This window comes from Streptomyces sp. NPDC086080, from assembly GCF_044540255.1.
GTDB lineage: Bacteria > Actinomycetota > Actinomycetes > Streptomycetales > Streptomycetaceae > Streptomyces.
The window spans coordinates 1-57,671 of the sequence record NZ_JBITRU010000012.1 but is presented as its reverse complement, the minus strand read 5'-3'; the positions used below and the strand labels follow the sequence as shown (position 1 = coordinate 57,671).

Below are 57,671 nucleotides of genomic sequence, written 5' to 3'. Positions count from 1 at the left end.
TGCTGGACGAGCTGGGCCTGGCCCGCGCCACCCCGGCCTCGCTGATGGCGCGTTGGGCGGACGCGGCCGACGACGCCCAAGCGCTCGGCGGGCGCGTCACCGCCATACTGGGCGCCGGACCGCGCGGCCCGGTCGTCGCCGACCTCGCCGCCGACGGACCGCATCTGCTGATCGAGGGACCGCCCGGCAGCGGCCGTACGGAACTGCTGCGGGCGGTCGTCGCCTCGCTGGCCGCCGCCGAGCGCCCCGACCGGCTGGGCATCGTGCTGGTCGACGGCAGGTGCGGCCCCGCGACGGGCACCGGGCACGGCGAGGGCCTGCGGGTGTGTACGGACGTACCGCATGTCACCACGCATCTGGGATCCAACGATCCGGTGCGGATGCGGGAGTTCGCCCAGTCCCTGAGCGCCGAACTGAAGCGGCGCGCGGAGTTGCTGGGCCGCTCGGACTTCGCGGAGTGGCACACCGGACGCGAGCTGTCGGACCGTATGGTCGCCCAGCGCACGGCCGCCTCCCGCGCGGGAGCGGCGACGGGGACGGGGACAGCGACGGGGACGGGGACGGGCGAGCAGAACGGCGATCTCGACACCCCGCCCAGCTCGACGCTGCGGCTGCGGCCGGGGGCGGGACGGCGCACCACGGAGCCCGCGCCGCCGCCGCTGCCGCGGCTGGTGGTGGTCGTGGACGATCTGGACACGCTGGTGTCCCCCGCGCTCGGCTCGCCGGGGCGGCCCGCCGCCGGGTCGGTGATGCGGGCGCTGGAGGCCGTGGCGCGGGACGGCGAGCGGCTCGGCGTCCATCTGGTGGCGGCGACCGGCCCCTGTGCCCGGACGGCGCAGACCGAGCCGGTGCGGCAGGCGTCGCTGCGCGTCGCCCTCGACCCGCCCGGGCCGGGCGGCGGTCCGGACGACCCGGCGCCGGGCCGTGGCCGGCTGGCCCGCCCGGACGGACGGGAGACGGCGTTCCAGGGCGGCCGGGTGACCGGCCGCATCCCGCGCACGGCGACCCTGCGGCCGACGGTCGTCCCCCTGGAGTGGCACCGCATGGGCGACCCCCCGGCCCGCCGCCAGGTCCGCGAGCTCGGCAACGGCCCGACGGACCTGGCGCTGCTCGCCAGCGCGCTGGAGCGGGCGGCCCGTCAGGTCTCGGCCGCGCAGGTGCCGTCCCTCCTCTGACCGCGGGGAGGCCGGCGGTTCAGTGGCGGCGGCCGGCGGGACCTCCCCGCGAGTGTCCCCCGCGCTCGGCTCGCCGGGGCGCCCCACCGCCGGGTCGGTGATGCGAGCGCTGGAGGCCACCGCGGGGAGGCCGGCGGTTCAGTGGCCTCCCCGGTTCTCCACACAGGGTCCGGTTCCGGGCTGGGGCTCGGCGTAGGCGCCGTGCACCTCGACGATCAGCTCGGTCTTCGTCAGCCGGCCGGACACGCACGCCTCTCCCGTGTGCACGCTGTAGAACCCCTCGGCGATGTAGACCCCGTGCTCCTCCCCGCAGCCGAGACGCGCCAGGGCCGCCGCGATCCGCTCCTCGGCGAAGACGCCGTACGCACCGGCCCCGCCCTCCTCGCGCACCTTCTCCAACTCCGCGCGGACGAGTCCCGCCGAGGCCGTTCCCCAGGCGCGCTGCTCCGGGGTGAGCGACGCCTCCATCCGGTAGGCGTGGTTCTCGGCGTAGTGGGGAGCACCGTCCCAGCTCCGCTCCTGCGGGCGGTCGGCGCTCCCGGCGGAGGAGGGCGCGGAGGGTGACGGGGCCACCGTGGGGGCCTCGGCCGGCCGCGCGCACGCCGGCCGGGAGTCGGGGGACGGCCGGGAGTCGGGGGACGGCCGAGGGCTCTCCGACGGCGCCGCCCGAACGCCGCCCCGCTGTGTCCCGCACGCCGCCGTCAGGGCGAGCGTCAGAAGGGCGACCACGGCGCCCGATCGTCTGATGAGCATGCCCTCAGCATTCCGGCCCGGGGCCGGGGTGTCATGAGTCGGGGTACTCACCCGTGCTGACTGCTGGTCACGACGTGGTCACGATCCCCGACTTGACACGGGACGCGCTCTTGCCACCCCCGGGCCCCGTCGGTAGACCGGAGCGCACGGGACAGCGCTCGAACGTTCGGCGAAGTACAGCGAAGTACGACGGAGTACTACGGAGTACGAAGAACGGGGCATGATGCGCAGGACGAGCAGGTTCATCCGGATACGCAGGTCGCCCGACCACCATGTGACGGCTCCCCGCACCCGCGGCGCCACGAGAGCCGCCGCGGCGCTGGCCGCGGGTGTGCTCGCGGTCTCCCTCACCGCCTGCGGGGGCGACGACGACAGCGGTGACAAGGACAAGGACGACGGGAGTGGCGGCACCGGCACCACCGTCACCCTGCCCCGGCTGGACGGCGAGAGCCTGGAGGTCGCCGCCGTGTGGTCCGGCACCGAACAGGCCAACTTCAAGAAGGTCCTGGCGGAGTTCGAGAAGCGCACCGGCGCGAAGGTGACCTTCGTCCCCGCCCAGGACCCGATCATCAACTTCCTCGGTTCGAAGATCGCGGGCGGGGCCCCGCCCGACGTGGCGCTGCTGCCGCAGCCGGGCGCCATCAAGCAGGCCGTGGAGAAGGGCTGGGCGAAGCCGCTGGGCGCCGAGGCGCAGGCCGAGCTCTCCAAGAACTACGCGCAGGCCTGGCAGGACATCGGCAAGGTCGACGGCAAGCAGTACGGCGTCTACTACAAGGCCGCCAACAAGTCGCTGATCTGGTACAACGCCCAGGTCTTCGAGAACGCCGGCGCGGCCGAACCCAAGACCTGGGACGAACTGCTCACCACCGCGCAGATGGTGTACGACTCCGGGGTCACCCCGTTCTCGGTCGGCGGCGCCGACGGCTGGACGCTGACCGACTGGTTCGAGAACATCTACCTCTCCCAGGCGGGGCCGGAGAAGTACGACCAGCTGGCCAGGCACGAGATCAAGTGGACGGACCCCTCCGTCAAGGAGGCCCTGACCACGCTCGCCGGGGTCTGGGGCAAGAAGGACTATGTGGCGGGCGGCGCGTCCGGCGCGCTGCAGACGGAGTTCCCGGCGTCCGTGACGCAGACCTTCACCGGCGGCGACCAGCCCAAGGCCGGGATGGTGTACGAGGGCGACTTCGTGCAGGTCACCATCGGCGAGACCGACGCGAAGGTGGGCACGGACGCGAAGGTCTTCCCGTTCCCGGCGGTCGGTGACGTCCCGCCCGTGGTGTCCGGCGGCGACGCGGCGGTGATCCTGGAGGACTCGAAGGCGGCGCAGGCACTGGCGACGTTCCTCGCCTCGCCGGACGCGGCGGGTGTCCAGGCGAAGCTGGGCGGTTATCTGTCGCCCAACAAGAACGTGCCGAACTCCGCGTACCCCAACGAGGTGCAGCGGAAGATGGCCAAGGCGCTGATCGACGCCGGTGACGACTTCCGCTTCGACATGTCCGACCAGGCCCCGCAGGCGTTCGGCGGTACGCCCGGCAAGGGCGAGTGGAAGGCGCTGCAGGACTTCCTGAAGAACCCGGGGGACGTCGCGGGGACGCAGGCGCGGCTGGAGGCCGACGCGGCCGCGGCGTACGGGAACTGACCGGCGATGGCGTCGGACACGGCGGCGGGGGCCCCGAGGAAGGCCCCTGCCGCTCCCAGGTCGCGCAAGAGCGTCACCGGCACCCGGAGGACGGTCGCGGCGCTGTTCCTGCTGCCCGCGCTGGTCCTGCTCGGTGCGCTCGTGGTCTACCCGATCGGGTACTCCGTCGTCCGCAGCTTCTACGACCAGTCCGGCGACGGTTTCGCCGGTTTCGACAACTACCACGCGCTGTTCACCGACGACGGCATCCGCACCGCCCTGAAGAACAACGTCATCTGGGTGGTGTTCGCGCCGACGGTCGCGACCGCGCTCGGTCTGGTCTTCGCGGTGCTGACCGAACGGGTGCGCTGGGGCACGGCGTTCAAGCTGGTCGTCTTCATGCCGATGGCGATCTCGATGCTGGCGGCCGGCATCATCTTCCGTCTGGTGTACGACCAGGACCCGGACAAGGGTGTGGCCAACGCGGTGTGGGTCGGGGTGCACGACACCTTCGCCCAGTCGTCGGCGTTCCCGAAGGCGCACCCGGGCCGTGAGTCGCCGCTGGAACCGGCCGGCGGGGGCGCGTTCATCACCAAGGGCACGGTGAGCGCCGGTGACACGGTCACGCTGCCGCTGGTGGGGGTCGCCCCGGAGCAGATGCCGGACGGCGCAAAGCCCGCGGCGGCGGCGAGGCCGGAGGGCGACCGGATCACCGGCACCACCTGGCAGGACTTCACGCGCGGCAAGGGCGTCGGCACGCTGAACCAGGTCGACTCCTCCGAACTGGGCTATGCGGGGATGCGGATCGAGGCCGTCAAGGACGGCCGGGTGGTGGAGACGGCCACGGCGGGCGACGACGGCACGTTCTCCCTGTCGTCGAAGGCCGACGGGGCACAACTCAGGCTGCCCGCCGCCAACTTCGCCGCGCCGTACAACGGGCTCGACTGGCTCGGCCCGTCGCTGGTCACCCCCGCGATCATCGGCTCGTACATCTGGATGTGGGCGGGCTTCGCGATGGTGCTGATCGCGGCCGGGCTCGCGGGCATGCCCCGGGAGCTGCTGGAGGCCGCGCGGGTGGACGGCGCCAACGAGTGGCAGGTGTTCAGACGGGTCACGGTGCCCCTGCTGGCGCCGGTTCTCGCGGTGGTCACCGTCACCCTGATGATCAATGTGCTGAAGGTGTTCGACCTGGTGTTCATCATCGCCCCGGGCTCCGCCCAGGACGACGCCAACGTCCTGGCGCTGGAGCTCTACCGCCAGGGCTTCTCGGCGGACCAGCCGGGCATCGCCAGCGCGATCGCGGTGTTCCTGCTGCTGCTGGTGATCCCGGTGATGTGGTTCAACATACGGCGGCTGCGGCGGGAGGTCCGGCGATGAGTGCCACCGAGGCGGGCACGGCACCCGCCCCCGCTGTCCGGGCCGTGCCGTCGCTGGGTTCGCGGCTCGCCCAGTGGGCCGGCGGCGGTCTGGTGCGGGTGTTCCTGATCGTCGTCGGCCTGTTCTGGCTGGTCCCGACGATCGGGCTGCTGCTGGCCAGTCTGCGCACCCCGCGGGACATGGCCGCCGACGGCTGGTGGACGGTGTTCACCGAGCCCTCCCAGCTCACCTTCGACGCCTACGGGACACTGCTGGAGAACGACGACATCACGGGCTCGCTGCTGAACACGGTGTACATCACCGTTCCGGCGACCGTGCTGGTGGTGCTGATCGGCTCGCTCGCGGGCTACGCCTTCGCCTGGATGGAGTTCCCCGGCCGCGACTGGTGGTTCCTGGCGGTCGTGGGGCTGCTGGTGGTGCCGGTGCAGGTGGCGCTGATCCCGATCGCCGAACTCTTCGGCTCGCTGGGCATCTTCGGCTCCCTCACCGGTGTGGTCCTCTTCCACGTCGGTTTCGGTCTGCCGTTCGCGGTGTTCCTGCTGCGGAACTTCTTCGCGGAGATCCCGAGGGAGCTGCTGGAGGCGGCCCGGCTGGACGGGGCGGGGGAACTGCGGCTGTTCGTCCGGGTCGTGATGCCACTCGCCGGGCCGGCGATCGCCGCGCTCGGCATCTTCCAGTTCCTGTGGGTGTGGAACGACATGCTGATCGCGCTGATCTTCACCGACTCGGGAAACCAGCCGATCACCGTCGCCCTGCAGACGCAGGTACGGCAGTTCGGCAACAACATCGACGTCCTCGCGCCCGGCGCGTTCATCTCGATGGTGATCCCGCTGGTCGTGTTCTTCGCGTTCCAGAGGCAGTTCGTCTCCGGGGTGATGGCGGGAGCCGTCAAGTAGCAGATGATCCGCCAAAGTTGAAGGGGCGGGCCGGTGAGGTCCGCCCCTTCGTGTGACGGACGTCCCCCGGATGCCGCAGGGGGCGTAACCAAGTCGGCCCAGCGGCCGTTGCCGGGCAGAACGCCCGCAGCGACCGTTGGATGCCCCTTGCCCAGGTTCAGTGTCATTGTCCCCGCGTACCAGGTCCAGGCGTATCTGCACGAGTGCCTGGAGTCGGTGCTGTCGCAGTCGTATCCCGATCTCGAACTGATCGCCGTCGACGACTGCTCGCCGGACGCCTGCGGTGCGGTGATCGACGAGTTCGCGGCCCGGGACCCGCGCGTACGGGTGGTGCACCTGCCGGAGAACACCGGCCTCGGGCGGGCGCGCAACGCGGGGATGGAGCGGGCGACCGGCGACTACCTGGTGTTCCTGGACGGCGACGACACCCTCACCCCCGGCGCGCTGCTCGCCCTCGCCGACCGGCTGAAGGAGACCGGTGAACCGGACGTGCTGGTCTACGACTACGCGCGCGTCTACTGGTCGGGCGAGGCCGTGCGCAACCAGGTCGCGGCCGAGCTCACCGAGCGCGGTCCGGCTCCGTTCCGGCTCACCGACCGGCCGGGGCTGCTGAACCTGCTGATGGTGGCCTGGAACAAGGCGTACCGGCGGGACTTCGTCCGGCGCGCGGGCCTGTCGTTCCCGCCCGGCTACTACGAGGACACCCCGTGGACGTACCCGGCCCTGATGACGGCGGAGTCTATCGCCACCCTGGACCGGGTGTGCGTGCACTACCGGCAGCGGCGGTCCGGCTGCATCCTGCGCACCACAAGTGACCGGCACTTCGATGTCTTCGACCAGTACGACCGGGTCTTCGCGTTCCTCGACGGGCGACCCGAACTGGAGCGCTGGCGCCCGGTGCTGTTCCGCCGCATGGTCGATCACCTGGTGACGGTGTACACGCGGCGGGACCGGCTGCCGCGCGGTTCGCGGGCCGCGTTCCTGCGCCGGGCGCGGGCCCACTACCGGCGTCACCGGACACCCGGAGCAGCCGTCCCCGCGCGCACCCGCGTCCACCACACGCTGGTCCGCTTCGGCCTGCGCCGCACCTACCGGACCCTGCGGCTGACGGCCGCCCTGTGCCGCGGGACGGCCCGGCTCACCCGGCGGCTGCCGGGCACCCTGCGCCGCGCCGTCCTGCGCGGGCACTACCGGTTCCAGCGACTGCTCCCGCTGCGCGCCGACCACGCCCTGTTCACCGCCCGGGCGGGCCGCGGCGGCGACCCGGGCGCCCTGGAGGCCGCGGTGCGCGACCTCGCCCCGCACGTGCGCACCGCCTGGGTGGCCGGCCCGGAGCACGCGCACACCCTCGCGCCGGGCACCCGTCTCCTCGTCCCCGGTACGGCCGCCCACTGGACCGCGCTCGCCAGGTCCGCGTATCTGGTGACGGACACCGAGGCCGGGCCCGGCCTGGTCAAGCGCAAGGGCCAGATCCTCGTCCGGACCCAGCCGAGCACCCCCCTCGGGCATGTGGGCCTGGACCTCCAGGAGCGTCCGGCGGCGGCCCGCGGCACCGACTTCGCCCGGCTGCTGGCGGACGTCGACCAGTGGGACTACGTCGTCTCCGCCGACCGTCACTCCACCCTGACCTGGGAGCGGGTGTATCCCGGCCGCTACACCACCCTGGAGTACGGCAGGCCGCGCACCGACCGGTTCCACACGGCGACCGACGCGGACGTCGCCCGGCTGCGGGCGTCGCTGGGCATCCCGCGGGGCTCGGTGGCGATCCTGTACGCGCCGGCCCGCCGCGACCACGTCCGCACTCAGCCCCGGCTGCTCGACCTGGAGCGCGTGGTGCGCCGGCTCGGTCCGCGGTTCGTCGTCCTGGACCGCGGCCCTCACCCGCAGGAAGGGCCGGCCGGGGCCGCCGTGGACCGGGTCCTGGACGTGAGCGGGCATCCGGACCCGGTGTCACTGTGCCTGGCCTCGGACGCCCTGGTCACGGACTTCTCCCCGCTGATGTTCGACTACGCGGTCCTGGACCGGCCGGTCGTGCTGCACGCCGCCGGCCGGGAGGCGTACGAGGCGGTCCACGGGCTCTACCTCGACCCGCGCTCCGTCCCGCCGGGGGCGGTCGCGGGCAGCGAGGACGATCTGATCGACATCTTCGCCTCCGGCCACTGGTGCGGCGCCCGCTCCGCCCGGCTGCGCGCGGCGTTCCGCGACCGCTTCTGTCCGCACGACGACGGCCGGGCCGCCGAACGGGTCGTGCGCCGGGTCCTGCTCGGGGAGACCGCCCTCCCTCCGCTCGTCCCCCTGGACGAGCGTCGCCCGGCCCCGCCGGCCGCCGCCGCGCTCGGCACGCCGTCGCTCGCGTCGCCGCCGCCGCGGCAGCCCGCCGGACTGCTGCCGGACTGCTGACCGTCACCGACGGCGGCCGACCGTCGTTCCCCTCTCGGGAGTTCCCATGCCCCCCGGCCCGTCACGGCCCGCTCCGGCCCGGCCGCCCGCCCGGCGGCCGACGGGGCGGCCCGGCCGGCGCCGCGCACGCCGACGCGGGCGCCACGCCATCCCCCCTACGGAAAGAGCAGCACGTCATCCCCTACGGAGAGAGCAGCATGCCCCGCTTCAGCATCATCGTCCCGTCCCATGGGGTCGCAGGTCGGCTGGGCCAGGCGCTGGACTCGGTCCTCGCCCAGTCCTTCGGTGACTTCGAGCTGATCCCGGTCTGTGACGCGGCCGGGTCCCCGGCGGCCGACGTGGCCGCCCGGCACGCCGAGCGGGACTCCCGGGTGGCTCCCGTGCACGCGCCGCCGGCGCAGGGGCTGGCGGGGGCGCGCAACGCGGGGATGCGGGCGGCGACCGGGACGTATCTGCTGTTCCTCGACGGCGACGACGTCCTGGTCCCGGGCGCGCTGGCCGCGCTGGAGGCGCGCCTGGCGAGGACCGGCGACGTGGACGTGCTGCACTTCGAGCACGAGCGGGTCCCGTGGTGGGAGGGCGAGTCCACCAACCCGGCCGCGCCCCTGCTGGCGCACACCCCGGACGACGCCTTCACCCCCGATCGCGCCCCCCGGCTCACCGGCGTGCGCCTCCCGGCGTGGAGCGCGGCCTGGCGCCGTACGTTCGCCGCCGAGCAGTGCCTGGCGTTCCCCCCGGGGCACTTCACGGACATCGGCTGGGGCGGCCTCGCGATGCTGGGCGCCGAGCGGGTGGCGGTGCTCCGCGCGGTGGTCGTACGGCATCTGGTGCGCCGGCAGGGCAGCAGGCTGAACCTGCCCGGCGCACACCACGCCGACCTGCTGGACCAGACCGACCTGGTGCTCACCCGCGCCGCCGACCTGCAGGTGTCCGCCGACCGGACGCGACCGCTGTTCGAGCAGTTGTTCGCGGTCGTCCTGAAGACGGCCGCGCACCCCCGGCGGCTCCCTTCCGGCCGCCGCGCGTTCTTCCGCCGCGCGAGCGCCCTGTACCGCCGTCACCGCCCGGCCGGCTTCCGGCCCCCGCCCGGCAGCCTGGGGGTGCAGCACCGGCTGCTGGCGGCCGGTGCCTACCCGGCCTTCGCGGCCCTGCGCGGCTCGCGTCGCGCGGCGGCCCGGCTGGCGGCCGCGGTGCCCCGTCCCCAGGGTCTGCGCACCCGGCTGCTGTACCGGATGCAGCTGCGCCGCCCGCTGGACCCGCACCTCGCCGTGTACTGCGCGTACTGGGGCCGCGGCTACGCCTGCAACCCGGCGGCGATCCACCGCGCCGCCCGCACACTCGCCCCGCACATCCGCTCGGTGTTCCTGGTGGAGGCCGACCAGGCGCACACCGTGCCGGAGGACGTCGAGTACGCGGTCATCGGCAGCCGGCGCTACTGGAAGGTGCTGGCCCGCGCCACGTACCTGGTGAACAACGCCAACTTCGCGGAGGGCGTCGTCAAACGCCCCGGCAGCGTCCACCTCCAGACGCAGCACGGCACCCCGCTGAAGACCATGGGCGTCGACCAGTCGACCTACCCGGTGGTGGCGGCCGCCACGGGCAGCTTCACCAAGCTGCTCGGCCGGGTGGACCGCTGGGACTACAACCTGTCCTCCAACCCCCACTCCACCCGCGTGTGGGAGCGCGCCTTCCCCGGCTCCTACGAGCATCTGGAGTACGGCTATCCGCGCAACGACGTGTATCTGACGGCCGGCGCCGACGACGTGGCCCGGATCCGCGCGGAGCTGGGCGTCCCCGAGGGCGCGCGGGCCGTGCTGTACGCGCCCACCCACCGCGACCACCACACCGGCTTCGAGCCCGGCCTCGACCTGGAGGCGTTCTGCGCGGCGGCCGGCGAGGACGTCGTGGTGCTGCTGCGCGCCCACTACTTCTACGACCGGGGCGGGAGCGGGGGCGGCCGGATCAGCCGGGTCAGCCAGGTCATTGATGTATCCGCGCACCGCTCCTCGGAGGACGTGTGCCTGGCCGCCGACGCGCTGATCACCGACTACTCGTCGATCATGTTCGACTACGCCGTCCTGGACCGACCGATCGTCGTGTACGCCGACGACTGGGACGTCTACCGGGAGACCCGCGGCGTCTGCTTCGACCTGATGGCCGGGCCGCCGGGACCGGTCGCGCGGACCCCCGACGAGCTGGCCCGGGTGTTCCGCGACGGCTCGTACGCGGGCGCGGAGTCGGCCGCCCTGCGGGCCCGGTTCCGGGAGCGGTTCTGTGCCTTCGACGACGGGCGGGCCGCCGAACGGGTCGTACGCAGGGTGCTGCTCGGTGAGCCTCCCGAGAGCCTGCCGCCCGTGATCCCGCTCGCGGAGCGTGTCCCCGCCCCCGCGGCCGCCACCACCCCGGTGAGGAGCTGACGTGCCCCGCTTCAGCGTCATCGTCCCCGTCCACAAGGTGCAGGGGTATCTGCACGCCTGTCTCGACTCGGTGCTCGAACAGTCGTACCGCGACATCGAGGTGATCGCGGTCGACGACCGCTCCCCCGACGGCTGCGGGGCGATCCTCGACGCGTACGCGGCCCGTGACGAGCGGGTCCGGGTGCTGCACCTGCCGGAGAACGTGGGTCTGGGGCGGGCCCGCAACGCGGGCCTGCCGCACGCGACGGGTGACTACCTGTTCTTCCTGGACAGCGACGACACCCTCACCCCGGGCGCGCTGCGCGCCCTGGCCGACCGGCTCGACGAGACGGGCGACCCGGACGTGCTGGTCTTCGACTACGCCCGCACCTACTGGTGGGGCGGCACCCGCCGCAACGTCCTGGCCCATGTCCTGGCGGAGAGCGCCGACGGCACCTTCACCGCCGCCGAGCGGCCGGAGATCCTCGATCTGCTGATGGTGGTGTGGAACAAGGTCTACCGCCGCGACTTCGTCGAACGGGAGGGCTTCGGCTTCCCGCCCGGCTACTACGAGGACACGCCCTGGACGTTCCCGGTGCTGCTCAGCGCGGAGCGCGTCGCGACCCTGGACCGGATCTGCCTGTACTACCGGCAGCGCCGCCAGGGCAGCATCCTGTCCACCACCAGCCGCAAGCACTTCGACGTCCACGAGCAGTACGCGCGGGTGTTCCGGTTCCTCGACGCCCGCCCGGCACTGGCGCACTGGCGGCCCCTCCTGCACACCAAGATGGGCGAGCACTGTCTCGACATCCTCTCCAAGCCGGACCGGCTGCCGCCGTCCGACAAGGGCGAGTTCTTCCGCCGTACGGCCGAGATGTTCCGGGCGCACCGGCCGGAGGGCGCCCGGGTCCCCGCCGAGCTGCGGGTGCTGGAGGGCGGCTACGCCGGCTACGTACTGCGGCGCCGGGCGGAGCGGGCCGGCCGGGAGCTGGGGCGGCGGGCCGGTCAGGCGCGCGCGGCGACGGCGGCGCGGGCCCGGGCGGCCCGGTCCTCGTTGCGCCGCCCCCTGGACCCGGAGCTCGCCGTGTACTCGGCGTTCTCGCACCGGGGCGTGCTCGGCGACCCGGCGGCGATCCACCGCGCGGCGCGTGACATCGCCCCGCACATCAGGGGCGTCTGGGTGCTGGCCGACGAGGAGCGGGCGGCCGGGCTGCCACCGGACACCGAGTACGTGCTGCCGGACTCCCCCGGTTACCGCAGGGTGACCGAGCGGGCCACGTACTTCGTCAACAACGTCAACTGGTCGGGTGCGCTGGTGAAACGTCCGGGAAGCGTGCACATCCACACCCATCAGGGCACCCCGCTGAAGTTCATGGGCGCCGATCTGCTGGACAGGCCCGGCGCCCGGCTCGGCCTGGACGTACCGCAGATGCTGCGCCGGGCCGACCGCTGGGACCACAGCCTGGTTGCCAACCGGCACTCCGAGCTGGTGTGGGAGCGGGCGTATCCCTGCCACTTCGCCTCGCTGCGCAGCGGCAGCCCGCGCAACGACGTCCTGGTCCGGGCGGGCCGGGACAGCGGCCGGGAGGTCCGGGCGCGGCTCGGGATCCCCGAGGGCGACACGGTGGTGCTGTACGCGCCGACCCGCCGCGACTACCGCAGGGACGGGCTGGTGGAGCGGATCGACCCGGCCCGGTTCGCCGCCGACCTGGGCGAGGGGCGCACCCTCGTGGTCCGGCTGCACCCCTCGCTCGCCGACGGCCCTGCGCGCGGTCTCGGTCTCACGGAGCTGCACCGGCGGGGCGTGCTCGTCGACGCCACGGACGAGCCGGAGGCGCAGGACGTGCTGCTCGCCGCCGACGTCCTGGTCACCGACTATTCGGCCCTGATGTTCGACTACGCCAACCTGGACCGGCCGATCGTGATCCACGCCGACGACTGGGACGTCTTCCGGGCCAGCCGCGGCGCCTATGTGGACATCACCGCCGAGGCGCCGGGCCATGTGGCGCGCTCGTACCGGGAGCTTGCATGGCTGTTCGACTCCGGTACCTGGCAGGACGAGGAGGCGGCGCGGCTGCGGTCCGCCTTCCGGGAGCGGTACTGCGAGTTCGACGACGGCCTGGCCGCCGAACGGGTGGTGCGCGCCCTGATGCTGGACGAGCCGATGCCGGACCGGTCCCCGTCCCCGTCCCGGGTGCCCGTCCAGACCGGCCGGCGTGACCAGTTGAACGCGTCGTGAGGCCGCGCACCTGGGTGCTGCTCCTGACCGTGGTCTTCGCGCTGCTGCAACTCGCGAACGTGTCCGGGCGGGACACCCCCGACAGCAAGAACTACCTGTCGTACGCGCTGAGTCTGGGCGGCGCCGGCAAGCGGGAGGCCGCGGCCGTCACCATCGACCACTACTGCGCGGGCCGGGCGTCGATGGCGCACCGCAGGCAGAACGTGGACGTGGTGCGCTTCCACGCCCCGGACCCCGCGCCCCGGGTGCTGCGGGAGTGCCGGGAGGAGGAGTGGCGGGCGGTCGAGGCGCGGCTGGCGGCCGGTGGGGCCGGCGGGCACACCGTGCCGTTCATGTCCGAGCGGTTCATGCGGATCTTCGAGGTACGTCCCGGCTATCCGGTGTTCCTGGTGCCGTTCGTCGGCCTGTTCGGTGCGACCTGGGGTCTGTGGGCGGCGGGTGTGGTCGTCACCTGCGTGGGCGGGGTGCTGGCCTTCCTGGTGCTGCGTGCCCTGTCGGTGCCGGTACCGCTCGCGCTCACCGGGCAGGCGCTGTTCCTGGTCCTGCCGTGCGGGACGACGGCGATGCGCCCGATGGCCGAAGGGCTGCTGCTGGCCCTCACCCTGGCCGCGCTGTGGGGATGTGCGCTGGTGCTGGAGGGGAGCAGGACGCGGGCGGGCACGGCGCTCGTGTGCGCCGCGCTGCTCGCGCTGTTCACCGTGAAGCACTCGCAGGCGCTGTTCCTCGGACTGTGCCTGGCGGGCGCGGGCGCGGCGGTCGCGGTCCGGCGCCGGTGGCGGGGGCTGCCTCCGGGGCGCGGTGTGGTGGCGCTCGCCGGGGCGGGGTGCGTGGGGGCACTGGGCACGCTGCTGCTGGCCCGGCTGCTGGAGTATCCGTCGGTGTCGGAGAGCGTGCAGGACCTGCTGACCGATCACTTCGCCCGTCCGGACCGGGAGCGTCCCTGGGCGGAGTTCTTCCAGCTCCAGGGGAACTTCTGGATGGAGTGGCTGCGGCGGCAGCTGTGGGAGCCGCTGTTCGTGGCGGCGGTGGCGGCCGGTGTGCTGGGCGCGCGGCGGCGACCGGCGTTCGGTGCCTTCCTGGTCGCCGCGGCCGTGACCGGGTTCCTCAACCAGGCCGGGCATCCGGACATCAACATCTGGGGCGAGCGGCTGATCACGCTGGCCTGGCTGCTGCCGGTGCTGGGGGTGCCGCTGCTGCTGGAGCCGGTGGTGCGGCGGGTGGTGGTGCCGGCGCAGGGGGCGCCGGCGGAGCCGGTCCACTGACCACCGGATCACTCGAAGAGGTGACATGCGGTCATGCCCGTGATCTCTCCGGGAACATACGGCAGATGTCTCGCATGCCCTCGTTCCCCGTCACCCGATGAGCGCCGGAGTCCTCGTACGGCGGACCGTGGACGGTGCCACGGCGCTGCGCGGCGGCGGGGCCTGGCGTCCCACGCCGTACCAGCTCTTCGGCTTCCTGTTCTGGCTGGTGATGTCGCTGGCGTACTGGGCGGTGCCGCTGTGCTGCGACGCCGGGCAGCACGCGGCGGTCGTCGAACGCCTCGAGGACGATCTGCTGCGTCCCCGGCATCCGATGGCGGACCTGCCGGGGGCGGGCAGCCCGTACTACTCGCCGTTCGCCCTGGCGCAGGGCGTGGCCGCCCGGCTGACCGGTCTGGGCGGCTGGGAGGTGCTCAGGCTCACCGGGCCGCTGAACCTGCTGGTGCTGCTCACCGGGATCGGCCGTTTCGTGCGGGTGCTGACCCCGCGCCCGTGGGCGCCGGTGCTGGCGCTCGCCGCGATGACGCTGCTGTGGGGGGTGGAGCGGGCCTGGTGGAGCGGCTATCTGAACCTGATGTCGATGACCGGCAACCTCGCCTACCCGTCGGCGTTCGCGATCGGACTGGCCTTCTGGGCGTGGGCGCTGACGGGGGCCCGGGCCCGGGACTCGGGGGTGGTGCGGTTCGTGGGGCCGGGCGGGCTGCGCCCGGTGGCGGGGTACGTGGCACTGGGCGCGCTGTACGCGCTGATCCTGCTCGTCCATCCGATCACGGCGGTGGCCGCGGCGGTGGGGGCGGTGGCACTGGTCGCCGGGTGGCAGCGCGGCTGGTCCGCGGCGCTCGCCGGGCGGTGGGCGCTGACGGGTGCGGTGGCGCTGCTGGTGGCCGCCTGCTGGCCGTACTTCGACGTCCTCGCGCTGGCCGGGGACGGCAGCGTGGACGCGATGCACCGGCGGCTCTACCTGGATCTCGCCGGGCAGTTCGGGCTGGCGCTGCTCGGGCTGCCGGTGCTGTGGCTGCGGGCGCGGCGCACCTCGTGGCGCGACCCGCTGGTGCTGATGTTCGTACTGGACTGCGTGGTGGTGGCGTACGGGTGGGTCAGCGGCCACTACACCTACGGCAGGATCCTCGGGCTCACGCTGGTGCCGTTGCAGTTCGCGCTCGCGGTGGAGCTGGCGGCGCCCCGGCCGTGGCCGGTGTGGCGGCGGCTGCTGGGCGGGGCGGCGGCCGCGGGGGCCTGCGCCGGATTCCTGACGGTGCACGCCGGGGCGGTGGTGCCGCCCGCGGTGGATCCGGTCGGCTTCGAGCGGCCGCCCGACTGGCCGTCGTACGACTGGGCCGCGCGGTACATCGGTCCGGGCGAGGTGGTGATCGTGGACGGCTATCACGCGGTCCACGCGATCGCCGGGTACGGGCCGAACCTCGCGGCGCCCGCCTGGCCGGACGCCGCGCTGGACGAACGGGAGCGGCTGCGGCGGGCGGAGGACGTGCGCGCCTACCTGGACCCCGCTTCGACCCGCGCCGAGCGGGCCGCGGTCGTCCGCCGGTACCACGCGCGCTGGCTGCTGCTGACGCCCTGGCAGCGGGTGCCCGAGGAGGCGGTGGTGGTGGCGTGGAGCCGGCGGACGGGGGAGGTGCTGGCGCGGGTCGGGGGGTGAACGGCGGGCCGACGCCCACCGCGCCCGCCCGCGGTGACACGGGGCGGGACCGCGCGCGGTGATGTCCGCCCCTGCGCGGCGGCACGGGCACGGGGAGGGACTGGCCGTGCAACCGGCCGGAACGACTCGCGGGGGCGTATGCGGCGACCACCGCGGTGACACCGGGCGGGTCCCCTCGCGGTGGCGTCCGCCAGGACCGCTGTCGTGGCGCCCGCCGAAGAACTCGCGGGGGCGTATGCGGCGACCACCGCGGTGACACCGGGCGGGACCCCTCGCGGTGGCGTCCGCCAGGACCGCGGTCGTGGCGCCCGCCGAAGAACTCGCGGGGGCGTATGCGGCGACCACCGCGGTGACACCGGGCGGGTCCCCTCGCGGTGGCGTCCGCCGGGACCGCGGTCGTGGCGCCCGCCGGAGGGACGCGCGGTGGCGCCCGACGGGACTACTCGATGACGAGGTCGACCGGGATGTTGCCGCGGGTGGCGTGGGAGTAGGGGCAGACCTGGTGGGCCTGCTCGACCAGCTTGCGGCCGGTCGCCTCCTCGATGCCCTCGGGCAGCTCGACGCGCAGCGTCACCGCGAGCGCGAAGCCCTCGCCCTGCTTGCCGAGGACGACCTCGGCGGTCACCGCGGCCTCGCTGACGTCGACCTTCGCCGCGCGGCCGACCACGCCGAGGGCGCTGCCGAAGCAGGCCGCGTATCCGGCGGCGAACAACTGCTCGGGGTTGGTGCCCTGGCCGTTGCCGCCGAGCTCCACGGGGGCGCTCAGGCCGAGGTCCAGCTTCCCGTCGGACGTGACGGCGCGGCCGTCACGGCCGTGGGTGGCGGTGGCGACGGCGGTGTAGAGCGCGTCCATGGAAAACCCTCTCTCGAGTGCTGAGCCGGCCGGGTCCGTGGTGGGTTCCGGCCGCCTGACGACCTCAAGTAGAGCACACAATTCAATTGCACGCAATCAAATGGGCCGCAAGGGCTACCCTGGACCCATGACAGCCCATCCGAGCCCACCCGCGACGACCCCGCTGCCGGGCGCCGCGGACGACTGGCTCCGCCTCGACCGGCAGATCTGCTTCAGCCTGCACGCCGCCTCCCGCGCCTTCAACGGCGTCTACCGGGTGGTACTGAAGGATCTCGGCCTCACCTATCCGCAGTACCTGGTCATGCTGGTGCTGTGGGAGCACGGCACGCTGCCCGTGAAGAAGCTCGGCGAGCATCTGCGCCTGGACTCCGGCACGCTGTCCCCGCTGCTCAAGCGGCTGGAGACGGCCGGCCTGGTGCGCCGGGAGCGCAGTGCGCGCGACGAGCGGTCGGTGGAGATCCGGCCCACCGAGGAGGGCGCCGCACTGCGGGAGCGGGCCGTGGAGGTGCCGCGCCGGATCCTCGCCGCGACCGGCTTCGAGGCCGACGAAATCCGCTCCCTGAGCGCCCGCCTCCACGAACTGACCGCGGCCCTGGACAAGGCGGCGGCCGAAGGAGCGTAAACGTCCGGCCCCTCGCTTCAACTTACGGAGGCGTAGGTTACGATGCCGTAGCTTACGGAACCGTAAGTTTGGGATACGCCGGCACGGGCCGGGGTTCGCTCCCCGGTCCGGCCGTCATGTATATGCGAGGACCGCATGAACGAAACCCGGGCGGCGGCCGGACTGCCGTGGCTGATCCAAGGCGGGATGGGTGTGGGGGTGTCCGGCTGGCGGCTCGCCCGGGCCGTCGCGCGCACCGGACAGCTGGGGGTCGTCTCCGGCACCGCTCTCGACACCGTGCTGATCCGGGTGCTCCAGAGCGGCGACCCGGGCGGCCACCTCCGGCGGGCGCTGGCCGCCTTCCCCGTGCCGGAACTCGCCGACGCGCTGCGGGAGCGCTACTTCGTCGAGGGCGGGATCGGACCCGATGAGCGCTTCGCGGCCACGCCGATGATGACCGCCGACGAGACATGCCCCTCCCGGCCGTTGACCGTGGTCGCCAACTTCTGCGAGGTGTGGCTCGCCAAGGAGGGCCACGACGGACCGGTCGGCGTCAACTACCTGGAGAAAGTGCAGCCCGCCACCGCCCCGGCCATGTTCGGCGCGATCCTGGCGGGCGTCGACTACGTCCTGGTCGGCGCCGGCATCCCCGCGCAGATCCCCGGGATCGCCGACGGCCTCGCCCGGTCGGAGCCGGTCACCGTACGGGTGGACGTGGCGGGTGACGAGCAGCCCCACGAGCTGCGCTTCGACCCCGCCTCGGTGCTGCGCGGGGCGCGGCCGGGTCACGCCGGCCACCTGCGCCGCCCGCGCGTCCTGGCCATCGTCTCGCTGCCGGCGCTGGCCTCGTATCTGAACCGCGACGAGGAGACCCGGCCGGACGGATTCGTCGTCGAGGGCCACCGCGCGGGCGGTCACAGCGCCCCACCGCGCGGACCGCTGAGCCTGGACGAGTCCGGCGACCCCGTCTACGGCCCCCGGGACACCCCGGACTACGCGAAGATGGCCCGCCTCGGACTGCCGTTCTGGATCGCCGGCGGCCAGTGCGGACCGCGACAGCTGCGCGAGGCCAGGGCGGCGGGGGCGGCCGGTGTCCAGCTCGGCAGTGTCTTCGCGCTCTGCGAGGAGTCCGGCATGGACGCCGGGCTGCGGCGGCGGCTGATCGAGCACGAGCTGACGGGCGCACTGGTGGTGCGCAACGACCCGGCGGCCTCCCCGACCAGCTTCCCGTTCAAGGTCGCCGACCTGCCCGGCACGCTGGCCGACCCCGAGATCGGTGCCGCCCGCGCCCGGGTCTGCGATCTCGGCTATCTGCGGACGCCCTACCGCACTCCCCAGGGCACCCTCGGCTACCGCTGCCCCGCGGAGCCGCAGGTGGCATACGTCCGCAAGGGCGGGGAGGCCGGGCGGACCGAGGGGCGGCACTGCCTGTGCAACGGGCTGCTGGCCGCCATCGGGCTCGGGCAGCGCCGCCCCCGGGGCGTGGTGGAGCCGCCCGTCGTCACCATCGGCCAGGACCTGGGCTTCCTGCGGGATCTCGCCCCCGACGGGGGCCCGTACAGCGCCGAGGCCGTGGTGCGGTGGCTGCGCGCGGGAGTGGACGAGGCGGTGGCCTCGCCCGTATGAGCGGAGGCCCTGTGGTCCTGCGCAGGACCACAGGGCCGGGCCAGGGTATGAAGGGGTGCAGGAACGACAAACAGCTCATAGCACCGCAAGGACGCCATGCGCCCCCATCGCCCCGACCGCCCCGACCGCCCCCAGGTCTCCGTCGTCGTCATCGGCCACGACGACGCCGTCCATGTGCCCGACGCCGTGCGCTCGGCGCTCGCGCAGGGCCCCGCCGTGCGCGAGGTCGTCGCCGTGGACGACTGCTCGACGGACGGCAGCGCGGACCTCCTGGACCGGCTGGCCGCCGGCGAGCCCCGGCTGCGGGTGATCCGGCTCCCCGTCAACAGCGGCGGCTGCGGCACCCCGCGCAACACCGGCCTGGACGCGGTGACCGCGCCCCATGTGATGTTCCTGGACAGCGACGACCTCCTGCCGCCCGGCGCGGTCGACGCCCTGCTCACGGCGGCGACCGGGGCGGACGCGCAGGTCGCGGGCGGCCTGTGCGTACGCCGTGAGCTGCCGTCCGGCCGCGAGGTGCCGTGGGAACCCGGCCTGTACGCCTCGCCCGCGGTCCTCTCCCACCCGGCGCGCCACCCGCGCCTGGTCCACGACACGCTGTGCGTCAACAAGCTCTACGCCACGGCCTTCCTGCGCGAACACGGCATCCGCTTCCCCGAAGGCCGGTTCCGCTACGAGGACATCGTGTTCACCGCGCGGGTGTGGGCGGCGGCGCCGCGCGTCGCCCTGGTCCCCGACCGGGTGTACATCTGGCACGTCCGCCGGTCCGCGCGGCAGCTGTCGATCTCCCTGGACCGTGCGGGCATCGACAACTGGCGCTCCCGCACCCACGCCTGCCGCACCGCCCACGGGATCCTGCTGGACGCCGGGGAGAAGCTGCTGGCGCGCCGGGCACGGGCCAAGTTCCTCGACCGCGAGCTGCGCATGTACGCGCGTGAGCTGCCGTTGCACGACGAGGAGTACCGGCGGCAGTGGTGGGCGCACACCCGGGCGTTCCTCACGGACTACGACGCCGCCGACCGGGCCCGCGACCCGGCGGCCCCGGGGCCGCTGATCGCGCGGGTCGTCCTGGCCTCCCCCGAGCCGCGCGACCTGCCCCGCCTGCAGGAGCTGGCGGCCCGGCCGGCCCGGCTCCTCCCGCCGTACGCCCGCGCGGCGGACGGCACGCCGTGCTGGTCGGACGACCTGCCCGAGGTCACCCTGGAGGCCCTGCAGGACCTCCCCGCACCCCTGCTCCCGCTCACCGTGGACGCGGAACTGCGCCCCCACGCCCGCCGCCTGCGGCTGCGCCTGCACGAGCTGTACGGCGCGGTGGCGCGGGCGGGTCCGGCGGAGGTGGAGCTGGAGTGGCGCCACCGGGACCGGAACGGGGTGGTGGCGCGCCGTACGGTGCCGCTGGGGGCCTCCTCCGCCGAAGGCACCTGGATCGCGGAGACACCCGTACGTCCGGACTGGCTGGCCGCTCTCGCCACGGGCACCTGGGACCTCCGTCTGCGACTGCGCTTCCGGGACGGCTCGACCCGCCGCGCCACGGCCCACGCCCTCGCGGGCCCGGGCCTGCTGCGCCGCGGCGCGCTGCCGAGCGTCCGGCACGGCGTGGTCCTGGTGCGCCCGTACGCCACCCACTCCGGCTCTCTCGCCCTCCGCGTGGCGACCGGCGTCCACGGCATCGTCCCCGTACTGCGCGACCGCCTGGGGCGCCTGAGGCACTGAGCCCCGCCGCCGGTGTCCCCCGGGCACGCCTCTGGGGACGTGACCGGCCCGGGGACCGCGTGCACCGCCCGGCTACCGCCCCGCCGAGGGCCGGATCACCTGCTTCCGGCCCTCGGCGGGGCGTGGGAGCAGTCCTTCGGGGCCTTCGCCCCGGGCACTCGCACCGTGTCCCTCGGCGGGAACGAGGCAGGGGCATGAGCGACGGTACGGCTTTCCGTACGGCGTACGACGTGGTCCCGCGGCACCGGCCCGTCGAGGCCGGCGGCACCGACGTGCCGACGCCCTACGGCAGCACCCCGGTGAACGTCTGCGGCACCGAGGCACCCCGCCGTAGGCGGACACGGCGGCCCCGGCGGGCGTCAGAGCGCCTTCAGCGCCGCGGTCGTCGCCCTCGCCAGGGCGGCCAGGTAACCCTTCGGGAGCTTGGGGCTGCGGATGACGACCGAGCGCCAGTACAGCGGGCCCGAGATGAGGTCGAGGGCGAGGGCGTGGTCGGTGCCGGGGCGGAGTTCGCCACGCGCCTCCGCCGCGGTGACGATGCCCTTGGCCACCCCGTCCTGGCCTTCGCGCAGGGCCTTCTGCAGCGCCTCGGCGATGTCGGGGTTGCGGGCCGCCTCGGCCTGGAGGTCGGGGAGGATCTGCGAGGCGACGGGGTGGCGCAGGGCGCGGGAGCTCACCTCGTACAACAGCCGCAGGTCGCTCTCCAGGGTGCCGGTGTCCGGCGCGGGCAGGCCCTGGACGGCGATCGCGGACACCAGGTCGAGGACCAGGTGCAGTTTGGAGCGCCAGCGGCGGTACACCGCCGTCTTGCCGACGCCCGCGCGGCGCGCGATCCCCTCGATCGACATCCGCGCGTAGCCGACGGCGGCGAGCTCCTCGAAGACGGCCGCCCGGATCGCCTCCGTGACGTCCTCCCGCAGTACGGCGGCCCCGGCGGGCGTCCGGCGGCGCGGACGCGGCTGCGGCTCGTCGGCGTTCGTCGTCATGCGGCCAGCATAGGCCGCCACCGTAGCGACGATACGGTTGCGTTCCGACGTATATTCGACCTACGCTTCCGTTACGACGATACGGTCCCGTCCCGACGTCGGAAACCCGTTGCCACCCCTCCCCCTAGCGAAAGCAGCGGATGTGAGTCAGGCCCTCCACACACCGCCCCCCATACCGGCCGAGGGAGACCTCGCGGCCCTCGCCGCCCGGCACGGCCTCACGGTCAGTGGCGCCCGGCCGTCCCTGGGCGCGTACGTCCGTCAGCTCTGGGGGCGGCGGCACTTCATCGTCGCCTTCTCGCAGGCGAAGCTCACCGCCCAGTACAGCCAGGCCAAGCTGGGCCAGCTGTGGCAGGTGGCGACCCCGCTGCTGAACGCGGCGGTGTACTTCTTCATCTTCGGCCTGCTGCTCGGCGCCAGCCGGGGCATCCCGAAGGACGTCTACGTGCCGTTCCTGGTGACGGGCGTGTTCGTGTTCACCTTCACCCAGAGCTCGGTGCTGGCCGGGGTGCGCGCCATCTCGGGCAACCTGGGCCTGGTGCGGGCGCTGCACTTTCCGCGGGCCTCGCTGCCGATCTCGTTCGCGCTGCAGCAGCTGCAGCAGCTGCTGTTCTCGATGATCGTGCTCGTGGTGATCATGCTGGCGTTCGGCAATCTCCCGGGTCTTTCGTGGCTGCTGGTGGTGCCCGCGCTGGCGCTGCAGTTCGTGTTCAACACCGGTCTCGCGCTGGTCTTCGCGCGGATGGGCAGCAAGACGCCCGACCTGGCGCAGCTGATGCCGTTCGTGCTGCGTACCTGGATGTACGCCTCGGGCGTGATGTTCAGCATCCCGGCGATGCTTCAGGACAAGGACGTCCCGGGCTGGCTCGCCGACGTGCTGCAGTGGAACCCGGCCTCGGTCTACATGGACCTGGTCCGCTTCGCCCTGATCGACGACTACGGCTCCTCGTACCTGCCCCCGCACGTGTGGGCGTTCGCCCTGGGCTGGGCCCTGCTGGTCGGCGCGGCCGGTTTCGTCTACTTCTGGAAGTCCGAGGAGAGGTACGGCCGTGGCTGAGACCACCGACCAGAAGGTCCCCACCGTCATCGCCGACGGCGTCGACATCGTCTACCGGGTCAACGGGACCGGCGCGGGACGCGGCACCGCCACCGCCGCCCTCAACCGCATGCTGCGCCGCAAGCACACCGAGAAGGTCTCCGGCGTACGCCGGGTGCACGCGGTGCGGAACGTGTCCTTCGTCGCCCACCGGGGCGAGGCCATCGGACTGATCGGCACCAACGGCAGCGGCAAGTCGACCCTGCTCAAGGCCATCGCCGGTCTGCTCCCGGTGGAGAACGGACGTATCTACACCGACGGCCAGCCCTCCCTGCTCGGCGTCAACGCGGCGCTGATGCGCGACCTGACCGGCGAGCGCAACGTCCACCTCGGCGGACTCGCGATGGGCATGTCCCGCGAGGAGATCAAGGCCCGCTACCAGGAGATCGTCGACTTCTCCGGCATCAACGAGAAGGGCGACTTCATCACCCTGCCGATGCGCACCTACTCCTCCGGCATGGCGGCCCGGCTGCGCTTCTCCATCGCCGCCGCCAAGGACCACGACGTCCTCCTCGTCGACGAGGCGCTGGCCACCGGCGACCGCTCCTTCCAGCGGCGCTCCGAGGCCCGGATCCGCGAGCTGCGGGGGCATGCCGGGACGGTGTTCCTGGTCAGCCACAACAACAAGTCGATCCGCGACACCTGCGACCGCGTGCTCTGGCTGGAGCGCGGCGAGCTGCGCATGGACGGGCCGACCGACGAGGTGCTCAAGGAGTACGAGGCGTTCACCGGGGACGGCACCGGCCGGCCGAGGCCGGCGCCGAAACCCCGGGCCGCCGCCGCTCCGAAGCCGGGTCCGAAGCCGGGTCCGACGGCGGGTCCGACGGCGGGCGAAACGAAGGTTCCGCTTCCCTCGTGAGGCCTACGCCCCGTGTCCGCTTCATCGTATTGATGCCAATATGACCGAAGAGGACCATCCGGAGCGACGAGCAGCCGAAGGAGCCCCGCGATGCCCGAGCTCAGCGTCATCGTCCACGGGCCGAACACCCAGGACCACCTGACCGGCCTCCTCGGCTCGCTCACCGCCCGCCCCCTGCCGGACACCGAGGTCGTGGTCGCCGCCGTCGGCGACTGGGCCCGCGAGACGGCGGAGCGGCACTCCTCCCAGGTGCGGGTGGTGGCCCTGCCCGACGGCACACCGGACGCGGCGGCCCGGGCGGCGGGAGCCGCGCGGGCCACCGGCCGCTGGCTGCACTTCGTCCGCGCCAAGGACGGTCTGCCGCTCGGCAGCCCCCGCACGGTCGCCGCACGGACCGCCGAGCTCCCCGGCACCGTCGACGTCCTGCTCCTGGACCACCTGCGCAGCACCTGGCGCAGCGCCGGCCTGCCCTCGGCCGACGGCCCCCTCCTCACCCGCGCCGGCCGCACCGAGCTCGCCCTGGACGACAGCGCCTATCTGCTGCGACTGACCCCGCTGCTCGGCACCCGCGTCCTGCGCGCCTCCTTCTGGCGCGCGCACCAGGAACAGCTCACCACCGACGACGAACCGCGCGCCGCCCTCACCGCCCTCCTGCTCGCCGGCCGCGTCGCCTGTCTGCCGCACATCGCCCACGAGGACCGCAGGCTGCGTCCCGCGAGCCTCCCCCCGGTCACCGCCGAGCAGCACTTCGCCCTCGTCGACCGCTACGAAGCCCTTCTCGACCTCGCCCGCGAACGCCCCGCCGTCTACACCGTGCTGTACGAGATCATGGTGCGGGACTGCCTGCGCGCCTTCGCCCGCGGCGGCATGCCCGACGACGTGGCCGAGGAGTTCTTCCACCGCGCCTCCCTCGCCGCCCTGCGCCGCCGGCCCGAGGGACACCGGCGCCCCGCCGGCCTGGAGGGCGTCCGCCGCTCCCTGCTCGAAGAGGGCGCCTACACCAGGTACCGCGCCTTCCAGCGGGCCAACCGCGCCCGCCGCGCCGTCCGTTCCACGGTGCGCGCCGGACGGAGCCGGCTCGGCTCCCGGGTCCGCGACCACCAGTACCGTACGGCGCTGCGCCGCCCGGTCGATCCCCACCTCGCGGTGTTCGCCGCCTACTGGAACCGCGGGGTCGCCTGCAACCCGGCCGCGATCGCCGCCGAGCTCGCCGAACTCGCCCCGCACATCCACCCCGTGTGGGTGGTGACCGAACAGAACGCGGCGCTGCTCCCGCCCGGCACCGACCACGTGGTCCCCGGCACCCGCCGCTACTGGGAGACACTCGCGACCGCGAAGTACCTCGTCAACAACGTCAACTTCCCGAACGCGGTGGTCAAACGCCCCGACGCGGTGCACGTCCAGACCCACCACGGCACCCCGCTCAAGCGCATGGGCCTGGACCAGATGGCCTTCCCTGCGGCCGCGCAGGGCCTGGACTTCGACGCGCTGCTGGAGCGCGTCGACAAGTGGGACTACAGCGTCTCCAGCAACAGCCACACCACCCGCATGTGGGAGAGGGCGTACCCGGCCCGGTTCGTCCCGCTCGACCACGGCTATCCGCGCAACGACGTCTACTACACGGCCGGTGCCGCCGACATCCGCGCCGTCCGCGAGCGCCTGGGCATCGCGCCCGGCCGCCGGGCAGTCCTCTACGCGCCCACCCACCGCGACTACGAGGCCGCCTGGACCCCGCGCCTGGACCTCGCCGCGCTCGCCGACCGCCTCGGCGAGGACACCGTGCTGCTGGTGCGCGGCCACTACTTCTACGACGCCGGCCTCTCCTCGCCGGCCGGTCCGCGCCGCTCCGGCCGCGTCATCGACGTCTCCTCCTACGACCCGGTCGAGGAGCTGTGCCTGGCCGCCGACGCCCTCGTCACGGACTACTCGTCGATCATGTTCGACTACGCCAACCTGGACCGCCCGATCGTCATCCACGCCGACGACTGGGACACGTACCGCACCACCCGCGGTGTCTACTTCGACCTGATGGCCGAGTCGCCCGGACCCGTCGCCCGCACCCAGGACGAACTCACCGAGATCCTCACCACGGACGCCTGGCACGACGAGAGCGCGGCGAAGGCACGGGCCGCCTTCCGGCGCAGGTTCTGCGAGTACGACGACGGCCGCGCCGCCGAACGCGTCGTACGCCGCGTCTTCCTCGGCCAGGACGAGGCAACGCTGCCGCCGGTGCTGCCGGTCGGGGAACGCACCCCGGCGCCCACCCCCCAGGAGGCGACCGCGTCATGAGCACCCCTCAGGCCCCCGACGTCACCGTGACGGTGATCGTGCACAACGACGCCGAACGGCTCCCCCGCGCGGTGGAGTCCGTGCGCCGCCAGACCCACCGTGCCCTCGAGATCGTCATCAGCGACGACCACTCCACGGACGACACCCCCCGGGTGGCGCGGCACCTGGCGGCCGCCGACCCGCGCATCCGGTACCTGCGGCTGCCGGAGAACAGCGGCGGCTGCAGCGCGCCCCGCAACCGCGCCCTGGAGATCGCGCGTGCCCCGTACCTGATGTTCCTCGACTCCGACGACGAACTCCCGCCGGAGTCGGTCGCCGCCCTGCTCGCCGCGCACCGCGAGCGGGACATCGACTTCGCGATGGGCGCGGTACGGCGGATCCGGGTGGACACCGGCCACCGCTCCACCTGGATGCCGCACCTCGTGGCCGAACGCCGCACCCTGGAGGGCATCGAGGACGATCCACGTCTCTTCTTCGAGCACCTCGCCACCGGCAAGATGTACGCCCGCGCCTTCCTCGACCGGCACGACCTGCGCTTCCCCGAGGGCATCCACTACGAGGACCAGCTGTTCTCGGCCCAGGCGTACTGCCTGGCGAAGCGGTTCACCGTGGTCCCCGAGCCGGTGTACCACTGGTACATCGCCCCGTACGCGGACTCCCGCTCGGCGTCCATATCCAACCAGCGGCATCTGCTCACCAACGTCGCCGACCGGATCCACGTCCAGCGGCTGATCGACACGTTCCTCGTGGAGAGCGGGCACGCGGCGCTGCGCGAGGACAAGGACCACAAGTTCCTCAAGCACGACTTCCGGATGTACGCGGGCGACCTGCCCCACCGGGACGAGGAATGGCTGACGGCCTTCGCGGACCTGGTGAACCCGTACCTGGAGACCCTGTCGCCCGGCGCGTACGCCCGTCTCCCCCGCTCCGAGCGGGTGGTGCTCCAGCTGATCCGCGACCGCCGCCTGTCCGAGGCCAGGATCGCCGCCCGGGACCTGGGCCACCCGGTCGCCCCCCGGCGGCTGACCACCGACGCGGACGGCCGCACCTACTGGGGCGACCGCGTTCCCGAGTCCATCGAGGCCCGCCGCGAGCTGGATCTCACCGACCTGGAACCGGACACCCGCCCCTTCTCCGCCACCCCGTTCCGGCACGAGATCACGGAGATCGCCCAGGGCCCCGGCGCGTCCGTCGACCTGACCGTACGCACCTACGACCCGGCCCTGCGCCTCCCGGTCGGCCCCCAGCGCGCGAGCCTCGTCATCGCCCCCGGCCGGCACCGGCTCACCGTCCCCTTCCGGCTCTCGCCGGTGCGGCCCGGCGTCTTCGAGGGCCGGGTCCGCCTCGACCCGGCGGCGGCACACCTCCCACTGAGCGGCTTCGCCGGGGTGCGCCACCCACTGGTCCGCCTCAGCTGCGGCGGCCAGAACAACCGGGGCCTCCTCCTCGCCCCCCTCGACTTCCCGCCCCGCACCACCCGCGTCCCCTACCGCTCCGGCGCGACCCCCCACCGGGTCACGATCGAACCGGAGGGCCACGGCCCCGGCCGCCTCCAGCTCCGCTGGACCCCGACCGGCATCACAGCGGCCCTCCGCCACCTGCCCCACCCCCCACTCCCCAAAGCCACCCACCTGGCCACAGCCGCCCTGCGCTGACCCCTCCCACCCCGCCCACCTCCCACCCCGCCCACCTCGCAGCCCGTCCGGCGTTTGAGGACGAGGCCCGTTCAGGGCCGAAGGGGGTCTGGGGCACAGCCCCAGGGACGGGACGGGAAGGGGCGGCGGGGGCGAGAACAACGGCCCGACCCCCACCGCACCCACCCCCACCCCAGGCCCAGCCCTCTCAAGGCACCGCATACAGCACCTGCCCCTCCGGCCCCCGAGCCACCTCCCGCAACCCCGTACCCGCCAGCACCCCACGCCGGTCCACCACCCACCGCACCCCGTACTCCCGCTCCACCCCCCGCCGCACAGCCTCCGCCGTCCCCTCCGCGAAGTACGTCCCCGTCACCGCCGTACGACGCTCCTCGTCCGGCAGGAAGAAATCGGGATACCCCGGCGCGACCGTATACGGCCCGTACGCCGGAATCTGCCGCGCCGCCCGCCCCTCCGCCATCACCACATCGCCGTACCGCACCCACGGCGTGATCCACCGGTACCCCGTCCACGGCACCCGGTACCGCTCCGCCACCACCCCCGGCAGCGCCCCGCGCGGCACCACATACCCCACCGCCCCCGACTGCGCCCACGCCCCGACCAGGAGCCCCCCGGCAAGCAGCACCGCCCACGCACCGGACGCCCACCGCCGTCCCGCCCCGACCATCGCCGGCCCCGCCCCGACCACCGCCAGCGCCGCCGCGAGCTGCGCCGGGATCACCGCCGCCGGCAGGGCCCGCCCCCACGCGTAGTGGCCGCTCACCCACCCCGCCACCGCGATCAGCGCCCCCAGCACGAAGAAGACCACCAGCGCGTCCCTGTGATCACGACGCCACCTCACCACCAGCGCGGGCACCCCCAGCAGCACCAGCCCGTACCGGGCGACCGGGTCCTCGTACAGCACCCGGTGCACGGGCTCCAGCCCGGCCCCCGCCGCACCGAACAGCGCGAAGAAGTCGTAGTACGGCCATGCCCACAGCACCACCACCCCCACCGCCCACGCGACAGCCACCCGCGGCCACACCCCCCGCCCGGCCCGCGCCGCGACCAGCGTGGCGACCGCCCCGACCGAGGCCACGACCCCCGAGAACTGGTGGCAGAGCAGAATCACCGCCCACAGCACCCCCAGCCCGGGCCACACCCCCCAGCGCGTCGCCGGCCCGCGCACGGCCCCCGTCAGCCAGGCCCAGAAGTGGAACGCGAGCCCGAGGGTGAACGTGCTCGGATACGCCATCGTCAGCGCGAGCGAGTGGAGCCCCGGGAAGCCGCTCCACAGGAACGGGGTCGTGCCCCACAGCAGCAGCAGGCTCAGCAGGGCGAGCGCCGGCGCGGCCGGGTGCGCGCTCAGCGTCCGTACGTACCGCCACACGCCCGTCACCAGCAGTACCAGCCCGGCCACTGCGGCCACCCGCAGGATCACGAACACGCCGAGGCCCGTCATCCGGGCCAGGCCGCCGAGCAGCAGCATCCACGGCGAGTAGTACGGGCTCGTGATGTCCGCATCGACCAGGGGGTTGCCGGGGTCGAGCGGGCTGTGTCGCAGCCGCTGCACGGTCGCCGCGTGCATGCCCAGGTCACCGGCCCAGGGGAGGCGTACGACCGTCAGGACCAGCAGGACGAGGACGAGTCCGGCGACGACCGGGGCTATGGTCCGGCCGACGGCCGCCGGATGGGCCGCGGCGCGGGACGCGCCGGCCTTCCCGGACGCGTCGGACGACGAGGATCGCACAGTCACAGGGGAGCCATAGCCCATAACGACCCGCATCCACCGCTTCACCCCGGTATGCCCACCTAAGGCACCACAAGGACGAGGGGCGCCCCGGACCCGAAAGTCCGGGACGCCCCTCGTCCTCGCGCGACACCCCGCGCCATCCGCGTCGCCCCGGCGACGACCCGCGCCGCCCGTGCGACGCCCCGGCGCCTAGGAGTGCGACCGCAGCAGCGTCCGCATCGTCCGCATCGCCACCGACAGGTTGGCCAGATCGAACGAGTCCGAGCTGTGGATCTCCTCCAGCGTGACGCGCGCCCGGCCCAGCAGCGCCGCGTTCTTCTGCTCCCACACGGCGAACCGTTGCTGCGGCGTCGAGGAGCCGTTGCCCACCGCCAGCACGTCCGAGGTCACCGCCGCGTGCGCCGCGTAGAGGTCCTCGCGGATCGCGGCGCGGGCCATGGACTGCCAGCGGTCGGCGCGCGGCAGCTCGATGATGCGGTCCATCAGCTGAGTGATCCGCAGCCGGTCACCGAGGTCGTAGTACACCTCGGCGACGTCCAGCGGCTCCTTGCCCGTCCGGTCGGCCACCGACACGATGTCGAGGGTCGGGAAGGCGGAGGAGAACCCGGCGACCCGGGTGGCCAGCTCGTCCGGCACACCGACGCCGCTCAGCTCGTCGTAGATCTTCTGGTACCAGTCGAGGTCCGCGCCGCGCAGCAGCTTCGGCAGCTGCGTCCACACCTGCTCGACCCGCTCGGCGAAGAACTCCACCGTCTCCGCCAGCTCCAGCGGCTGCGGCCGGTTGTTGAGCAGCCAGCGCGTGCCACGCTCCACCAGGCGGCGCGAGTGCAGCCGGATCCGGGTCTGCACCTCCGCGTCGACCTTGTTGTCGAGCGCCTCGACGGCGTCCCACACCGCCGAGGAGCGGAAGATCGCGCGGGCCGCGGTCTGCGCCCGGACGATCTCCTCCAGGGACGCCCCGGTCTCCTCGCGCATCCGGTGCAGATACGTCGTACCGCCCGTGTTGACCGTGTCGTTGACCAGCACCGTCGTGGTGATCTCACGGCGCAGCGGGTGGCTGTCGATGTGCTCGGGGAACTGTTCGCGCAGCGCGGCCGGGAAGTAGGCGTGCAGCAGCACCTTCAGATACGGGTCGTCGGGCAGCGAGGTGTGCAGCAGCTCGTCGGCGACCGTGATCTTCGTGTACGCGAGCAGGACGGCCGTCTCCGGTCCGGTCAGGCCCTGCCCGGCGGTGAGCCGCTCGCGGATCTGGCGGTCGGTGGGCAGGAACTCCAGCGCCCGGTCCAGATGCCCCTCGCGCACCAGGTGCTTCAGGAAGCGCTGCTGCGCGTGCATCATGTCCTTGGACTGGGCGAGCGCGTTGGCGATGGCCGTGTTCTGCGCGTAGTTGGTGCGCAGCACCATGGCGCCGACGTCGTTGGTCATCTCCGCGAGCAGCTTGTTGCGCTGCTTGACGGTCATGTCGCCTTCCTTGACGAGACCGTTCAGCAGGATCTTGATGTTCACCTCGTGGTCGGAGGTGTCCACGCCGGCGCTGTTGTCGATCGCGTCGGAGTTGAGCCGGCCGCCGTGCAGCGCGAACTCGATCCGGCCGAGCTGGGTCATGCCCAGGTTGCCGCCCTCGCCGACGACGGCGGCCCGCAGGTCCTTGCCGTCGACCCGGATGGGGTCGTTGGCCTTGTCGCCGACGTCGGTGTGGGACTCCGTGGACGCCTTGACGTACGTGCCGATGCCGCCGTTCCACAGCAGGTCCACCGGTGCCGTGAGAATCGTCTTCATCAGGTCGGCCGGGGTCATCTTGGTGACGCCGTCGTCGATGCCGAGGGCCTCGCGGATCTTCGCGTTGAGGGGTACGGACTTGGCGCTGCGGGGGAAGACCCCGCCACCGGCCGACAGCAGTTCGGTGTTGTAGTCGGCCCAGGAACTGCGCGGCAGCTCGAACAGCCGGCGGCGCTCGGCGTAGGAGACGGCCGCGTCCGGGTTCGGGTCGAGGAAGATGTGCCGGTGGTCGAAGGCGGCGACCAGCCGGATGTGCTCGCTGAGCAGCATGCCGTTGCCGAACACGTCACCGGACATGTCGCCGATGCCGACGGCCGTGAAGTCCTGGCTCTGGGTGTCCACGCCCAGTTCCCGGAAGTGCCGCTTGACGGACTCCCAGGCACCGCGGGCGGTGATGCCCATGCCCTTGTGGTCGTAGCCGGCCGAGCCACCGGAGGCGAAGGCGTCACCGAGCCAGAAGTTGTAGGACTCGGCGACCTCGTTGGCGATGTCCGAGAACTTCGCGGTGCCCTTGTCGGCGGCGACGACGAGATAGGTGTCGTCCTCGTCGTGCCGGACGACGTCCACCGGGTGCACGACCTCGCCGGCCACCATGTTGTCGGTGATGTCGAGCAGCGCCGAGATGAACGTCCGGTAGCTGGCGACGCCCTCCGCCATCCAGGCGTCCCGGTCGGCGTTCGGGTCGGGCAGCTGCTTGGCGACGAAGCCGCCCTTGGCGCCGACCGGCACGATGACGGTGTTCTTCACCATCTGCGCCTTGACCAGACCGAGGATCTCGGTACGGAAGTCCTCACGGCGGTCCGACCAGCGCAGACCGCCGCGCGCGACCTTGCCGAAGCGCAGGTGCACGCCCTCGACACGCGGCGAGTACACCCAGATCTCGAACGCCGGGCGCGGCGCCGGGAGGTCCGGGATGGCCTGCGGGTCGAACTTCATGGAGACGTAGTCGTGCGGCACGCCGCCGCTCGCCTCCTGGAAGAAGTTGGTGCGCAGCGTCGCCTTGATGACGGTGAGGAAGGAGCGCAGGATGCGGTCCTCGTCCAGCGAGGCCACCTGGTCGAGGGCGGCGTCGACCTCCTCCAGCAGGGCGTCCACCAGTTCGTACCCGGCGCGCTGCCGGTCCGGCGACATCCGCGCCTCGAACAGGGAGACGAGCAGCCGGGTGGTGTGGACGTTGTGGCGGAGGGTGTCCTCCATGTAGTCCTGGCTGAAGGTGGAACCGGCCTGGCGCAGGTACTTGGCGTACGCCCGCAGCACCATGGCCTGCCGCCAGGTCAGCCCGGCGCTCAGCACGAGGGCGTTGAACCCGTCGTTCTCCGCCTTGCCGGTCCAGGTCGCCGCGAAGGTGTCCTGGAACCGCTCACGGGCGTCGTCGCCGAGGTAGTCCAGGCCGCCGCCCGGCGCCTTGGGCATGCGCAGACCGAAGTCGTAGATCCAGGCCACGCTCCGGTCCGAGCAGCGCAGCTCGTACGGCCGCTCGTCGACAACCTCGACACCGAGCCGCTGGAGCACCGGCAGCACCGCGGAGAGCGAGACGGCCTCGCCCTTGCGGTAGATCTTGAAGCGGCGCACCTCGGGGGCGGCGCCCACCGGCTCGTACAGACTGAGCTCGAAGTTCCGCTGCTCATCGAGGAGTTCGACGCGGACCAGGTCGGCGACGGCGCTGCGCGGGGAGTGGTCGGCCTTGTAGCCCTCGGGGAAGGCGCCCGCGTAGCGGCGCAGCAGCTCGGCCGCGCGCTCCTCGCCGAACTCGGCGGTCAGCGCCTCGCTGAAGCCGTCGGCCCAGGAACGGGCGGCGTCGACGAGCCGGGCCTCGATGCGTTCCTTGTCGGCGTCGGACAGGACCGGCAGTTCGGTGCCCTGCGGGACGCGCACCACGAAGTGCAGCCGGGAGAGGACCGACTCGGTGTTCCACGCGGTGAAGTCGACGCTGATACCGCCGAGCTCCTCCTTGAGGATGTCGATGATCCGCAGGCGCACACCGGTGGTGTAGCGGTCGCGCGGCAGGTAGACGAGGGCGGAGTAGTAGCGCCCGTACTCGTCCTGGCGCAGGTAGAGCCGCAGCCGGCGGCGCTCCTGGAGGTAGAGCACCGAGGTCACGATGGACTGGAGCTCGTCGGCCGGGGTCTGGAACAGCTCGTCGCGCGGGTACGTCTCCAGGATCTGGAGCAGGTCGCGTCCGTCGTGGCTGTGCGGCGAGAAGCCGGCCCGCTCCAGGACCTCCTCGACCTTGCGGCGGATCACCGGGACCCGGCGCACGGACTCGGTGTAGGCGGCGGACGAGAACAGGCCGAGGAAGCGCCGCTCACCGACGACGTTGCCGTCCGCGTCGAACTTCTTGACGCCGATGTAGTCCAGGTACGAGGGCCGGTGCACGGTGGCCCGGCTGTTCGCCTTGGTGAGCACCAGGACCTTGTGCTCGCGCGCCTTGGCGCGGGCGTCGGCGGGCAGCCGCTGGAAGGACGGGCTGACCGGGTGGCTCTCCTCGCCGTCGTGGTGCGGGTCGGAGCGCAGGATGCCGAGGCCGGTCCCGGGGACCGCGGCCAGCGAGTCGTCCTCGCGCAGCTCGTACTCCCGGTAGCCGAGGAAGGTGAAGTGGTCGTCGGCGAGCCAGCGCAGCAGCTCGCGGGCCTCCTCGAGCCGCGGCGCGGGCAGGTCGGCGGGGACGGGCTCCTCGGCCAGCGTCTCGGACAGCGCGGTCGCGGTCTGGCGCATCTTGCCCCAGTCCTCGACGGCCTCGCGGACGTCGGACAGGACGCGCAGCAGATCGGCGTTGATCTGCTTGAGGTCGCCGCGGTCGGTCTCGCGGTCGATCTCCACATGGATCCAGGACTCGACGTGCGTGTCGTGCGGAAGGTCACGCGTGTCCTGGGGGAGGTCGCCGCCGACCGGGGTGGTGAGCACCTCGATCAGCTTGCCGGTGACGTCCCGGCGGACCATGACCTGCGGGTGGATGACGACGTGGATGCCACGTCCCTGACGGGTCAGCTCATTGGTGACCGAGTCGACCAGGAAGGGCATGTCGTCGGTGACCACCTCGACGACGGAGTGGCTGCAGGTCCAGCCGTTCTCCTCGACGGTCGGGGTGTGGACCCGGACGTTGGCGGTGCCCTGGGGGCGGCTCTCGGCGAGCCGGAAGTGCGAGAAGGCGGCTCCGAAGAGGTCGACCGGGTCGCGGTCGGTCAGGTCCTCGGGGGCGGTGTGCAGGTAGTAGCGCTGGAGGAACTCGAGCACGGTGTCCCGGTCGGGCATGCCCTTGTCCGTCGTCCCAGTCGGCAGTTTCCCCCCGGCCGGGCTGTTCTCAGCTACCCGGGCGGCCCGTTCGAGCAGCTCGGCCTTGGCTTCGTCCAGCTTGGTCTGCATGGTCCTCTGGCTCCTGTCGCGCGCCATTGCGTGACGTAGAAGGAAGTACGGTCTCAGGCCCTGTGGTGCGGTGGTACGACACGGGGTGTCCGGTCTGTGCCGACGCTATGCCGCAAGGTGAGATGAGCGGGGGTTTCTCGGCCGAATGTGACGCGCTCGGCGTGTGTGACTCTGCTCTCGGTGGCGTCTGCCCCCCTGGGGTGCGCCGCGTCCCGAGCCGCCCGCGAAGACCAGCGACTGCCACCCGGTCACGGATGTCGTCCGTGCTCGCCGGGCGCACAGCAGGGACACCGATGTCCCCGCGAGCTATCGCGCTGATCACGCCACCAAGGCTATCGCTCCCTGCGGGGGCCCCGTCATGAGCCGTATGTGTACAAAACCGGGGCACGAACTTTGACGTTCTGCACAGTGCGCTTTCCCCGCGCGTCCCGTGCGGATGGCCTCCCGCCCGGTGTCCGCCCGGGGGGCAGCGGATCAAGGCGTCGGCCTGCGCGGGCCAGGGGCGGTGACCGCGCGCCGTCCGACGTTCCACCCACCTCACCGGGACGCTTCCCGGGCTGCCGTCTCCACGGAGATCGCCACGGGCCTCGAACCGGAACGCTCCCTGCTTGATCCCCTCCACCACGTCGTGAGGCACGATCCGTGCGGGCGACCGGGAACGCCCCCAGAACACCCGTGCAACCGAGCAGCCCGAGAATCCCGGCCCCACGGGCCCGAAGACCGCACCCGGGCACCTCGGGCCCAGGGACCTGCCGTCCGGGGACCGGAGCCGCCAAGGCACCCTGAGGCAGGAAGCCCCGAGAGGCCCGTGCCGCCCGACAGGCCGGACCGCCGAACCCCGGAGGCCAACCGCCACCCGGCCCGGAGGTCAGGATCCCGGACGCGGAGGCCGGCTGTCAGCCCCTCCGGCGTTTGAGGAGCGGGGTCTGGGGCGGAGCCCCAGGTTCGGGACGGGAAGGGGCGGCGGGGGCGGAGAGCGGTCGGATCAGTCCAGGCGGACGTGCCGGATACCGACCCCCGCCTGGCGCAGCGGGCCCCGGAAGCGCCAGGGAACACGACCGGCGGCACGGATGCCACCGACGGGGCCGGAAGTCCCGGAGCCGGGAGGATCCCGAGCGGAGGGGGCGCAGGTCGCTCCGCCCCGCCGGGGCCAGTGGCCCGTCAGGCCGTCGCCGCCAGGCGCTCCGCCTCCGCCACGGCTTCCCGCAGGGTGTCCACCACCGGGACCCCCACCGCCTCCAGACTGGCCCGCCCATGGGAACCGCCGGTGTACAGCACGGCGCGCGCTCCCACGTGCCGGGCGGCCAGCGCGTCATCGGCCGCGTCGCCGATCACCACCGTGCGCGCCGCCTCGACCCCGGTCAGCGCCCCGAGGTGGCGTGCCATGTGCTCCGCCTTGCTGCCGCCGGACGGTCCTGTGCGCCCGTCGACCCGGAGGAAGTGCGGCTCGATCCCGAAGCCCCGCACCAGCGGGACCAGGTCCTCGTGCCCGTACATGCTGAGGATCGACTGGCTGCGGCCGGCCCCCGCCCATCCCGCCAGCAGCTCCACCACACCTTCGGCGAGCCCGCACCGCACCCGGTGCTCCGTGTAGTGGCGGTGGAAGGTGACGTCCATCAGCTCCCACTCGGCCTCGGTCGGCAGCCGCCCCATGAGCCGCTCATAGAACTTCGGCACCGGCACGCAGTACAGCTCCCGGTACCGCTCCAGTGTGAGCGGCTCCAGGCCCAGCTCGGCGAACGCCGCGTTCGTCGCCCCGATGACCGCGTCGACATCGTGGAACAGCGTGCCGTTCCAGTCCCAGACGATGTGTGCGTCCCTGTGCGTCCCCATGCCCGAAAACGGTACCCGCCCCCACCGACATCCGGCACCGCCGCAGGTCAGCCCACCAGGCTGGGGATCTCCTGGGTGGCGTACCACAGCAGCTCGTGGTCCTCCGCGCCGTCCACGGCGAACTGCGCGTCGTCGTCACCGCCGTCCGCCGCGGGCAGCGCGTCCGCCGCGGCCGCCACGTCCGCCTCCGCGTCCTGCGCGTCCACGTGCACCGCGGCCGCCTCGGCCAGCCGTACGGGGCCGGCGACCCGCACCTCACCGAGCGTGGCCGGGTCGAGTCCCCGGTCGGGATCCGTCCGGGCCGCGCCGTCGGACACGTCGACGGCGACCACGACCCGGCGCCGCGGCGCACCGGCGTCCGCCGCCAGCAGTCGCAGCGAGGCCAGCGCGGCGCGGCTCAGCGCGGCGTACTCCAGTTCCTCGATGTCGTCGGAGACGTACCACTCGCGCAGCACGGGCGTCACGGCGTACGCGACGAAGGGCCCGTCACCCAGCCGGCCCGTCCGGTACGCCTCGGCGAGCCCGGGGAGGGTCAAGGGGACGTAGACGCGCATGGCCGGCCGCTTTCGTGTGCTCGGGAGTTCCGCAGGGTCACTCAGGATACGTCCCGGTGTCCCCCATCGGGTCCCTGCCCACACCCCCGCGCACGTCAGCCTCAGTCCCTGACTTCACCCGGTACGCCCGCACCGGTACGGGCCCGACGGGCGCCCGGGTCACTCGGATAAGTGAATCCTGCTGCCGTCCCGGCCCGCCTCGCCGCTCCTTGCCCCCGTCCTCCACCACCCCGTACAAGATCCCCAACCGCAAGTTACCGCCCGGTATCCCCGGCTCCCCCTGCCGGTCCGGGCGCCCGTCGAACGGGGTCCCCCCATGCACAAGGTCATGACCAGGCACCGTCCCCTCCCCCGTCCCCCCGCCGCCCGGACGGGTCCGGCGCCCTCCGCCGCCGGACCCGCTCACCCGCCCGCGGAAGGGCCGGCAGCCCCGGGCCCGCCCTCCCCGGCGGGCAGCACCGCGCGCGCCTCCTCCCCCGGCACGGGCCCGTCGCCCACCGGCACCGCACCGCCCCGCACCCCCTCCGTCAGAACCCCTCCCGCGCCGTCCCCCGGCGGGCGCCGGCCAGGGACCGCCGGGCTCTCGCGACGCCCCGCCGACAACCGTCCGGCGAGCCGCGCGAACCGGAGCCGAGGACCCGCCTCCCCGGTGGCGTCGGGCCGGGGGACCCGGACGGCGCCGACGGCCGACCGCGCCCGCACGGTCGGCCCCGACGTCCCCACCGTCCCCGTGGCCCCCGTGGTCCCCACCGTCCCCGTCGTCCCCGTGGCCCCCGTCGTCCCCCGGGCCACCGGACGGACCGCCCGCCGGCCCGTCGCGCCGCCGCCCCGGCCCACCGACCGCTTCGCCGAACTGCTCCTCGCCGTCCTCAGCGGGCAGCGGCCCGTGCACGCGATGCTGCGGCACACCGCCGGCCAGGCCTACGACGAGCTGATCCGGCTCGCCGAACGCGGGCCGCTGCGCACCCGCGGTGTCCGCCCCGTCGTGCGCGACATCGGCTGGTTCGAGCCCCGCGAGGGCGCCATCGAGGCGTTCGCCCGGATCGGCGCCGGGGACAGACTGCGCGCCATGGCCTTCCGCCTGGAACGGGGCCGCGATCTGCGCTGGCGCTGCACCGCCGTGGAGCTGGGCGGCCCCCGTCCGCACCGTCCACGGCGCGTGCCGGCCCGCTGAACACCCGCCCCACGCCCGAGGGCCGGACACCCTGAGGTGTCCGGCCCTCGGCCTGCTCGCACCGCCGCTCCGGCACGGGAGCGGCACCGCTCACTTCTTCCGGCGACGCCCGCCCCGCGCCTGCTTGCGGCGCTCCGCGCGCGTGAGGCCGTCCGCCTCGGAGCGCACCGGCTCGTCGTCGGTGGCGAAGTCGCCCTCGATGGTGCCGCCCTCGCCGTCCACCGTCGGCGCCGAGAAGTGCAGGTTCCGCCGCTGCGGGGCGTCGAGCCCCTTGGCGCGGATCTCCGGGCGGGGCCCCGCCTGCGCGGGCACCACGTCCTGCTTCTCCAGGTCGGCCACCGGCTTGACGTCCTCGACCGGGACCTCCTCGACCTGCTGCTCGACCTGGACCTCCAGGTTGAACAGATAGCCGACGGACTCCTCCTTGATGCCGTCCATCATCGCGGTGAACATGTCGAAGCCCTCGCGCTGGTACTCGACCAGCGGGTCCTTCTGCGCCATCGCGCGCAGGCCGATGCCCTCCTGGAGATAGTCCATCTCGTAGAGGTGCTCACGCCACTTGCGGTCCAGGACCGACAGCACGACCCGGCGCTCCAGCTCACGCATGATCTCGGAGCCGAGCTGCGCCTCACGGGCCTGGTACTGGGCGCGGATGTCGTCCTGGATGGACTCGGAGATGAACTCCGCCGTCAGACCGGCCCGGTCACCGGCCTCCTCCTCCAGCGCCTCGACGGTGATGCTCACCGGGTAGAGCTGCTTGAACGCGCCCCACAGCCGGTCCAGGTCCCAGTCCTCGGGGAAGCCCTCGGCGGTCTCCGCCTGGACGTAGGCCTCGATGGTGTCGTCCATGAAGTGCTGGATCTGCTCCTGCAGGTCCTCACCCTCCAGGACCCGGCGCCGCTCGCCGTAGATGACCTCGCGCTGCCGGTTGAGGACCTCGTCGTACTTCAGGACGTTCTTACGCGTCTCGAAGTTCTGCGTCTCCACCTGCGACTGGGCGGACGCGATCGCGCGGGTGACCATCTTGTTCTCGATCGGCACATCGTCCGGCACGTTCGCCATGGACATCACGCGCTCGACCATCTGGGCCTTGAACAGCCGCATCAGGTCGTCACCGAGCGAGAGGTAGAAGCGGGACTCGCCCGGGTCGCCCTGACGGCCGGAACGGCCGCGCAGCTGGTTGTCGATCCGCCGCGACTCGTGCCGCTCGGTGCCGAGGACGTACAGGCCGCCGTTCTTCTCGACCTCGTCCTTCTCGGCCTTGACCGCCTCCTCGGCGCGCGCCATCGCCTCGGGCAGCGCGTGCGCCCACTCCTCGATGTGCTCCTCGGGGTCGAGGCCGCGCTGGCGCAGCTCCGCCTCGGCGAGGTCCTCGGGGTTGCCGCCGAGCTTGATGTCCGTACCGCGGCCGGCCATGTTGGTGGCCACGGTGACGCTGCCCTTGCGGCCGGCCTGGGCGACGATCTGCGCCTCCCGCTCGTGGTGCTTGGCGTTCAGCACCTCGTGCTGGATGCCGCGCTTGCTGAGCTGCTGCGAGAGGTACTCGGACTTCTCCACCGACGTCGTGCCGACGAGGATCGGCTGCCCCTTGCGGTGCTTCTCCTCGATGTCGTCGACGACCGCCTCGAACTTGGCGACCTCGGTGCGGTAGATCAGGTCCGACTGGTCCTTGCGGACCATCGGCCGGTTGGTCGGGATGGGCACCACGCCGAGCTTGTAGATCTGGTGGAACTCGGCGGCCTCGGTCATCGCCGTACCGGTCATGCCGGAGAGGCCGGGGACTTCCTTGCCGTTGTGGTCGTGGCGCTTGTAGAGGCGGAAGAAGTTCTGCAGCGTGATCGTGGCGAGCGTCTGGTTCTCGTCCTTGATCGGCACCGCTTCCTTGGCCTCGATGGCCTGGTGCATGCCCTCGTTGTACCGGCGGCCGGCGAGGATACGGCCGGTGTGCTCGTCCACGATCATGACTTCGTCATCGATGATGACGTAGTCCTTGTCCTTCTTGAAGAGCTCCTTGGCCTTGATGGCGTTGTTCAGGTAGCCCACCAGCGGGGTGTTCACCGACTCGTACAGGTTGTCGATTCCCAGCCAGTCCTCGACCTTGGCCACACCGGACTCGTGGATCGCGACCGTGCGCTTCTTCTCGTCGACCTCGTAGTCGCCGGTCTCCTCGATGCCCTTGAGCGGGTTGCCCGGCTCGCCGCGCTTGAGCCGCTTGACCAGCTTGGCAAAGTCGCCGTACCACTTGGTGGCCTGGTCCGCCGGACCGGAGATGATCAGCGGCGTACGGGCCTCGTCGATGAGGATCGAGTCGACCTCGTCGACGATGGCGAAGTTGTGGCCGCGCTGGACGAGCTCCTCCTTCGACCACGCCATGTTGTCGCGCAGATAGTCGAAGCCGAACTCGTTGTTCGTGCCGTACGTGATGTCGCTGGCGTACTGCTCGCGGCGCTGAGCCGGCGTCATGTTGGCGAGGATGCAGCCGACGCTCAGGCCGAGGAAGCGGTGGACGCGGCCCATCGTCTCGGAGTCGCGCTCGGCCAGGTAGTCGTTGACCGTGATGATGTGGACGCCCTCACCGGACAGGGCGTTGAGGTACGCGGGCAGGGTGCCGACGAGGGTCTTGCCCTCACCGGTCTTCATCTCGGCCACGTAGCCCATGTGGAGAGCGGCGCCGCCCATCATCTGGACGTCGTAGTGCCGCTGGCCCAGGGTGCGCTTGGCGGCCTCGCGGACGGTGGCGAAGGCTTCGGGCAACAGGTCGTCCAGGCTCTCACCGTCGGCGTACCGCTGCTTGTACTCATCGGTGAGGGCCCGCAGCTCGGCGTCGGAGAGGCCTTCGAAGTCCTCTTCGATGGAGTTGACCTGGTCCGCGATGCGGTGCAGCTTGCGCAGGATTTTGCCTTCGCCTGCACGCATGATCTTCGAGAGGACGGACACGGGGGTTGGTCTCCTTGCCGGTCGGGCCTGGGACGGTCGGTTTCCATTTCACTGACTGAGCAACGGCCATCGTATGCGAGGACCCCGCCACGCCGGGAGGCCTGCCGTGGGGTGACCGTCGGCTGCTTCCCGTCCGCCTCACGGCCGCCTCGAAGGAACAACGTCCGGGGCCGCCGGATGGTGCCGCACCGGCCCGGCGAATCACGCGAAGGGTGATCACGCCCTCACGCACGGCGAAAGGGATGGCGCCGCCGGCCGTCGCGCGAGCAGAATCGGCCGATGGAACCCGTCACGCTCACCACCGGTCGTCTCCTGCTGCGTCCCGTCGGGCCGCCGGAGACCGACGCCGTGTACGCGATCTGTCAGGACCCGGACATCCAGCGCTGGACCACGATCCCCTCCCCGTATCTTCCCGAGCACGCGCGGGGGTTCACTGAGCAGATTGTCCCCGACGGCTGGGCGAACGGTTCAATGTTCACCTTCGGCGTCTTCCTGCCCACCGGGGAGCTGACGGGCATGCTCAGCCTCACCATGCACTCCCTCGGGACGGCCGAGATCGGCTTCTGGGGCGCGAAGGAGCACCGCGGCAACGGCTACATGACCGAGGCCACCGTCGCCGCCTCCCGCTGGGCCTTCACCCGGTTGTCGGTCGACCGCATGGAATGGCGCGCGGAGGTCGGCAACACCGCCTCCCGCGCGGTGGCGGAGCGCGCCGGATTCACCGTCGAGGGCGTCCTGCGCTCCTCGCTCAGCAACAAGGGAGTGCTGCGGGACGGCTGGGTGGGCTCCCTGCTCCCCTCCGACCTGGGACTCGCCTCCACAGCGCCCTATGTGCCGGGGCGCGGGTGACGCCCGGGCCGGCCCCGCTTGTCAGTGGGGCCCCCTATCGTGCGGACGTATGACGACCCTCCCGCGTCCGACCATGGAACTCTCGGCCGACGAGGCCCGCCGTATCGCCCTGCGCGCCCAGGGCTTCCTCGGCGCCCCCGACCGCCGCTCCGGCGTGCGGGGGGTCCTCCGCCACCTGGGCGCGGTGCAGCTCGACACCATCTCCGTCCTCGCCCGCTCCCACGAGCTGATCCCCTACGCCCGGCTGGGCGCGGTCGGACGCCGGACCGTCGAACAGGCGTACTGGAAGCAGGAGTCCGAGCCGCCGCGCGCGTTCGAGTACTGGTCGCACGCCGCGTGCGTCCTCCCCATCGAGGAGTGGCCGCATTTCGCCTTCCGCCGCCGCGCCTACCGCGCCCGCCCGCACTGGAACCACGAGCTGCCCGACGGCACCTACGACCAGGTGATCAAGCAGCTCCGCGCGGAGGGCCCGCTCACGGCCACGGAACTGGGCGGCGCCAAGCGCACCAGTGAGTGGTGGGACTGGTCCGGCACCAAGGTCGCCGTCGAGCGGGCGCTGATGTACGGCGAGGTGGTGTGCGTCGAGCGCCGCGGCTGGAAGCGGGTCTACGACCTGGCCGAGCGTGCCGTCCCGGTGGAGTTGCTGGACGACGAGCCGGACGACGCCGAGTGCCTGCGCCGCCTGGTCCGGCTGGCGGGCCGGTCCCTCGGCGTCGGGACGCGCGCGGACATCGCCGACTACCACCGTCTCAAGGGCGAGCAGTTCGACGCCGTGGTCGCCGATTCGGGTCTGGTCCCGGTGACGGTGACGGGCTGGTCCAAGCCGGCCTGGGCCGATCCGGCCGCCCTGGCGGCCCCGCCGCGCGGCCGGCACCGTACGACACTGCTGTCGCCGTTCGACTCCCTGGTCTGGGAACGGGCGCGCACGGAGCGGATCTTCGGCTTCACCCACCGCCTGGAGGCCTACGTCCCCAAGCCCAAGCGGGTGCACGGCTACTTCGCGATGCCCGTCCTCGCGGGCGGCCGGCTCGTCGGCCGGGTCGACCCGGCCCGTGAGGGCCGCACGCTGGTGGCCAAGCAGGTCACGCTGGACGGCCGCAAGGCGGTCCCGGCCGTGGCCCAGGCCCTGGTGGAGGCCGCTGGATGGGTGGACTGCACCGATGTCCGGGTGGAGCGGGTCGACGCACCCGGGCTGCGCGAGGCCCTCACCGTGGAGCTCGCCCGGTCCCTGGCCTGAGCCCCCGGCCCGGACCGGCGAGGTCTCAGCGGATCTCGAGGATCTTCTCCCGCATCGCGTAGACCACCGCCTCCATCCTGGAGTGCAGTTGCAGCTTCTCCAGGATGTTGCGCACGTGGTTCTTCACCGTGTTCTCGGAGATGAACAACTCCTTGGCGATGTCACGGTTGTTCATCCCCGTGGCCACCAGCTTGAGGACCTCCAGCTCACGGTCCGTCAGCCGGGGCGCGGGCACGAGACGGCGCTCGTCGGTCCGCTGGATCATCGACTTGAACTCGGTGAGCAGTTTCGACGCCATGGACGGACTGATCTGGGACTGTCCGTCGGCCACCGCGCGAATGGCGGTGGCCACCTCGTCCGTGGAGATCTCCTTGAGGAGGTAGCCGGTCGCTCCCGCCTTGATGGCGTCGTAGAGATCGGCTTCCTCGTCGCTGATCGTCAGCATGATGATCTTCGCGCTCGGAGCCACCTCCTTGATGGAGGTGCAGGCCTCGATCCCGCCCCGCTTGGGCATCCGCACGTCCATCAGGATGATGTCCGGCAGCAGGTCGGCCGCCTTCTCCACGGCCTCGGCGCCGTCCCCCGCCTCGCCGACGACCTGGATGTCCTCCTCGGCCGCGAGCACGATCTCCAGTCCGCGGCGGAACAGCGCGTGATCGTCCACCACAAGGACTCTGATCGGCTCCTTGCGTGGTGTGTCCGCGTCCGGGCCCATGCCGACGACGCCGCCGTCGGCATCCTCGTCCTGCATCGGTCCGAAGCTGTCCGCCATCGTTCCTCCCCCTGAAGGCTGTGGCCTGTGGTCCCGACCATCGCCAACCCAAGGCAACGACCCACCGGTTGGGCCGTTGCCGCCATGATTCCATGCCCGGACGACACCGGGGTGCCGGTGCGGGTCCCCGGTGGGCGCACGCCGGTGCCCCTGGGGGCGCACACGCGCACCAGGGGCACCGGCTGTGCTGTCGCGGGGCGGATCAGCCGCCGAGTGTTCCGCCCGCCTCGGGGGAGTTGGCCTCGGTGACCATCGTGTCGGTACTGAGGTGGATCACGCCGTAGTCGTAGGCGTGGCGCCGGTAGACGACGCTGGGTTCCTTGGACTCGGAGTCGACGAACAGATAGAAGTCGTGCCCGACCAGCTCCATCTCGTAGAGCGCCTGGTCGAGCGTCATGGGCGCGGCCACGTGGGTCTTCTCACGGACCACGAGGGGGCCTTCACCCTGCACCTCGAGCGAGCCGATCCTCTTGGTGGGGACTGCCTCCGGCTCCTCCTGGGCGGCACCCGCGCCGGTCCCGTTGAGTGTCGCCACGCCCGGGACGTGGTCGGGGACCTCGGCGGCCGAGATCCTGCGCGCACCGCGCCGCGAGAAACGCTTGTCGTGCTGCTTGCGCAGCCGGGCGTCCAGCTTCTCCGCCGCCAGGTCGAGCGCCGCGTACGCGTCACTCGCCGACGCCTCCGCCCGGATCACCGGACCGCGGGAGCGGAGCGTGATCTCCACTCGGTCACAGCGGTCGGCCTGTCGGGGGTTGGGCTCCTTGGACACCTCGACGTCGAGGCTCATCACCTTGCCATCGAGCTTCTGGATCTTCTCCAGGTTCAGCTTCTCGGCCACGTGCTTCCGGAACCGCTCGGGCACCTCGGTCTTGCGGCCCTTGACGACGATGTCCACGCAGAACTCCGTTCCCGGATCACTCCGCCTCGGTGCGGAGTGTCTCCCTTTTGCACCAGGCCCCGGTGACGTCCGGAGCCGCGGACTCGGTGACGTCCACCTCCTCCCCCAGGAGCGAGATCTCCAGTCCACCGGCGCGGGTGATTCACGAAAAACCCGCAGCACGGCAATCGGATTCGTGAGGTGTGGCCTGCGGCTTTCCCTCACGACCGAACATATCTCGCCCGGGCGGATGGCGTCACCCTCTACTGCGCCGTACCTCCGTTCAGGGGAATTACCCCTCTCACAACCTGCAACGACGCACGTTCTCAGTCAGTTCCGATGTATTTCGAAAGCATCCGGTGGCGCCGCGACAACGGCGGCGCACACCACGCCGACGATCCCGTCGGCACGGTCCGCGACCCCCGGTTCCGGCGGCCGACCGGACCACCGACGCGTCCTCTGTTGAGCTGGTCCGTTCCGTTGTTCTCCTCTCCTTTCCCACGTCTCACCCAGGTACACGAACGTAGGCCCCGAAATACTCGATTCCGCGTCCGGTCCGGCCCGCGCCGTCCGCACCGCGCGTGCCGCCTCGGCGAGCGACGCCCCCGTCGTCATCAGGTCGTCGACCAGCATGACCCGGCCTCCGGAGAGCAGCCGCCCGCACCCCGGAGCCACGGTCAGCGCGCCCGCGAGGTTGGCCAGCCGCTGCCGGGAGCCGAGCCCCGACTGGTCGGCCACGCCCCGCCGTTGCCACAGGGCGGGTAGTACGCGAACGGGTACCCCCGCCCGCCGGAGCTCACCCGCCGCCGCGTAGGCGATCCGCCGGGCGGGATCGTGCCCACGGGCCCGCACGGTCCGCCGCGCGGAGGGCACGGGGACGAGCAGCACGGGGTCACCCCCCGCACCGGGGCCCGGGTGCGACGCCGCGTCCGGGCCCCCGGGAACGCCCGTACGAGCCGCGCGCAGCCCTGCCCGCACCGCGCCCGCCAGGGCCGCGCCGAGCGGCCTGGAGAGGGCCAGGGCGCCCCGTTCCTTGTGCGCGAGCAGCGCCGCCCGCACCTCGTCCGCGTACCGCGCCGCCGCGTGCACCGGCGGCAGCCCGGCCGGTTCGGGTGCCGGCCGCACCCTGCCCGGCAGGCCCCCGCTCAGCGCCGTACGGCACCCGGCGCACAGGACCGTGCGGAGCCTGCCGCATCCGCCGCACTCGGCAGGGAGCACCAGGTCGGTGAGGTCGTGCCACCAGTCCCGCATGAGCCCCACTGTGCAGGCACCCGCCCCGCCGGGCCACCCCTGTGGACAACCCGCGCGGCCCGGCCGGGCGAAGCCGGCTCAGCCCGGATAGACGGGCGCCGTGCCCTCCGTGACCTTCTGCCACTGGGCCCCGGAGGGCAGCCGTACGATGCCGTCCACGGAGTCCGCCACCAGCGGTGTCAGCTCGTCCTCGGAGGCGGTGACGGCCTTGACCCCGGTCAGTGCGGCGGGCGGCGTCACATCCGGCGTGGAGCCGTCGACCTCGACGTACTTCATCTGCTCCACGCCCCCCTGCTCGCGCCCGACCACCACGAGCCGGCTGTCCCCGGCCCACGACATGGCCGTGACCTGCTCCAGCTCGGGCGTCGCCGAGCGCAGGTCCAGCACGGTGACCGGCGGACGCACACCGCTCGGCACACCGTCCGCGCCGTCGTCCTTCCTGGTCCGCTCGATCCGCCCGATCAGCAGGGACCGCCGGTCGCCCTGCTCCACCACGAGCGCGATCCGTACCCCGTCGGCGGCCACCCGGACCGCCCGCACCCGGCCGTCCAGCCCCGGCGTCCGCACTTCGAGCGGCTCGCCCTTGCCCTCCTCCAGCAGGTACAGCCCCGGATTGCCGGGATCACGGTCGGCGACCCACAGTCCGCCCTGCGCGTCCCAGCTGGGGGTGGTCAGCCGGTCCTCCTCGGTCCTGCCCTGACTGCTCAGGACGGGCTCCCCGAGGGAACTGCCGGACACCAGAGAGGTGACGAACAGCGACTTGCCGTCGATCCCGACCCCGGCCGCGGTGCGCTCGTCCCGTGCCACCGCCACCGAACGCAGCGTCGTCCCGCCCTCGCCCAGCGCCCCCGGCACCGGGTCCGGCTCCGTGTCGCTGCTGCCCGCGGCGATCCGCGCGAGCCGGTGTTGCTTGTCGACGAAGTACAGGTGGTCGGGCGTGTACAGCGCGCCCCGGGTGGCCACGTTCTCGACGGCCTCCCGGTCGAGCGAGCACAACTGTCCGCCGCCGGCCCGCAGCTCGACCTCCTCCACCGCGGGGCTGAGGCCGCGCAGGGTGAACAGCAGTTGCGCCGCCATCTCCCCGCACTGGCGGGTGCCGGCCTCGGCCGCGCTGTCGTTGAGCGGCACGGTCAGCCGGCCCCGGTCGTCCGGTGTGAGCTGTTCCGCGCCCTTCCGCAGCGCCGTCCCGGTGGGGAAACCCGAGCGGACGACGGGTTGCAGCCAGCTGGTGGGCCCGCCGATGAGGGAGCGCACCATCCGGGTGGTGGGGTCGACGTGCCTGCGCACGTAGACGGGATCGGCGACCGCCATCGGCAGCTCCGTGGCGGCGGTGGCCGTGCTGTTCGAGGCGAAGTAGTACTTGTTGACGGACATGTAGTTGCGCTGGAAGTCCGACTTGCCCATGACGACACCCTGCGGCACCACGTCGATGCGCCACTGGCCGCTCTTCGCGTCCTTGGTGAGATGGACGATCTTGTCGTACCGCCCGGAATCCGGCGCGTACGACTGCTGTGCGTCGACGGTGGCGACCTTGGTGCCGGTCAGGGTGTAGGACAGGGCACCGGTGTCCTCCCGGTCCGGACGGTCGGCCTGGGCACCCGGCCCGTTCGACAGCACGGTGGTGGACTGCTCCGGCTGCCAGGTCTTCGCCGCTTCGGGGGTCAGATACTGCCGCGCGGTCTTGTAGTTCGGATCGTCGCTGGTCAGAGCCTCCAGAAAGCCCTGGACGATCTGTGTGGGGGTGGCGTCCTCACTCGGCGGCATGGCGAACACCCGCACCTGGGCCTCCTGCCGGGGCGTGGACTCGACGCCTCTCAGATCGCCGGTGTCGGGCATCGAGGCGCACCCGGCCAGCAGGACGACCCCGCCGGCCGCGTACGCCGCCTTCCGTACCGATATCCCCCGGCCGCGCCCCGCGCGATCACCGCCCACGCGATGCCTCCCCGTCCCTCTGTGCACCTCGCGCCGCGCTGTCGTCGCCGCGCCCCTCGCCGCCGGACTCCCGCTCCGGCTCCGCGGCTCCCCCGGACGGGCGCCGCGCGGCCGGGTCGTCGTCCTCGCCCCCGCCGTGTGACGGACCGCCCTCGGCCGGCCCTCCGGGTGTCATGCGCGTACTCCCGGACCGGGCCACCACGCGTGCGCCGCTGCCGGGCAGGGCGGTGGGGTCGGCCGTGGGAGGAACGGCCGTGGGCGGCAGTGCGAACGGGTCCCGGGCCGGCTCGTCGGCGCCCGGCCGGCGCACCGGCACCGTGGCGCTCTTCCCGCCGTCCCCGCCGCCACGGGGCAGGCCGGCGTCGTCCAGCCCGCGGTTGCGCCGCGAGTCCTTGGGCTCCAGGGGTATCGGAGATCCCCTCAGGGGTTCGTCCGCGGTGCGGGGCAGCGTCAGCCGGAACTGCGAACCGCCGCCCGGCTCGCCCCACGCCTGGAGCCAGCCGCCGTGCAGCCGCGCGTCCTCCAGGGCGATGGACAGCCCCAGCCCCGTACCGCCGGTGGTGCGCGCGCGGGCCGGGTCGGCCCGCCAGAAGCGGCTGAAGACCCGGGTCGCCTCACCGGGCTTGAGCCCCACGCCGTAGTCGCGCACGGCCACCGCCACCGCGCCACCGGCCGCGGCCAGCTTGACGACGACGTCCTTGCCCTCGCCGTGCTCCACCGCGTTGACGACCAGGTTGCGCAGTACCCGTTCCACGCGCCGTGCGTCGGCCTCGGCGACGACCGGCTGCTGGTTGCCGGTGATCCGGATCAGGGTGCCCTTGCGGTCGGCGAGCGGCTCCGCCCCGCCGACCACCCGCCGTACGACCTCGCGCAGGTCTATCGGCTCGGCCTCCAGCGCTGCGGCGCCCGCGTCGAAGCGGCTGATCTCGAGCAGGTCCGCGAGCAGCGACTCGAACCGGTCCAGTTGGTCGGCGAGCAGTTCGGCCGACCGCGCGGTGACCGGGTCGAAGTCCTCGCGCGCCTCGTGGATGACGTCCGCCGCCATCCGCACGGTCGTCAGCGGGGTCCGCAGTTCGTGCGACACGTCGGACACGAACCGGCGCTGCATCCGCGACAGGTCCTCCAGCTGGCTGATCTTCAGCTGGAGGTTCTGGGCCATCTTGTTGAAGGCCTCGCCGAGCCGCGCGATGTCGTCCTCGCCGGTGACCTTCATACGTTCCTGGAGCCGCCCGGCGGACAGCCTCTCGGCGATCCCCGCCGCCATCCGCACCGGGGTGACGACCTGGCGCACGACGAGCCAGGCGATCGCGCCCAGGAGGACGACGACGAACAGCCCGGCGGTCGCCAGAGTGCCCTTGACCAGACTCAGCGACTTCTCCTCCTGGGTGAGCGGGAAGAGGTAGTACAGCTGGTACGGGTCGCCGTTGGGGTCGTTGACCTGCTTGCCGATGACCAGGGCGGGCTGGGACTCCTTGTCGGAGTCGTAGACGACGCGCGTGTAGCTCTGTGCCGCCGACACACTGCTGTTGATCCGCTCCCGCAGCGCCGCGGGCACACTGTCCGTCGGATTGACCTGACCGGAGGCGCGCGGTCCGCGTCCGCTGCCGCTCGCGTCGCCCGCGGGCAGGGTCACCACGTCGAAGGCGCCCTGACCACCGCTGGAGAGCGATTCCACGAGGTCGCTCATCCACTGGATGACGCTCTGCGAGGGCCGGCCGTCCGCCGCGGTGCCCTCGTCTCCCGTGACGCTCACGGCCTCCTCGGCCTGCTGCCGGGCCACCGCGAATCCGCCGGTGGCCTGGCTCTGGGATGCCTTCACCTTGGCGTCCAGCAGACCGTTGCGCACCTGACCGATGACGACGAAGCCCAGCAGCAGGACCACGCCCAGCGACATCAGCAGGGTGGTGGCGACGACCTTGAGCTGGATGTTGCGCCGCCACAGCCGCATGACGGGCAGCAGCGGCCTGCGCACCCAGCGCATGAACAGGCGGATGACCGGGCTGCCCTGGACCCCGCCCTGCAGCAGCCCGCCCTCGAGCAGGCGTGCCCAGCGGGAGCCGGTCGTTTTCCGGCCGACAGGCCGCCCCGGACGGCCCCCGGACCGGCCGGGCGCCGAAGCGGCACTGTCACCGGACATGTCAGCTCGGTCCTGCCTTGTATCCGACACCACGGACGGTCACCACGATCTCCGGCTTCTCCGGGTCCTTCTCGACCTTGGAGCGCAGCCGCTGCACATGAACGTTCACCAGCCGGGTGTCCGCCGCGTGGCGGTAGCCCCAGACCTGCTCGAGCAGCACCTCACGCGTGAACACCTGCCACGGCTTGCGGGCGAGCGCGACCAGCAGGTCGAACTCCAGCGGCGTCAGCGCGATGGACTGCCCGTCCCGCTTCACGGAGTGCCCGGCCACGTCGATCACCAGATCGCCTATGGCGAGCTGCTCCGGCGCGGGCTCCTCCGACCTGCGCAGCCGTGCCCGGATCCGGGCCACCAGCTCCTTCGGCTTGAACGGCTTGACGATGTAGTCGTCGGCCCCGGACTCCAGGCCCACCACCACATCGACGGTGTCGCTCTTCGCCGTGAGCATCACGATCGGCACCCCGGACTCCGCCCTGATCAGGCGGCACACCTCGATGCCGTCCCGGCCGGGCAGCATCAGGTCCAGCAGTACAAGATCGGGTTTGGTCTCGCGAAAGGCGGCCAGCGCCTTGTCGCCGTCGGCTACGAAAGACGGCTCAAAACCTTCACCGCGCAGCACGATGCCGAGCATCTCGGCCAGTGCGCTGTCGTCGTCGACGACAAGGACTCGTCCCTTCATAAACGACATCATCCCATTAGCTCATAGTTACCTGTCGCGACCTGGCGCACAGAGCGGCCAGACCCTCGTTCGTCACGGGCGAAACAGCGCCTTCCTCGGTGACGATCGCCGTCACCAACTCCGGCGGTGTCACGTCGAACGCCGGGTTGTACGCCTGGGTCCCCAGGGGTGCCACCGGAATCCCGCCTCCCGCTTCCGTCCCGGCCACCGGCACCTGCGGCGCTGTGATCTCCGTCACTTCATGCCCGGGGCGCTGCTCCACCTCGATGGACGCCCCGTCCGGCGTCGCCGGATCCACGGTCGTCACCGGTGCCACCACGATGAACGGCACATGGTGGTACCGCGCGAGCACCGCGAGCGGATAGCTCCCCACCTTGTTCGCCACCGAACCATCGGCCGCGATGCGGTCCGCCCCGATGAGCACCGCGTCCACCTCACCCGCCGCGAACAGCGATCCCGCCGCGTTGTCGGTGAGCAAGGTGTACGCCATGCCGCTGCGAGCCGCCTCGTATGCCGTCAGGCGAGCACCTTGCAGCAACGGACGCGTTTCGTCCACCCACAGGCGCCGCAGCCGCCCCACACGGTGGGCCGCCAGCGCCACCGCGAACGCCGTCCCCTCACCGCCCGAGACCAGCGAACCCGTGTTGCAGTGCGTGAGGATGCGGTGGCCGCCGCCGGGCAGCAGCTCGTCGAGCAGCGCCAGCCCGTGCTCGGCCATCCGGGCGCTGGCCTCGGCGTCCTCCTGGTGCAGCCGGCGCGCCGCGGCCAGTGCGGCCCCGGCCGCCTGCCGTGCGTCCCCGCCGCGGGCGAGTACGTCCTGGTGGGCGGCGTGCGCCCGACGCACACCGACGGCCAGGTTCACCGCGGTGGGCCGGGCGCTCTCCAGCGCCCCCGCCGCATCGTCCACGTCGAAGCCCCGGACCGCCGCGAGCGCGACACCGTAGGCGCCCGCGATGCCCAGCAGCGGAGCGCCGCGCACGGCGAGCGAGCGGATCGCCTCCACCAGCGCGGGCGCGTCCGTACAGACGAGTTCGACCTCCTCGGCCGGCAGCCTCGTCTGGTCGAGCAGGACCAGGACGGGGCCTTCGGGGGGCTCTTCCCAGCGCAGTGCCGGAATCCCGGCCGGCCGCTTGTTGTCGCCGCTGTGCGCGTACTGATCAGCCATGCGGCCAGTCTGCCCCCTCACGCCGACAAATGAAGGTACACAGCCCTCACCTCGGCAGGTCCCTGCATGACCACCCCATGGCACGATGGCTGCCAAGCTGCCGCCGCGACCGCGGACGGGCACCGTGAAGGAGCGACGATGAAAGACACTCCGGGCTGGGCCTCGCCCGGATCCGCCCCGTCCGAGGGGCAGGAACCGGATGCGTCCGGACCTGCCGGGCCCGTCGGCCGCCCGGACCCCGACCCCGAGCACCCCGCCGCGGACCGGCCCCAGGAGCCGGGCCGGGCCCCGCAGGACCCCGGCGTGAAATGGTCCAAGGAGCAGCCGCCGGCCGGCCAGTGGTCCGCGCCCACCGGCCACCCCGGCCCCACGGGCCCCGGCTCCACCGGCCCCGGCCCCACTCCGCCGCCCCGGTCCGGCCCGGGCTGGGGCACCCCGCCCCCCGGCGGACCCGGCGGCGGCTACGGCGGTCACGGTGCCTCCGGAGGGGGCTGGGGCAGCGGCTGGGGAGGCCCGCCGCCCGCGGCCAAGCCCGGCGTCATCCCCCTCCGCCCGCTCGGTGTCGGCGAGATCCTCGACGGCGCCGTCACCACCATGCGCACCTACTGGCGCACCGTCCTCGGCATCTCCCTCACCGTCGCCGTCCTCACCGAGATCGTCGTCGTCCTGCTCCAGGGCCTCGTCCTGGACAACACGAGCACCGAGGTGCTCAACGACCCCAGCGCCACCCTCGGTGAGCTGACCGACGCCATGGGCGACGCCCTGCTCAACTCCGGCGTGATCTTCCTGATCACCCTGGTCGGCACGGTCGCCGCCACCGCCCTGCTCACCACCGTCACCAGCCGCGCGGTACTCGGGAAATCCGTCACCACCGGCGAGGCCTGGCGCGACGCACGCCCTCAGACCGTCGGACTGTTCGGCCTGATCTGCCTGCTGCTGCTCATCACCGCCGGCATCGTCACCGTGGGCGCCCTGCCCGGTTTCCTCGTGACCTTGGCGGCCGGCAGCGAGGTGGGCGTGGGCCTCACCGTCCTCGGCCTCATCGGCGCCGGCGTGGTCGCCGTCTGGCTGATGGTCCGCTTCTCCCTGGCCTCGCCCACCCTGATGCTGGAGAAGCAGGGCATCCTGAAGGCGATGAGCCGCTCCGCCAAACTGGTCCGCGGCTCGTGGTGGCGGATCTTCGGCATCCAGCTCCTCGCGACGATCATCGCGTACATCGTCGCGTCGATCGTCGTCATCCCCTTCACCTTCCTCGCCGCGGCCCTCAGCGGGGACGGCGTCACCGGCTTCCTGAACAGCGCCGGCGGCGACATCGGCTGGACGTTCCTCATCATCAGCGGCATCGGCTCGGTCATCGGCACCATGATCACGTTCCCGATCACCGCCGGCGTCACCGTGCTGCTCTACATCGACCAGCGCATCCGCCGCGAGGCCCTCGACCTCGAACTGGTCCGCGCGGCAGGCGTCAAGGACCACGCTCCCGGCACCGTCCCGGGGAGCTGATGCGGTGACCGCCACGGGGGGAGTTCTCACAGGCACAGGCGCAGGCGTGCGGCCCGCGGTCGACGCGGCCGTGCGCCTGCTGCTGGACGGCGACGAGCCGCCCGTCACCGTCCCGCGTGACCCCGCGCGGGAGGCGGCCCGGCGCGAGCTGTCCAAACGCATGTACCACGAGAACGACCCCAGCTGGTACCAGCGGGCCCTCGATGCCTTCTGGGACTGGGTCGGCACTCTCTTCGACACCGCCTCCACCGCGACCCCCGGCGGCGCACTCGGCCTGTTCGTCGTCGTCGCCGCCGTGATCGCCGTCCTGGGCGCCCTGTGGTGGCGCCTGGGCACCCCGCGCCGCCGGCCGGCATCCGCACCGGCCCTGTTCGACGACCGCCCCCGCAGCGCCGCCGAACACCGCGCGGCCGCCGAGGCGCACGCCGCCCAGGGCCACTGGATCCAGGCCGTCCAGGAACGCATGCGGGCCATCGTCCGCGCCCTGGAGGAACGCGCCCTGCTCGACATCCGCCCCGGCCGCACCGCCGACGAGGCCGCCGCGGAAGCCGGCCGAGCCCTGCCCGCCCACACCGACCGTCTGCACACCGCCGCCCGCGTCTTCGACGACGTCACATACGGCGGCAGGGCCGCGACACCGCAGTCGTACCGGCAGATCGCCGAACTCGACCGCGACCTGGAACGCACCCGGCCACAGCTCGCGAGCAGCACCAGCGGCAGCACCCGGGGCACGGACACCGACACCCGCCGGGGAGCCGCCGGATGACGACCGAGGTCACGCTCCCGTCCACCTCGGCCTCGCCCACCGCCCGCCAGGTGTGGACCCGCACGCGCGGCATCGCCCTCGGGCTGGTACTGCTGCTCGCGGCCGCCGTCGCCATCGCCGTGGTCCGCTCCGACGCCCGCCACGGCGAACTCGACCCACGCTCCGCCGAGCCGTACGGCAGCCGGGCCGTCGCCGAGCTGCTGGCCGACCGCGGCGTGGACACCCGCGTGGTCACCACCCTCGACGAGGCCGCCGACGCGGCCGGCCCCGACACCACGCTCCTGGTGGCGGTCCCCGACCTGCTGACTCCCAGTCAGCAGACCAGGCTGCACTCGGTCTTCGTCCGCTCCGGCGGCCGCACCGTCCTCGTCTCCGCCGGCAGCCCCTCCGTGGAACGCCTCGCCCCCGGCGTCGTCGCGGACCCCGTCACCAGCTTCGACTCCACTCTCTCCCCCGACTGCGAGCTGCCCGCCGCCCGCCGCGCGGGCACCGCCGACACGGGCGGCATCCGCTACACCAGCCTCCGCCTCGACGCCGACGAGTGCTATCCCAGCCAGCGCCTGGCGACCCTGCTGCGCCTCCCGGCTCCCTCCGGAGACGGCGACACCGTCGTCCTCGGCTCGCCCGACATCCTCCTCAACAACCGCCTGGACCAGCACGGAAACGCCTCGCTCGCCCTGCAGCTCCTCGGCTCCCGCCCGCATCTGGTCTGGTACCTCCCCTCGCTCGCCGACTCCTCGGCCGCCTCCGCAGAGGGCGAGCGCGGTTTCTTCGAACTACTCCCCTCCGGCTGGCTCTGGGGCACCCTGCAACTCTTCGTCGCGGCAGCCCTGGCCGCCCTGTGGCGGGCACGCCGACTCGGCCCCCTGGTCCCGGAAAACCTTCCCGTCGCGATCCGTGCCTCGGAGACCGTCGAAGGACGCGCCCGCCTCTACCGCAGGGTGAACGCCCGCGACCGCGCGGCCACCGCTCTTCGCACCGCCACGCGCACCCGCCTCGCCCCCCTCGTCGGCGTCCCCGCCCCCCAGGCACACGCACCCGAGGCTCTGCTCCCCGCCCTGTCCGCCCACCTCCAGGGCGACGGACTGTCCCTCCACCCCCTCCTCTTCGGCCCGCCCCCCGGCGACGACACAGCCCTCATCCGGCTCGCCGACCAACTCGACGCCCTCGAAAGAGAGGTACGCCGTCCATGATGGACCCGACCACTGACAACGCCGCGCACACCGGGGATCCGGCCGCCGCCCGGGCATCCCTGGAGGCCCTGCGTGCCGAGATCGCCAAGGCCGTGGTCGGCCAGGACCCCGCGGTGACCGGCCTCGTCGTCGCCCTGCTCTGCCGCGGCCACGTCCTGCTCGAAGGCGTCCCCGGCGTCGCCAAGACCCTCCTCGTCCGTGCCCTCGCCGCCACCCTGGAACTCGACACCAAGCGCGTCCAGTTCACCCCCGACCTCATGCCGGGCGACATCACCGGATCCCTGGTCTACGACGCCCGCACCGCCGAGTTCTCCTTCCAGCCCGGCCCGGTTTTCACCCACCTCCTCCTCGCGGACGAGATCAACCGCACGCCTCCGAAGACCCAGTCCGCCCTGCTGGAAGCCATGGAGGAACGCCAGGTCACCGTCGACGGCACCGCACGCCCCCTCCCCGACCCGTTCCTGGTCGCCGCGACCCAGAACCCCGTCGAGTACGAGGGCACCTACCCCCTCCCCGAAGCCCAGCTCGACCGCTTCCTCCTCAAGCTCACCATCCCCCTGCCCTCCCGCCAGGACGAGATCGACGTCCTCACCCGCCATGCCGAGGGCTTCAACCCGCGCGACCTGCGCGCCGCCGGCGTACGCCCCGTCGCGAACGCAGCCGACCTGGAAGCCGCCCGCCGCGCGGTCGCCGCGACAACGGTCTCCCCCGAGATCACCGCCTACGTCGTCGACATCTGCCGCGCCACCCGCGAATCACCGTCCCTCACCCTCGGCGTCTCCCCGCGAGGCGCCACCGCGCTGCTCGCCACCGCCCGCGCCTGGGCCTGGCTCACCGGCCGCGACTACGTCATCCCCGACGATGTGAAGGCCCTCGCCCTGCCCACCCTCCGCCACCGGGTGCAGCTCCGCCCGGAGGCCGAGATGGAGGGCGTCACGACCGACTCGGTCATCAACGCGATCCTCGCCCACGTCCCCGTCCCCCGCTGATGGCCCCCACCGGACGCGCCGCCCTGCTCGCGGCACTCGGCTCCCTTCCCGTCGGCCTCTGGGATCCCGGCTGGACCGGCATCCTCGCCGTCAACGCCCCCCTCGCGGTCGCCTGCGCCTGCGACTTCGTGCTGGCCGCCCCGGTACGCCGGCTCGGCCTCACCCGCTCCGGCGACACCTCCGTACGCCTCGGCGACACCGCCGACATCACCCTGACGATCACCAACCCGTCCCGGCGCCCGCTCCGCGCCCGCGTCCGCGACGCCTGGCCTCCGAGCAGCTGGCAGCCCGGTACGGAGGCGGCAGCCTCCCGTCACCGTCTGGTCGTCCCTCCGGGAGAACGCCGCCGCGCCATCACCCGCCTGCGCCCCTCGCGCCGTGGCGACCGGCAGGCCGACCGCGTCACCGTCCGCTCCTACGGCCCTCTCGGTCTCTTCACCCGCCAGGGCACCCACAGGGTCCCTTGGACGGTGCGTGTCCTGCCGCCGTTCACCAGCCGCAAGCATCTGCCGTCCAAGCTGGCCCGTCTGCGTGAGCTGGACGGCCGCACCAGTGTGCTGACCCGCGGCGAGGGAACCGAGTTCGACAGCCTGCGCGACTACCTCCCCGGCGACGACACCCGCTCCATCGACTGGCGTGCCACCGCCCGTCAGTCCACGGTCGCCGTACGCACCTGGCGTCCCGAACGCGACCGCCACATCCTGCTGGTCCTCGACACCGGCCGCACCTCCGCGGGCCGGGTCGGTGACGTCCCCCGCCTGGACGCCTCCATGGACGCGGCCCTGCTCCTCGGAGCCCTGGCCACCCGCGCCGGGGACCGCGTCGACCTCCTCGCCTACGACCGTCGCCTGCGCGCCCTCGTCCAGGGCCGCACAGCGGGCGATGTCCTTCCGTCCCTCGTCAACGCCATGGCCACGCTCGAACCCGAACTCGTCGAAACCGACGCACGGGGACTGACGGCGACGGCCCTCCGTACCTCACCCCGGCGCTCCCTCGTCGTGCTGCTCACCACGCTCGACGCGGCACCCATCGAGGAGGGCCTGCTGCCGGTCCTGGGTCGCCTGACGCAGCGCCATACGGTGCTCCTGGCCTCGGTGGCGGACCCGCACATCGCCTCGATGGCCACGGCACGTGGAGACATCGACGCCGTGTACGAGGCGGCGGCAGCCGCCCAGGCGCACGCGGAGCGCGACCGCACCGCGGAACAACTCCGTCGGCGCGGTGTCACGGTCGTGGACGCGACCCCGGAGGAACTCGCGCCGGCACTCGCGGACGCGTATCTGGCCTTGAAGTCGGCAGGACGTCTGTAGCTCACGGAAAGGCGGGGGATGGAGGGTCCCCTGAGGGCACCCCAAACGCAGAAAGCCCCCGTGCCGAATGGCACGGGGGCTTTCTCCAATGATTGTTCGGCGGCGTCCTACTCTCCCACAGGGTCCCCCCTGCAGTACCATCGGCGCTGTAAGGCTTAGCTTCCGGGTTCGGAATGTAACCGGGC

Annotated in this window: 39 protein-coding genes and 1 rRNA gene (1 of these 40 running past the window's edge); 24 read left to right on the top strand and 16 right to left on the bottom strand. The window is 72.7% G+C overall.

Features of this window, described 5'->3' with window-relative positions; genetic code table 11:
• Positions 1 to 1,175, top strand: partial view of an FtsK/SpoIIIE domain-containing protein gene (locus ACIF9R_RS16690; protein ID WP_399980412.1) — the final stretch only. 2,098 nt of this gene lie to the left of the window's left edge; the window shows 1,175 of its 3,273 coding nt (coding positions 2,099-3,273); its start codon lies off the left edge, out of view; the stop codon is at positions 1,173 to 1,175.
• Positions 1,176 to 1,313: 138 nt separating this feature from the next.
• Here the strand turns inward: ACIF9R_RS16690 and ACIF9R_RS16685 are convergent, their stop codons facing one another.
• On the bottom strand, positions 1,314 to 1,928 hold the full coding sequence (locus ACIF9R_RS16685) for a hypothetical protein (RefSeq protein ID WP_399980096.1): 615 nt from the start codon (positions 1,926 to 1,928) through the stop codon (positions 1,314 to 1,316).
• A 223-nt stretch (positions 1,929 to 2,151) separates the two neighbouring features.
• On the opposite strand from ACIF9R_RS16685, the gene ACIF9R_RS16680 reads away from it, so the two are divergent.
• The 8 genes from ACIF9R_RS16680 (at position 2,152) to ACIF9R_RS16645 (ending at position 15,776) form a co-directional block, all read left to right on the top strand.
• Complete coding sequence (locus ACIF9R_RS16680) at positions 2,152 to 3,570, top strand: ABC transporter substrate-binding protein (protein ID WP_399980409.1); 1,419 nt, start codon at positions 2,152 to 2,154, stop codon at positions 3,568 to 3,570.
• A 6-nt stretch (positions 3,571 to 3,576) separates the two neighbouring features.
• The gene (locus ACIF9R_RS16675; protein ID WP_399980093.1) at positions 3,577 to 4,926 is read left to right on the top strand and encodes a carbohydrate ABC transporter permease; all 1,350 of its coding nucleotides are present in this window, start codon (positions 3,577 to 3,579) and stop codon (positions 4,924 to 4,926) included.
• Positions 4,923 to 5,822, top strand: coding sequence for a carbohydrate ABC transporter permease (locus tag ACIF9R_RS16670; RefSeq protein ID WP_399980091.1), 900 nt, complete (start codon positions 4,923 to 4,925; stop codon positions 5,820 to 5,822). The genes ACIF9R_RS16675 and ACIF9R_RS16670 overlap by 4 nt, the downstream gene beginning before the upstream one ends.
• Before the next feature lie 147 nt (positions 5,823 to 5,969).
• Positions 5,970 to 8,222 (top strand): CDP-glycerol glycerophosphotransferase family protein, encoded by a 2,253-nt coding sequence (locus ACIF9R_RS16665; RefSeq protein ID WP_399980088.1) that lies wholly within the window; start codon positions 5,970 to 5,972, stop codon positions 8,220 to 8,222.
• 197 nt (positions 8,223 to 8,419) lie between these two features.
• The gene (locus tag ACIF9R_RS16660) at positions 8,420 to 10,639 is read left to right on the top strand and encodes a CDP-glycerol glycerophosphotransferase family protein (RefSeq protein ID WP_399980085.1); all 2,220 of its coding nucleotides are present in this window, start codon (positions 8,420 to 8,422) and stop codon (positions 10,637 to 10,639) included.
• A 1-nt stretch (position 10,640) separates the two neighbouring features.
• Entirely contained in the window at positions 10,641 to 12,857 is a 2,217-nt protein-coding gene (locus ACIF9R_RS16655; RefSeq protein WP_399980082.1) for a CDP-glycerol glycerophosphotransferase family protein, read from the top strand.
• The gene (locus tag ACIF9R_RS16650) at positions 12,854 to 14,119 is read left to right on the top strand and encodes a hypothetical protein (protein WP_399980080.1); all 1,266 of its coding nucleotides are present in this window, start codon (positions 12,854 to 12,856) and stop codon (positions 14,117 to 14,119) included. The genes ACIF9R_RS16655 and ACIF9R_RS16650 overlap by 4 nt, the downstream gene beginning before the upstream one ends.
• A gap of 97 nt (positions 14,120 to 14,216) precedes the next feature.
• Complete coding sequence (locus ACIF9R_RS16645; protein WP_399980078.1) at positions 14,217 to 15,776, top strand: hypothetical protein; 1,560 nt, start codon at positions 14,217 to 14,219, stop codon at positions 15,774 to 15,776.
• Between the two features lie 439 nt (positions 15,777 to 16,215).
• On the opposite strand, the gene ACIF9R_RS16640 is transcribed toward ACIF9R_RS16645, so the two are convergent.
• Positions 16,216 to 16,629 carry an organic hydroperoxide resistance protein gene (locus ACIF9R_RS16640; protein ID WP_399980076.1) on the bottom strand — a complete coding sequence of 138 codons (414 nt, stop codon included), beginning with the start codon at positions 16,627 to 16,629 and terminating at the stop codon, positions 16,216 to 16,218.
• A gap of 127 nt (positions 16,630 to 16,756) precedes the next feature.
• Between ACIF9R_RS16640 and ACIF9R_RS16635 the strand changes: the two genes are divergently transcribed.
• The 3 genes from ACIF9R_RS16635 (at position 16,757) to ACIF9R_RS16625 (ending at position 20,569) form a co-directional block, all read left to right on the top strand.
• Positions 16,757 to 17,251, top strand: coding sequence for a MarR family winged helix-turn-helix transcriptional regulator (locus ACIF9R_RS16635; protein ID WP_399980074.1), 495 nt, complete (start codon positions 16,757 to 16,759; stop codon positions 17,249 to 17,251).
• A gap of 135 nt (positions 17,252 to 17,386) precedes the next feature.
• On the top strand, positions 17,387 to 18,856 hold the full coding sequence (locus ACIF9R_RS16630) for a nitronate monooxygenase (protein WP_399980071.1): 1,470 nt from the start codon (positions 17,387 to 17,389) through the stop codon (positions 18,854 to 18,856).
• A gap of 96 nt (positions 18,857 to 18,952) precedes the next feature.
• Positions 18,953 to 20,569 carry a glycosyltransferase gene (locus ACIF9R_RS16625; protein WP_399980068.1) on the top strand — a complete coding sequence of 539 codons (1,617 nt, stop codon included), beginning with the start codon at positions 18,953 to 18,955 and terminating at the stop codon, positions 20,567 to 20,569.
• Between the two features lie 359 nt (positions 20,570 to 20,928).
• Here ACIF9R_RS16625 and ACIF9R_RS16620 read toward each other — a convergent pair whose 3' ends face one another.
• Positions 20,929 to 21,555: a TetR/AcrR family transcriptional regulator gene (locus ACIF9R_RS16620; protein WP_399980065.1), complete on the bottom strand. Its 627-nt coding sequence runs from the start codon at positions 21,553 to 21,555 to the stop codon at positions 20,929 to 20,931.
• 142 nt (positions 21,556 to 21,697) lie between these two features.
• On the opposite strand from ACIF9R_RS16620, the gene ACIF9R_RS16615 reads away from it, so the two are divergent.
• From ACIF9R_RS16615 to ACIF9R_RS16600, 4 genes are all read left to right on the top strand, one after another.
• Positions 21,698 to 22,612 carry an ABC transporter permease gene (locus tag ACIF9R_RS16615; RefSeq protein ID WP_399980063.1) on the top strand — a complete coding sequence of 305 codons (915 nt, stop codon included), beginning with the start codon at positions 21,698 to 21,700 and terminating at the stop codon, positions 22,610 to 22,612.
• Positions 22,605 to 23,510, top strand: coding sequence for an ABC transporter ATP-binding protein (locus tag ACIF9R_RS16610; protein WP_399980060.1), 906 nt, complete (start codon positions 22,605 to 22,607; stop codon positions 23,508 to 23,510). Before ACIF9R_RS16615 ends, ACIF9R_RS16610 begins: the two co-directional genes overlap by 8 nt.
• 90 nt (positions 23,511 to 23,600) lie before the next feature.
• On the top strand, positions 23,601 to 25,799 hold the full coding sequence (locus tag ACIF9R_RS16605) for a CDP-glycerol glycerophosphotransferase family protein (RefSeq protein WP_399980058.1): 2,199 nt from the start codon (positions 23,601 to 23,603) through the stop codon (positions 25,797 to 25,799).
• The gene (locus tag ACIF9R_RS16600; RefSeq protein ID WP_399980055.1) at positions 25,796 to 27,454 is read left to right on the top strand and encodes a glycosyltransferase family 2 protein; all 1,659 of its coding nucleotides are present in this window, start codon (positions 25,796 to 25,798) and stop codon (positions 27,452 to 27,454) included. The genes ACIF9R_RS16605 and ACIF9R_RS16600 overlap by 4 nt, the downstream gene beginning before the upstream one ends.
• A gap of 187 nt (positions 27,455 to 27,641) precedes the next feature.
• Here ACIF9R_RS16600 and ACIF9R_RS16595 read toward each other — a convergent pair whose 3' ends face one another.
• From ACIF9R_RS16595 to ACIF9R_RS16580, 4 genes are all read right to left on the bottom strand, one after another.
• Complete coding sequence (locus ACIF9R_RS16595) at positions 27,642 to 29,189, bottom strand: hypothetical protein (RefSeq protein ID WP_399980052.1); 1,548 nt, start codon at positions 29,187 to 29,189, stop codon at positions 27,642 to 27,644.
• A gap of 186 nt (positions 29,190 to 29,375) precedes the next feature.
• Entirely contained in the window at positions 29,376 to 34,328 is a 4,953-nt protein-coding gene (locus tag ACIF9R_RS16590; RefSeq protein ID WP_399980049.1) for an NAD-glutamate dehydrogenase, read from the bottom strand.
• Between the two features lie 1,161 nt (positions 34,329 to 35,489).
• Entirely contained in the window at positions 35,490 to 36,161 is a 672-nt protein-coding gene (locus ACIF9R_RS16585) for an HAD family hydrolase (protein WP_399980046.1), read from the bottom strand.
• Between the two features lie 47 nt (positions 36,162 to 36,208).
• A complete protein-coding gene (locus ACIF9R_RS16580) occupies positions 36,209 to 36,715 on the bottom strand; it encodes a DUF6912 family protein (protein WP_399980043.1) in 507 nt (168 codons plus the stop codon).
• Positions 36,716 to 37,364: 649 nt separating this feature from the next.
• On the opposite strand from ACIF9R_RS16580, the gene ACIF9R_RS16575 reads away from it, so the two are divergent.
• Positions 37,365 to 37,889, top strand: coding sequence for an Rv3235 family protein (locus ACIF9R_RS16575; protein WP_399980040.1), 525 nt, complete (start codon positions 37,365 to 37,367; stop codon positions 37,887 to 37,889).
• Positions 37,890 to 37,979: 90 nt separating this feature from the next.
• On the opposite strand, the gene secA is transcribed toward ACIF9R_RS16575, so the two are convergent.
• On the bottom strand, positions 37,980 to 40,826 hold the full coding sequence (secA, locus tag ACIF9R_RS16570; RefSeq protein WP_399980037.1) for a preprotein translocase subunit SecA: 2,847 nt from the start codon (positions 40,824 to 40,826) through the stop codon (positions 37,980 to 37,982).
• 279 nt (positions 40,827 to 41,105) lie between these two features.
• Here secA and ACIF9R_RS16565 point away from each other — a divergent pair, with 279 nt between their 5' ends.
• Both ACIF9R_RS16565 and ACIF9R_RS16560 read left to right on the top strand, forming a co-directional pair.
• On the top strand, positions 41,106 to 41,675 hold the full coding sequence (locus tag ACIF9R_RS16565; RefSeq protein ID WP_399980034.1) for a GNAT family N-acetyltransferase: 570 nt from the start codon (positions 41,106 to 41,108) through the stop codon (positions 41,673 to 41,675).
• Positions 41,676 to 41,724: 49 nt separating this feature from the next.
• Positions 41,725 to 42,912, top strand: coding sequence for a winged helix-turn-helix domain-containing protein (locus ACIF9R_RS16560; RefSeq protein WP_399980031.1), 1,188 nt, complete (start codon positions 41,725 to 41,727; stop codon positions 42,910 to 42,912).
• Positions 42,913 to 42,937: 25 nt separating this feature from the next.
• On the opposite strand, the gene ACIF9R_RS16555 is transcribed toward ACIF9R_RS16560, so the two are convergent.
• The 7 genes from ACIF9R_RS16555 to mtnA form a co-directional block, all read right to left on the bottom strand.
• Positions 42,938 to 43,684: a response regulator transcription factor gene (locus ACIF9R_RS16555; RefSeq protein ID WP_190167302.1), complete on the bottom strand. Its 747-nt coding sequence runs from the start codon at positions 43,682 to 43,684 to the stop codon at positions 42,938 to 42,940.
• Between the two features lie 202 nt (positions 43,685 to 43,886).
• Positions 43,887 to 44,579: a ribosome hibernation-promoting factor, HPF/YfiA family gene (gene hpf, locus ACIF9R_RS16550; RefSeq protein ID WP_399980028.1), complete on the bottom strand. Its 693-nt coding sequence runs from the start codon at positions 44,577 to 44,579 to the stop codon at positions 43,887 to 43,889.
• A 312-nt stretch (positions 44,580 to 44,891) separates the two neighbouring features.
• Positions 44,892 to 45,812 carry a ComF family protein gene (locus tag ACIF9R_RS16545; RefSeq protein WP_399980025.1) on the bottom strand — a complete coding sequence of 307 codons (921 nt, stop codon included), beginning with the start codon at positions 45,810 to 45,812 and terminating at the stop codon, positions 44,892 to 44,894.
• A gap of 78 nt (positions 45,813 to 45,890) precedes the next feature.
• Positions 45,891 to 47,744 carry an LpqB family beta-propeller domain-containing protein gene (locus ACIF9R_RS16540; protein ID WP_399980022.1) on the bottom strand — a complete coding sequence of 618 codons (1,854 nt, stop codon included), beginning with the start codon at positions 47,742 to 47,744 and terminating at the stop codon, positions 45,891 to 45,893.
• Positions 47,734 to 49,881 carry an MtrAB system histidine kinase MtrB gene (gene mtrB, locus ACIF9R_RS16535; RefSeq protein WP_399980019.1) on the bottom strand — a complete coding sequence of 716 codons (2,148 nt, stop codon included), beginning with the start codon at positions 49,879 to 49,881 and terminating at the stop codon, positions 47,734 to 47,736. Before mtrB ends, ACIF9R_RS16540 begins: the two co-directional genes overlap by 11 nt.
• 1 nt (position 49,882) lies before the next feature.
• Complete coding sequence (mtrA, locus tag ACIF9R_RS16530; RefSeq protein WP_004987303.1) at positions 49,883 to 50,572, bottom strand: two-component system response regulator MtrA; 690 nt, start codon at positions 50,570 to 50,572, stop codon at positions 49,883 to 49,885.
• A 4-nt stretch (positions 50,573 to 50,576) separates the two neighbouring features.
• Positions 50,577 to 51,725, bottom strand: coding sequence for an S-methyl-5-thioribose-1-phosphate isomerase (gene mtnA, locus ACIF9R_RS16525; protein WP_399980016.1), 1,149 nt, complete (start codon positions 51,723 to 51,725; stop codon positions 50,577 to 50,579).
• A 138-nt stretch (positions 51,726 to 51,863) separates the two neighbouring features.
• Between mtnA and ACIF9R_RS16520 the strand changes: the two genes are divergently transcribed.
• From ACIF9R_RS16520 to ACIF9R_RS16500, 5 genes are read left to right on the top strand one after another with little or no spacing between them, the layout of a single operon-like run.
• A complete protein-coding gene (locus ACIF9R_RS16520; protein ID WP_399980013.1) occupies positions 51,864 to 53,228 on the top strand; it encodes a hypothetical protein in 1,365 nt (454 codons plus the stop codon).
• Between the two features lie 4 nt (positions 53,229 to 53,232).
• Positions 53,233 to 53,994, top strand: a complete 762-nt coding sequence (locus ACIF9R_RS16515) for a DUF4129 domain-containing protein (protein WP_399980011.1) — start codon at positions 53,233 to 53,235, stop codon at positions 53,992 to 53,994.
• A complete protein-coding gene (locus ACIF9R_RS16510; protein ID WP_399980008.1) occupies positions 53,991 to 55,187 on the top strand; it encodes a DUF4350 domain-containing protein in 1,197 nt (398 codons plus the stop codon). The genes ACIF9R_RS16515 and ACIF9R_RS16510 overlap by 4 nt, the downstream gene beginning before the upstream one ends.
• Positions 55,187 to 56,176: an AAA family ATPase gene (locus tag ACIF9R_RS16505; protein ID WP_399980407.1), complete on the top strand. Its 990-nt coding sequence runs from the start codon at positions 55,187 to 55,189 to the stop codon at positions 56,174 to 56,176. Before ACIF9R_RS16510 ends, ACIF9R_RS16505 begins: the two co-directional genes overlap by 1 nt.
• Positions 56,176 to 57,486, top strand: a complete 1,311-nt coding sequence (locus tag ACIF9R_RS16500) for a DUF58 domain-containing protein (RefSeq protein ID WP_399980005.1) — start codon at positions 56,176 to 56,178, stop codon at positions 57,484 to 57,486. Before ACIF9R_RS16505 ends, ACIF9R_RS16500 begins: the two co-directional genes overlap by 1 nt.
• A gap of 94 nt (positions 57,487 to 57,580) precedes the next feature.
• Here ACIF9R_RS16500 and rrf read toward each other — a convergent pair.
• Positions 57,581 to 57,671: ribosomal RNA gene (gene rrf, locus ACIF9R_RS16495) — 5S ribosomal RNA — on the bottom strand; the annotation flags it as partial.

Excerpts from the sequence above, each read along its gene's own strand:
- ACIF9R_RS16685 (WP_399980096.1), bottom strand. The coding sequence starts at position 1,928 with ATGCTCATCAGACGATCGGGCGCCGTGGTCGCCCTTCTGACGCTCGCC.
- ACIF9R_RS16680 (WP_399980409.1), top strand. The coding sequence starts at position 2,152 with ATGCGCAGGACGAGCAGGTTCATCCGGATACGCAGGTCGCCCGACCAC.
- ACIF9R_RS16675 (WP_399980093.1), top strand. The coding sequence starts at position 3,577 with ATGGCGTCGGACACGGCGGCGGGGGCCCCGAGGAAGGCCCCTGCCGCT.
- ACIF9R_RS16670 (WP_399980091.1), top strand. The coding sequence starts at position 4,923 with ATGAGTGCCACCGAGGCGGGCACGGCACCCGCCCCCGCTGTCCGGGCC.
- ACIF9R_RS16660 (WP_399980085.1), top strand. The coding sequence starts at position 8,420 with ATGCCCCGCTTCAGCATCATCGTCCCGTCCCATGGGGTCGCAGGTCGG.
- ACIF9R_RS16645 (WP_399980078.1), top strand. The coding sequence starts at position 14,217 with ATGAGCGCCGGAGTCCTCGTACGGCGGACCGTGGACGGTGCCACGGCG.
- ACIF9R_RS16640 (WP_399980076.1), bottom strand. The coding sequence starts at position 16,629 with ATGGACGCGCTCTACACCGCCGTCGCCACCGCCACCCACGGCCGTGAC.
- ACIF9R_RS16635 (WP_399980074.1), top strand. The coding sequence starts at position 16,757 with ATGACAGCCCATCCGAGCCCACCCGCGACGACCCCGCTGCCGGGCGCC.
- ACIF9R_RS16630 (WP_399980071.1), top strand. The coding sequence starts at position 17,387 with ATGAACGAAACCCGGGCGGCGGCCGGACTGCCGTGGCTGATCCAAGGC.
- ACIF9R_RS16625 (WP_399980068.1), top strand. The coding sequence starts at position 18,953 with ATGCGCCCCCATCGCCCCGACCGCCCCGACCGCCCCCAGGTCTCCGTC.
- ACIF9R_RS16620 (WP_399980065.1), bottom strand. The coding sequence starts at position 21,555 with ATGACGACGAACGCCGACGAGCCGCAGCCGCGTCCGCGCCGCCGGACG.
- ACIF9R_RS16605 (WP_399980058.1), top strand. The coding sequence starts at position 23,601 with ATGCCCGAGCTCAGCGTCATCGTCCACGGGCCGAACACCCAGGACCAC.
- ACIF9R_RS16600 (WP_399980055.1), top strand. The coding sequence starts at position 25,796 with ATGAGCACCCCTCAGGCCCCCGACGTCACCGTGACGGTGATCGTGCAC.
- ACIF9R_RS16590 (WP_399980049.1), bottom strand. The coding sequence starts at position 34,328 with ATGCAGACCAAGCTGGACGAAGCCAAGGCCGAGCTGCTCGAACGGGCC.
- ACIF9R_RS16585 (WP_399980046.1), bottom strand. The coding sequence starts at position 36,161 with ATGGGGACGCACAGGGACGCACACATCGTCTGGGACTGGAACGGCACG.
- ACIF9R_RS16580 (WP_399980043.1), bottom strand. The coding sequence starts at position 36,715 with ATGCGCGTCTACGTCCCCTTGACCCTCCCCGGGCTCGCCGAGGCGTAC.
- ACIF9R_RS16565 (WP_399980034.1), top strand. The coding sequence starts at position 41,106 with ATGGAACCCGTCACGCTCACCACCGGTCGTCTCCTGCTGCGTCCCGTC.
- ACIF9R_RS16560 (WP_399980031.1), top strand. The coding sequence starts at position 41,725 with ATGACGACCCTCCCGCGTCCGACCATGGAACTCTCGGCCGACGAGGCC.
- ACIF9R_RS16555 (WP_190167302.1), bottom strand. The coding sequence starts at position 43,684 with ATGGCGGACAGCTTCGGACCGATGCAGGACGAGGATGCCGACGGCGGC.
- ACIF9R_RS16545 (WP_399980025.1), bottom strand. The coding sequence starts at position 45,812 with ATGCGGGACTGGTGGCACGACCTCACCGACCTGGTGCTCCCTGCCGAG.
- mtrB (WP_399980019.1), bottom strand. The coding sequence starts at position 49,881 with ATGTCCGGTGACAGTGCCGCTTCGGCGCCCGGCCGGTCCGGGGGCCGT.
- mtrA (WP_004987303.1), bottom strand. The coding sequence starts at position 50,572 with ATGATGTCGTTTATGAAGGGACGAGTCCTTGTCGTCGACGACGACAGC.
- mtnA (WP_399980016.1), bottom strand. The coding sequence starts at position 51,725 with ATGGCTGATCAGTACGCGCACAGCGGCGACAACAAGCGGCCGGCCGGG.
- ACIF9R_RS16520 (WP_399980013.1), top strand. The coding sequence starts at position 51,864 with ATGAAAGACACTCCGGGCTGGGCCTCGCCCGGATCCGCCCCGTCCGAG.
- ACIF9R_RS16510 (WP_399980008.1), top strand. The coding sequence starts at position 53,991 with ATGACGACCGAGGTCACGCTCCCGTCCACCTCGGCCTCGCCCACCGCC.
- ACIF9R_RS16505 (WP_399980407.1), top strand. The coding sequence starts at position 55,187 with ATGGACCCGACCACTGACAACGCCGCGCACACCGGGGATCCGGCCGCC.
- ACIF9R_RS16500 (WP_399980005.1), top strand. The coding sequence starts at position 56,176 with ATGGCCCCCACCGGACGCGCCGCCCTGCTCGCGGCACTCGGCTCCCTT.